The sequence below is a fragment of the Oscillospiraceae bacterium genome (genome assembly GCA_035353335.1).
Lineage (GTDB): Bacteria > Bacillota > Clostridia > Oscillospirales > JAKOTC01 > DAOPZJ01.
In genome coordinates this window covers 1-43,375 of the sequence record DAOPZJ010000018.1, presented here as the reverse complement: position 1 = coordinate 43,375, position 43,375 = coordinate 1, and the positions used below count along the sequence as shown (strand labels likewise).

The 43,375-nt window shown below is 52.2% G+C and carries 39 protein-coding genes and 2 tRNA genes; 10 read left to right on the top strand and 31 right to left on the bottom strand.

All coding sequences use genetic code 11. The features are described from left to right. The 9 genes from PKH29_05500 to PKH29_05460 form a co-directional block, all read right to left on the bottom strand. Nucleotides 1-1,296, bottom strand: a 1,296-nt coding sequence (locus PKH29_05500; protein ID HNX14291.1) for an ABC transporter permease, incomplete at its 3' end; no start/stop codon positions are given. A gap of 206 nt (nucleotides 1,297-1,502) precedes the next feature. Next, a complete protein-coding gene (locus PKH29_05495) occupies nucleotides 1,503-2,501 on the bottom strand; it encodes a hypothetical protein (GenBank protein ID HNX14290.1) in 999 nt (332 codons plus the stop codon). 28 nt (nucleotides 2,502-2,529) lie between these two features. Next, nucleotides 2,530-2,862 carry a PadR family transcriptional regulator gene (locus PKH29_05490; GenBank protein ID HNX14289.1) on the bottom strand — a complete coding sequence of 111 codons (333 nt, stop codon included), beginning with the start codon at nucleotides 2,860-2,862 and terminating at the stop codon, nucleotides 2,530-2,532. A 144-nt stretch (nucleotides 2,863-3,006) separates the two neighbouring features. After that, nucleotides 3,007-3,456: a GNAT family N-acetyltransferase gene (locus tag PKH29_05485; GenBank protein HNX14288.1), complete on the bottom strand. Its 450-nt coding sequence runs from the start codon at nucleotides 3,454-3,456 to the stop codon at nucleotides 3,007-3,009. Nucleotides 3,457-3,481: 25 nt separating this feature from the next. Continuing rightward, on the bottom strand, nucleotides 3,482-4,687 hold the full coding sequence (locus PKH29_05480) for a hypothetical protein (protein HNX14287.1): 1,206 nt from the start codon (nucleotides 4,685-4,687) through the stop codon (nucleotides 3,482-3,484). Nucleotides 4,688-4,787: 100 nt separating this feature from the next. Next, a complete protein-coding gene (locus PKH29_05475; GenBank protein HNX14286.1) occupies nucleotides 4,788-5,270 on the bottom strand; it encodes a flavodoxin family protein in 483 nt (160 codons plus the stop codon). Further along, the gene (locus PKH29_05470) at nucleotides 5,267-5,494 is read right to left on the bottom strand and encodes a helix-turn-helix transcriptional regulator (protein HNX14285.1); all 228 of its coding nucleotides are present in this window, start codon (nucleotides 5,492-5,494) and stop codon (nucleotides 5,267-5,269) included. The genes PKH29_05475 and PKH29_05470 overlap by 4 nt, the downstream gene beginning before the upstream one ends. A 1-nt stretch (nucleotide 5,495) precedes the next feature. Beyond that, a complete protein-coding gene (locus PKH29_05465) occupies nucleotides 5,496-5,981 on the bottom strand; it encodes a hypothetical protein (protein ID HNX14284.1) in 486 nt (161 codons plus the stop codon). Nucleotides 5,982-6,244: 263 nt separating this feature from the next. Continuing rightward, nucleotides 6,245-6,757, bottom strand: a complete 513-nt coding sequence (locus PKH29_05460; protein ID HNX14283.1) for a leucine-rich repeat domain-containing protein — start codon at nucleotides 6,755-6,757, stop codon at nucleotides 6,245-6,247. A 503-nt stretch (nucleotides 6,758-7,260) separates the two neighbouring features. Between PKH29_05460 and PKH29_05455 the strand changes: the two genes are divergently transcribed. Then, a complete protein-coding gene (locus PKH29_05455) occupies nucleotides 7,261-7,635 on the top strand; it encodes an iron chaperone (GenBank protein HNX14282.1) in 375 nt (124 codons plus the stop codon). Between the two features lie 382 nt (nucleotides 7,636-8,017). Here PKH29_05455 and PKH29_05450 read toward each other — a convergent pair. Next, nucleotides 8,018-8,093, bottom strand: a tRNA-Val gene (locus tag PKH29_05450). A gap of 92 nt (nucleotides 8,094-8,185) precedes the next feature. Beyond that, a complete protein-coding gene (gene udk, locus PKH29_05445) occupies nucleotides 8,186-8,803 on the bottom strand; it encodes a uridine kinase (GenBank protein ID HNX14281.1) in 618 nt (205 codons plus the stop codon). A gap of 124 nt (nucleotides 8,804-8,927) precedes the next feature. Between udk and PKH29_05440 the strand changes: the two genes are divergently transcribed. After that, nucleotides 8,928-9,518, top strand: a complete 591-nt coding sequence (locus PKH29_05440; protein ID HNX14280.1) for a thymidine kinase — start codon at nucleotides 8,928-8,930, stop codon at nucleotides 9,516-9,518. Nucleotides 9,519-9,582: 64 nt separating this feature from the next. Here the strand turns inward: PKH29_05440 and PKH29_05435 are convergent, their stop codons facing one another. From PKH29_05435 to PKH29_05420, 4 genes are all read right to left on the bottom strand, one after another. After that, nucleotides 9,583-10,542, bottom strand: a complete 960-nt coding sequence (locus PKH29_05435) for an ABC transporter permease (protein ID HNX14279.1) — start codon at nucleotides 10,540-10,542, stop codon at nucleotides 9,583-9,585. Continuing rightward, on the bottom strand, nucleotides 10,539-11,696 hold the full coding sequence (locus tag PKH29_05430; GenBank protein ID HNX14278.1) for an ABC transporter permease: 1,158 nt from the start codon (nucleotides 11,694-11,696) through the stop codon (nucleotides 10,539-10,541). Before PKH29_05430 ends, PKH29_05435 begins: the two co-directional genes overlap by 4 nt. Next, nucleotides 11,693-13,219, bottom strand: coding sequence for an ABC transporter ATP-binding protein (locus PKH29_05425; GenBank protein ID HNX14277.1), 1,527 nt, complete (start codon nucleotides 13,217-13,219; stop codon nucleotides 11,693-11,695). Before PKH29_05425 ends, PKH29_05430 begins: the two co-directional genes overlap by 4 nt. A gap of 205 nt (nucleotides 13,220-13,424) precedes the next feature. Continuing rightward, nucleotides 13,425-14,708: a BMP family ABC transporter substrate-binding protein gene (locus tag PKH29_05420; GenBank protein HNX14276.1), complete on the bottom strand. Its 1,284-nt coding sequence runs from the start codon at nucleotides 14,706-14,708 to the stop codon at nucleotides 13,425-13,427. A gap of 270 nt (nucleotides 14,709-14,978) precedes the next feature. On the opposite strand from PKH29_05420, the gene PKH29_05415 reads away from it, so the two are divergent. From PKH29_05415 to PKH29_05400, 4 genes are all read left to right on the top strand, one after another. Then, the gene (locus tag PKH29_05415) at nucleotides 14,979-15,875 is read left to right on the top strand and encodes a diacylglycerol kinase family lipid kinase (GenBank protein HNX14275.1); all 897 of its coding nucleotides are present in this window, start codon (nucleotides 14,979-14,981) and stop codon (nucleotides 15,873-15,875) included. Between the two features lie 83 nt (nucleotides 15,876-15,958). Continuing rightward, a complete protein-coding gene (locus PKH29_05410) occupies nucleotides 15,959-16,531 on the top strand; it encodes a DUF4830 domain-containing protein (GenBank protein HNX14274.1) in 573 nt (190 codons plus the stop codon). Nucleotides 16,532-16,757: 226 nt separating this feature from the next. Further along, nucleotides 16,758-17,135, top strand: a complete 378-nt coding sequence (locus PKH29_05405) for a RidA family protein (protein ID HNX14273.1) — start codon at nucleotides 16,758-16,760, stop codon at nucleotides 17,133-17,135. Continuing rightward, a complete protein-coding gene (locus tag PKH29_05400) occupies nucleotides 17,135-17,920 on the top strand; it encodes a CHAP domain-containing protein (protein HNX14272.1) in 786 nt (261 codons plus the stop codon). The genes PKH29_05405 and PKH29_05400 overlap by 1 nt, the downstream gene beginning before the upstream one ends. On the opposite strand, the gene PKH29_05395 is transcribed toward PKH29_05400, so the two are convergent. Beyond that, complete coding sequence (locus tag PKH29_05395) at nucleotides 17,883-18,530, bottom strand: 4'-phosphopantetheinyl transferase superfamily protein (GenBank protein ID HNX14271.1); 648 nt, start codon at nucleotides 18,528-18,530, stop codon at nucleotides 17,883-17,885. The genes PKH29_05400 and PKH29_05395 overlap by 38 nt on opposite strands. 157 nt (nucleotides 18,531-18,687) lie before the next feature. On the opposite strand from PKH29_05395, the gene PKH29_05390 reads away from it, so the two are divergent. Further along, complete coding sequence (locus PKH29_05390) at nucleotides 18,688-19,656, top strand: DUF4349 domain-containing protein (protein ID HNX14270.1); 969 nt, start codon at nucleotides 18,688-18,690, stop codon at nucleotides 19,654-19,656. Between the two features lie 183 nt (nucleotides 19,657-19,839). Next, nucleotides 19,840-20,145, top strand: coding sequence for a hypothetical protein (locus tag PKH29_05385; protein HNX14269.1), 306 nt, complete (start codon nucleotides 19,840-19,842; stop codon nucleotides 20,143-20,145). Nucleotides 20,146-20,211: 66 nt separating this feature from the next. Here PKH29_05385 and PKH29_05380 read toward each other — a convergent pair whose 3' ends face one another. The 5 genes from PKH29_05380 to PKH29_05360 all read right to left on the bottom strand — a co-directional run bounded on the left by PKH29_05380 (nucleotide 20,212) and on the right by PKH29_05360 (nucleotide 30,587). Beyond that, nucleotides 20,212-22,197, bottom strand: a complete 1,986-nt coding sequence (locus tag PKH29_05380; GenBank protein HNX14268.1) for a hypothetical protein — start codon at nucleotides 22,195-22,197, stop codon at nucleotides 20,212-20,214. Nucleotides 22,198-22,580: 383 nt separating this feature from the next. Continuing rightward, a tRNA-Lys gene (locus PKH29_05375) sits at nucleotides 22,581-22,656 on the bottom strand. A 70-nt stretch (nucleotides 22,657-22,726) separates the two neighbouring features. Beyond that, nucleotides 22,727-23,431, bottom strand: coding sequence for a zinc ribbon domain-containing protein (locus PKH29_05370; protein ID HNX14267.1), 705 nt, complete (start codon nucleotides 23,429-23,431; stop codon nucleotides 22,727-22,729). 184 nt (nucleotides 23,432-23,615) lie between these two features. After that, on the bottom strand, nucleotides 23,616-24,314 hold the full coding sequence (gene sleB, locus PKH29_05365) for a spore cortex-lytic enzyme (GenBank protein ID HNX14266.1): 699 nt from the start codon (nucleotides 24,312-24,314) through the stop codon (nucleotides 23,616-23,618). 342 nt (nucleotides 24,315-24,656) lie between these two features. Continuing rightward, complete coding sequence (locus PKH29_05360; protein HNX14265.1) at nucleotides 24,657-30,587, bottom strand: VWA domain-containing protein; 5,931 nt, start codon at nucleotides 30,585-30,587, stop codon at nucleotides 24,657-24,659. 300 nt (nucleotides 30,588-30,887) lie between these two features. Here PKH29_05360 and typA point away from each other — a divergent pair, with 300 nt between their 5' ends. Next, nucleotides 30,888-32,705 carry a translational GTPase TypA gene (typA, locus tag PKH29_05355; protein ID HNX14264.1) on the top strand — a complete coding sequence of 606 codons (1,818 nt, stop codon included), beginning with the start codon at nucleotides 30,888-30,890 and terminating at the stop codon, nucleotides 32,703-32,705. A 476-nt stretch (nucleotides 32,706-33,181) separates the two neighbouring features. Continuing rightward, nucleotides 33,182-34,129: a magnesium transporter CorA family protein gene (locus PKH29_05350; protein ID HNX14263.1), complete on the top strand. Its 948-nt coding sequence runs from the start codon at nucleotides 33,182-33,184 to the stop codon at nucleotides 34,127-34,129. Between the two features lie 244 nt (nucleotides 34,130-34,373). On the opposite strand, the gene PKH29_05345 is transcribed toward PKH29_05350, so the two are convergent. The 10 genes from PKH29_05345 to PKH29_05300 form a co-directional block, all read right to left on the bottom strand. Beyond that, entirely contained in the window at nucleotides 34,374-34,817 is a 444-nt protein-coding gene (locus tag PKH29_05345) for a J domain-containing protein (GenBank protein ID HNX14262.1), read from the bottom strand. A 54-nt stretch (nucleotides 34,818-34,871) separates the two neighbouring features. Then, nucleotides 34,872-36,083 (bottom strand): L-serine ammonia-lyase, encoded by a 1,212-nt coding sequence (locus PKH29_05340; protein ID HNX14261.1) that lies wholly within the window; start codon nucleotides 36,081-36,083, stop codon nucleotides 34,872-34,874. 9 nt (nucleotides 36,084-36,092) lie between these two features. Next, the gene (locus tag PKH29_05335; protein HNX14260.1) at nucleotides 36,093-37,103 is read right to left on the bottom strand and encodes a hypothetical protein; all 1,011 of its coding nucleotides are present in this window, start codon (nucleotides 37,101-37,103) and stop codon (nucleotides 36,093-36,095) included. A gap of 53 nt (nucleotides 37,104-37,156) precedes the next feature. Next, complete coding sequence (gene proS / locus PKH29_05330) at nucleotides 37,157-38,590, bottom strand: proline--tRNA ligase (GenBank protein ID HNX14259.1); 1,434 nt, start codon at nucleotides 38,588-38,590, stop codon at nucleotides 37,157-37,159. Between the two features lie 88 nt (nucleotides 38,591-38,678). Beyond that, complete coding sequence (locus PKH29_05325) at nucleotides 38,679-39,098, bottom strand: acetolactate synthase (protein ID HNX14258.1); 420 nt, start codon at nucleotides 39,096-39,098, stop codon at nucleotides 38,679-38,681. Between the two features lie 48 nt (nucleotides 39,099-39,146). Further along, entirely contained in the window at nucleotides 39,147-39,722 is a 576-nt protein-coding gene (locus tag PKH29_05320) for an indolepyruvate oxidoreductase subunit beta (protein ID HNX14257.1), read from the bottom strand. A gap of 101 nt (nucleotides 39,723-39,823) precedes the next feature. After that, the gene (gene iorA / locus PKH29_05315) at nucleotides 39,824-41,548 is read right to left on the bottom strand and encodes an indolepyruvate ferredoxin oxidoreductase subunit alpha (protein ID HNX14256.1); all 1,725 of its coding nucleotides are present in this window, start codon (nucleotides 41,546-41,548) and stop codon (nucleotides 39,824-39,826) included. Between the two features lie 192 nt (nucleotides 41,549-41,740). After that, complete coding sequence (locus tag PKH29_05310) at nucleotides 41,741-42,151, bottom strand: cytidine deaminase (GenBank protein HNX14255.1); 411 nt, start codon at nucleotides 42,149-42,151, stop codon at nucleotides 41,741-41,743. 127 nt (nucleotides 42,152-42,278) lie between these two features. Continuing rightward, a complete protein-coding gene (gene deoD / locus PKH29_05305; GenBank protein ID HNX14254.1) occupies nucleotides 42,279-42,986 on the bottom strand; it encodes a purine-nucleoside phosphorylase in 708 nt (235 codons plus the stop codon). Between the two features lie 13 nt (nucleotides 42,987-42,999). Beyond that, nucleotides 43,000-43,375: hypothetical protein (locus PKH29_05300; GenBank protein ID HNX14253.1), on the bottom strand; the 376-nt coding region annotated here is incomplete at its 5' end.

Genomic DNA, 43,375 nt, shown 5'->3' with positions numbered 1-43,375 from the left:
GAGGATGATAAAGACAAACGTGACGGCAAAGACCTCGGTCACAAACTGAATGGCGACCTTGCTCTTTTTCATGCCGATGGCGGTCAGAACACCGACCTCGTATTTGCGTTCGCGGATATTGAAGATGTTGAGCACGACTAAAATGATCCCGCCGATCAAAAGCACCACAATCAGGAACACACCGGCGAATTTGCTCAGGTTTTCGAGCGGAACCAAGCTTTGTTCATAATTGGTGAGGTCGCTCGATGTGACGGTGTAGGTATCCGAAAGGCCCATGGAGACTGCTTCTTTGGCAAAGCTCTCGTAAGCCGCAGCATCGGCGAGCACATAAGTGCCGGAGAGTTGTGTGCGCAGCGCGGTGGTGGTCGTGGTTGTGGTCGTCGTAGTTCCGGAAGTGGTGCTCGAGGAGGTCTCGGTCGCGGCGGCCTCCGACTGTGCGGATATAGCGCTCAAAGTTCCGGCGCTTACAATAATCAGATTTGCCGAATCGGTGGAGGTGGAAAACCGCATTCCGGTCTCAAACGACCCTGAATTGCTGTTCGTATAAATGCCGTTGACAGTCAAAGTATAGAGCTCTTCGGTATTGTTGGGGTTTGAGATGGTCAATGAGCTCCCGATGGTCAAGCCGTTATAGGCGGCCAATTCGTCGGTAATCAGGCAGGTCATGTCGGGGGCGGTCAGGTCGATCATGGTTCCGCCGCTGACCTTGCAGGTTCCGTTGATAAAATCGGTCATCGCCGTTTCGGAACTGTAGCCCGTAATGCTGAAATCACCCTGCGTTCCGAACATCCCCGAAAAGCCCCTCCCCTGGGTCATTCCGCCGGGTACGGTCATACCGTCCGGTAAGGTCATCCCGCCGTTATTCACGCTCGGTTGGCTTTCGGAGGCTGTGCTTTCCGTGGAAGTGGTTTCGGTGGTGAAGGGTTCGATGTTTTCGTCGCCGGAATTGACCGAACCCGTGACCGTGTAATAGAAATCCGAAACCGACGGCGCTGCCGCATATTTTTCGAGTTCGTCAAGCGACAAGCCGGATATGGCGCTCAGCTGCTGCCGAAAGGACTCCCGATCACCGCTGCCGGAGGTTGTGAACTGTCCGATCACGGCGTTGCGGTTAATTGTGATTTGAGCGGTGATATTGATCGAATCAAGGCCTTCCTGTTTGACCTTTGCCGCCGACTGCTTGATGGACAATGCGACACAGCTCGAGACCGCGATCACGAGCACGATAATTCCGATCAAGATGTTTCTGCCCTTGGAACGCATGATGTTGCGAAGGGCATTGCGGACGATATACATATGCTTGCTCCACCTTTCGCCCGACTTTAATAGTCAGGTTGAGTTCGTTTGAAGCAAGCAATTCAAACTGAGACAAGCATAACGTAGAATTATGAGGAGTTTGTGAACATTAACGGTGAATCTTTTTATGGAATGCTGAATGTTTTTTCAGATAAAACCGCAAACAAAAGAGCGGGGGGACCCCCGCTCCTCAATCGAATGCGATTTTATGAACGGTGTCTGATTGCCTTGACGGCGGTAACTGCCGTTTCGACAACCAATCCGAAAAAGCCGACGCCGACAATAAAGAGATTGAAATTGTGGAAAGGCCAAAAAACGAATTTGATATCTTCAACCGGGACCAAACGGTCAAACAATGAAATGAATTCCGGATTGATGATGTTCGAATTCAGGAAAACGATCGCCATTGCGGCCATGATCAAAATATTGGCGGCGGCGGTCACGATCGCAAGGCGGGCGGTATATTGGCCTTCAACGAGCTTCATTGCGTTCTTGATAACCGATAAAAGCGTCAAAAAGAGGATGATAAGCCAAAAACCGTGTAAAATCCCGAGATTGAAAACCGGAGTCCATCCGATGCCCACCTGCCATATTCCGAGAACCTGCGGGAAACCGATCAGCAATATCGCGCAGATGATCGACCACATGATGTCGATAATCGGTTCATGGATTTTAATCCGCTCTTTATTTTTCGGAACGGGCGGCAGGTTCGAAAACATATCCTCTTTATTGATCGCAACTTTCTTATACTCTAAAACGGCAAAAATGATTGTGATAATGGCAAAGGCCTGAAAAGCGCCCGAAATCGCGCCCCCGATAATTCTGCCGAAGGTCTCGCCGAAAATCTGAAAGGTATCGGGGTTCGGATTCCATTCAACAAAGACAGCAAGCAAACCGGCGAAGGCGATACCCGCGGCGGCAATCGGGAGCACCAATTTTAAGATCCGTTTGTATAGCAGGAGATGCGAACCGGAGATCAAGGCCTTGTTTTCATCGCCGCTGTATTTGGCGGCGAGCTCTTCGGGCGTTCCGAGTTCGGTGAGTACAGCTTTGATGTCGGCTTCGGCCGGCGTCCTGCCTGCGCAGCGCTCTTCGAGCATATCCGAAATCAGGCCGTCGAGTTCCTTTTCGACGTCTGCCCGCGTTTTTTCCGGCAGATAGCGCGTGACGGCGTAGATATAGCGCGCAATGATATCGTTGTTCATAATCATGATTCCCTTCTGATCGGTAGTATTACTTCTCTAAGATTTGATTCAGGTCTTTGACAGTGTCCTGCCAGTGCAGGATCAATTCGGCCAAAACATCTTTGCCGAAATCGGTGGTGTTGTAATACTTGCGCGGCTTTGAGCCGTCGGTGTTCCAACTGCTGATCAAAAGCCCCTGACTCTCCAATCGACGCAGCAGCGGGTAGAGGGTGTTGGCCTCGATGGCGATACCGGTGTCGGCAAGTTCCGCGATCAGATTGTAGCCGTAGGTCGGTTTTCCGAGCTTGGCAAGCACGCAGAGAATTAGTGTTCCCCGCCTTAGTTCCAATAAAAAACCCGAGATTATTTCATCGCGTTCCAAAAAACATCACCTCACACACTATGTTATAGTTTGAATTATACAGTGTATCACACACTATTTCAATAGGGAAAATAAACAATGTTTCGAAATTATAAAAAAGGGTTGGCTAAGATAAAAAAACCCGGAGTACGTTAGCACTCCGGATTACTTTACTTCCATCAAGTAATGGGTTTCGGTCTCGGCGTATATGACAAACCCTAATCGCTGATATAAAAAACGAGCGGGGTTTTGTTTATAAGTTTTCAAATATGTTCGTATTTCGTTTTTCTTATTCTCTTCCAATTTATCTTTCAAAATTGCTGAGCCGATTCCTTTGTTTTGATATTCGGGCAGAATCGCAAACAGACCGATGCAGCAATCGCTGTTTTCATCCGTATGGCAGGTGAACAACCCGACATCTTTATTTTCGACTTGGATGATGTTCATATACTGAAGGAGTCTATCCATTTCTTTTTGCATTGCGCGCTTTTGAAATACTTCATCCCAACCGTAGATGATTTCAACGTACCATTTGAAACACTTTTCTTTCAATGAAAAAAGAAAATCATAATCCGCTTGAGTACATCTTCTGAAAGTATATTGCACGATGTTCATTCCCTTTTTATCTAGATCATTCGTATCAGCATGTTGCCGACAAATCCGGCAAGCCCTCGGTCGGGGGGATGTATCCGATGTCGAGGAGGTAAAGCTGATTGGTTTGGGTCTGGTCGCAGCCGCCGGTGAAGAGGATATAGTTGCCGTCGGGGGTGACACGCGGATGAAAATGCGACTTTTGGGAGGAGCGGGAACCGTAGGTGACGCGGTCCCCGAGCAGCGGCTGCCATTCCGGGGCAGCCGGGTCATACCGGCTCATCCGAACCATGCGGTGCCCCTTAATGCCGTTGTCATCGTAGTTCAGGGACTCATAAAAGATCATATTCCCGCGCGGGTCGCAGCCGGTGTGGGTATATCCGAAGGATTCGGGGAGTTTGTATTCGAAGAATTTATGGGTGAACGGGTCATAGACGCCGCCGACGTTATCGCCGTGTTTTTTATAGGCCTCGTAGATGACGCCCCGTTTGGTCACCGCGCAGTGATTTGCCATTCTTCCGTCGCGGCCTTTGGTGCGGATTTGGGTGTACCAGCTGCCCTCAAGGCCTGTGAAGAGAATCCCGGATTCTGTCGGCGGATGGTTGAGAAGAAAATATTCGTTTCCATAGGGGATGACATGGTGCAGCATCGCGTTCAGAATCAGGATGTCGCGCATCTCGCCGGTCTCCAGGTTGAAGGCCTGCACGATGCAGTCCTGAATCCGGTAGCGGTACTGCATATATTCCGCCCAGTTGAGGTAGGGCATATTTTTATAATAGTCCTTGTCGATGTGGGAGAATGCAAACCACTTGCCGTCGGGGGTCACGCAGCTCTGGGAGATCGGATAGCGGTCGGCAGGCAGCATGAACAGTTCGCGTTCCGAAAGGGTTTCGATGTCCATCTCTTTGGCGGTGTTGTTGTCAAAATAGATGATCTTGTTGGTTTTCGCGTTCAATACACTGCGGTGGTCGAGCACGCCTTTGCCGCAGGGCGTGCACCAGGGAACCCAGTGGGCGTCTTCGGGTCTGTTTTGCGCATGAGTCAGCTGGCGGCGGGTTCCGGTCGAGAGTTCGAGCGCCCAAAGCTGCACTTCGTTCCCGTCGCAGACATGGTAGACGACAAAGCGCTCGTCATCGGTGACCGACGGGATGAAATAATAGAGCGGATAACAGAAAGCGTTGTGGTCGGTCAGGCGAACTAACGTCCTGCCGGTCTCGGGATCGGTCTCTTTGGGGAAGTTTTGAAAGAAGTTCATAAACCCGCTCCTCTTTATGTTCAACGGTTTGGTCTTAAATAACTGTATCTATAGATTATAACTATTTACGGTTTCAGTCAAGGGTATCATTCATTATCAATTATTTCAATTTGCGGGCAAATGCTTCCGACAGCGACAGGTCGTTTTCATTCGGTCTGCCTTTGTTGATGCCCCCGAACAGTTTTAATAAGCTGTTGGTGTTGAACCCGGCGCAGCCGAATTCACCGGCGACGACATACCCTTTGGCTTGCAGTTTTTCGCGCAGGGTCTTATGGTCTTCACGCATCTTATCCGCAAGCATGGTTTCGCTTTTTACCAAAGCACGGGGCATTCCGTCGGTCGAGAATAAAAACACCCGTTTGCCTTTTGACGGCGGGAGATGATCAGCCAATTCCAGCAGTTTCAGATGGTGTTTGGCGTCGTATATCCCCGAGCCGAAACCGATCAGATCATAATCTTGCAGCTCCAGCGGCTTGATTTGCTGCGGTGAAACCACTTGAGCCCCGAGCACTTCGGCGATGCGCTTTGCGACTTTTTCGGTGTTTTTATGATGATAGGAACTGACGATGATGATTGTTTTCATAAATCTTCCCCTTTCTCATAAGCGAAAACCTCTCCGATCGGGACACCGAATGCGTCGGCAATCAAAAAAGCGAGTTCCAGCGACGGCGAATATTTACCCGCTTCAACAGCCATCACCGTCTGCCGCGAAATTCCGGCTTTTTCGGCGAGCTGCTGCTGGGTCATTTCATCGGAAAAAAAGCGCAAGCGGCGGATGTTGTTGGTGATCTTGATCTTTTTAGCCATCTCAGACACCCTTCCTGTAATAATAGATGCTCATTGCGCCGCCCGCAAGCGAACCGACGCCGAATGACAGGTATAGGATATTAAGCATGACTGCGGGAGGGCAGTTGAAAAGCAGCGTAATCAGTCCGGCGATAAAACCGGCGCCGATCAAGGCAAAACCGATCTTTCCCGACTTAAGTTCTATCAATTTGTCCATCTCGTCTTCGACCATGTTGGCCTCGATGGCTTTTCCGATTTTTTTGTCGTCGCCGCATTTTTCTTTTACGGCGACCGAAACCGAGAGCGCAATGTGAAAGAGGACCTGGATGACGATCATTGCGGCGATTCCTATTCCGATAAAAATCATCATGGTAGCGGAGAAGAATTTGAGATCGTTAAAATCCGCCGCTCCCGAACGAACTTGCCCGAAAGCATAAATGCAGTAAGCGATTAAAATCAATACGCCCATGAACATACTGATCCCGGTCTTTTTTTCCTGATAGGACATATGAATACAACTCCTTTCGATTACGTGTTATATAACACACGCATATAGTACTATTATATATACATAATGTCAAGTATTATATACATTTAATTATTATTAATTCTAGTCTGACCCGGATCCCACAATTAATAAAAGACCGCACTGCTGCGGTCTTTTATCGAAAAATTACATATAAGGTCGGCAATGTGCGCCAGAGGTGCAGGATTAGCAAATTATTAGTCGCGTTTGTAAGTGACAGAATGCCGCATGCGGGCTGCTACCCGCTATTTTATGTAATGCACATTGACAAGCGGGCAGCCCTCGAAGGCCTTCGGGCTGATCTCGATATTCGGATTGCGCGCATAGACGTCGCGCAGGGATGTGCAGTTTTTAAAGGCCCAGGACAGTATTTGTGTCGTTCCCCGCGGGAGATAGACCGATTTTAAATTTTTACACTCGTTAAAAGCGAACATACTGACTGTTTTTACCCCTTCGGGCAATTCGACGGTCTCGATCCCGCATCGGGTAAAAGCATACTGCCAGAGGTTTTTCAATGATTTGGAAAGGTGCAGTTCTTTGAGATTCCAAAGCCCGTCGAAGACGAAACCTCCGATATCCGTGACGGTATCGGGCATTTCGATATGGGTGATCTCAGGATGCCGTTTGAAGATGTCGTCGAAAATCACTGTGAGTCTGCCGCTGCATTCCGGAATCACAACGGAAGTGTCATTGCCGTAATATCCGGTCAGGCAAAAACTCTCATCGTCGATCATCCGGTAATAAAACTTGCCGCCCATAAATGATGTACCCTCCTCTCGGTCCGGTTCTTGCTCGGTTATATCGTTTGAATAACAATTCGACATTAATAGATTATTCCTTTTTTACGCCGCAGTCAAGAGGTACTTGAAAAGTAAACTGCGTTATCATGTTCATTTAAAAAAGTGTCTCCGTAAAATTATGCTCGTCGTATTTATAAAAGACATTTAAATGATCCGCAAATTTTTGAAAAAGAAATCCGCATCTTTAAGAGATTGTTTTTGAAAATCTTCTTGCCGATGCGGGGCGGTCCGGAGATCTATATCCGATCTTAATATGCAGATCCTTTTTCTAAAAACGGCGATACCCGAGCCGAACAAGACGACCTCACCGGCGAACAAAATCAACATCCCGGTGACGGCGGATTGCAGTCGCTATCTGACCTTCTTATTAAATAATTCAACTTTCCGCTGCCATTTTGCAGCTGTTTTATCGGTTTCGGTGTATAATAAAAGAAAAGAAACAGGCATTTCGGAGGTGTAAAATGAAAGAATTCGAAGAATATCTGGCGCAGATTGAAAATCTTCAGCATCGCACCCGTACCGAAGAAGTTTTAAATTGGGTCACGGCGACTTTTCCGAACCTAGTCCCGAAATTTGCATGGAATCAACCGATGTTTACCGACCACGGCACTTTTATCATCGCTTTCAGCGTGGCGAAACCCCATCTTGCGGTCGCTCCGGAGGGAGCGGGGATCATTCATTTTACCGAGGAGATCGAGCAGGCCGGATATGACTGTGGTGTCAAGTTCTTCCGGATTCGTTGGCAAGACGCTGTGGATTATGCCTTATTAGAGCGGATCATTCGATATAATATAACGGATAAAGCCGATTGTGTAACCTTCTGGCGAAAAGAATAGTGAGTAATCTTCCAATACGTTACGAACCGGTTCTCGTCTCCCAACTGTGTTGGGGGACTTTATCGCGCTTCGCTTGGAGGGCTGAACCACAGTCCCCCGGACTGTGGTTTGGTCACAATTTACTCCCTATGGTCGTACATTGTTCCCACGCCCTGGTTCTCGTCTCCCAACTATCGAAAATAAAAGACCGCGCAAGGCGGCCTTTTGTTTTTGGTGGGCGTTGGGGGACTTTATCGCGCTTCGCTTGGAGGGCTGAACCACAGTCCCCCGGACTGTGGTTTGGTCACAATTTACTCCCTATGGTCGTACATTGTTCCCACGCCCTGGTTCTCGTCTCCCAACTATCGAAAATAAAAGACCGCGCAAGGCGGCCTTTTGTTTTTGGTGGGCGTTGGGGGACTCGAACCCTCGACCTCCCGCATGTGACGCGGATGCTCTACCAACTGAGCTAAACACCCGAAGCAGGTCATATTCTACCACATCCCTGCTTGATTTTCAACCCTTTTATTTGTTTATATTTTGACTATTGTTTTTAATAACGATGGATAAATCAGCCGTTCAAATGTTTCGCAATCCGGTTGATTATCATTTCGAGCGCGACTGAGTTGTAGCCGCCCTCGGGGACGATGATGTCGGCATAACGTTTGCTCGGTTCGACAAAAGCCTCGTGCATCGGCTTGACCGTCTTCAGATATTGTTCAACTACGCTTTCAATGCTTCGACCCCGCTCCTTGACGTCGCGCATCACTCTGCGCAGCACCCTTACGTCGGCATCGGTGTCGACATAAATTTTGATGTTCATCAGGTCGCGCAGCGCCTTTTCGCAAAAGACCAATATGCCCTCGACAAGGATCACGCGGGTCGGCGGAATCATAACTGTGCGGTTGGTTCGGTTGTGAATCGAAAAATCATAGACCGGACATTCGATTGCTTTCCCGCTTTTGAGCAATTGCAAATGTTCGATCATCAGATCGGTGTCAAACGCGTCGGGATGGTCATAATTGAGTTTTGCGCGCTGCTCATACGGCAGTTCATCGTGCCGCTTGTAATAATTGTCGTGATAGACCACTCCGATGTCGCCGCCGAACCGTTCACACAGATGGCGCGTAATGGTGGTTTTTCCGCTGCCGGTACCTCCGGCGATGCCGAGAATCAAAACTTGGGACATGCTTGATGTGCCTGCCTTTCAAATTTCATAACAAATTTTCGTGAAAAACGTCAATTGACTTAAAACAGCGCTGCGGGTATAATTTCTTCAGAGAAAGAAGTTCTGTAAAGGATGGACTTAAACGATGGCAAAACTCTACTTCAAGTACGGTGCGATGGGAAGTTCGAAGTCCGCGCAGGCGCTGATCACAAAATTCAATTATGAGGAGCGCGGCATGTCGGTCTGGCTTTTAAAACCGGCGGTGGATACCCGTTTCGGCGACGATCTGGTGTGCTCGCGCGTGGGCCTTTCCGCCAAAGCCGAGGTCGTCCCGGCTTACTTTGACCTCGTCAAGGCCTTTCTCGCGAGAAAACCCGGCGAGACCTCGGTCATCATCATTGACGAGGCGCAGTTTTTGACGTCCGAGCAAGTCGATCAGCTTCGCCTGATTGTCGACGATTACGATGTGCCCGTGCTCTGCTTCGGGCTGCGCACCGACTTTTTAACCCATATGTTCCCCGGCAGCAGGCGGCTGATGGAGATCGCCGAATCGATTACCGAAATTAAAACTGTCTGCGCCTGCGGGGCCAAGGCCATCGTCAACGCGCGTCTGGACGCCGCCGGCAACATCGTCACCAGCGGCGAACAGGTGTTTTTAGGCGGCAACGAGAGCTATGTCGCGATGTGCCACCGCTGCTGGCGCAAAAAGATCAAGCGGCAGAAGGAAACAGAATAATATCCGGACATTTCTGCGGGCGGATACAAATCCGCCCGCGTGTTTTTTGGATAAAAACAAAGATCTATCTTGCGCCTTTGTCATAAGGTATACCCTCGGCTCTCGGGGCCTGTGAGCTGCGGGAACTGAAAATCAGCACGACCAGCGTTGCGATATACGGGATCATTTTATAGATATATCCGGTGATGTTGAGGTTCATTAAAAACGGGATCGAAGAATAGGCCGCCGAAATGGTCTTCATAAAACCGAAGAACAGCGCAGCGCCCGCAATCTTCCACGGATTCCACTGACCGAAGATCAGGACTGCCAATGCGAGGAATCCGTAACCGGAGACCGTTGCGTCGAAATTGGTCGAGGTCGGGACGATGAAAATCAAACCGCCCATCCCGGCCAATGCCCCCGAGATCATCACGCCCGCATACCGGATGCCGTAGACCGAGATGCCGACCGCGTCAGCCGCCTGGGGATGTTCGCCGCAGGAACGCAGCCGAAGTCCGAACCGGGTTTTATACAGCACGATCGCGCCGATAATCAAAATTGCGAAACCGATATATGTCGTGATATAGACGTTTTTGAACAGCAGGCCGCCGATGACCGGGATATCCCCGAGAACCGGCACTTTTTCTATCCAGAAGGTATTGGTGAAGTTGATCTGCTGAACGCCGGAGGGTTGAATCAACCGGGCGGTGTAGATGGTAAAAGCGGGTGCAAGCAGATTGAGCGCCGTTCCGCTGATGGTCTGGTCGGCTTTCATATTGATCGAGGCATAGGCATGCAGCATTGAAAAGATCATGCCTGCGATCGCCGAAATGAGCAGCGCGAGCAGCAAAAGCCACTGCCCCGACATCTTGTCCTGCATGGAATTGATGAACAAAATTCCGGAAAATCCGCCCATGATCATGATGCCTTCCAGCGCGATGTTGATGACGCCGCTGCGCTCCGAATACATACCGCCGAGCGCGACGATCATCAGCGGGATCATGAAAAACATCGTCTGCTGGAACAGGAAATAGACGGTGTTCATACTTTGCCGCCTCCTTTCGAATCGCCCGCGGGCGGTGATTTTGGTTCGTTTTCAATTTTCATGTTGAGCTTATGCGTTCTGCGGTCGGCAATGAAGTTTCGGATCACCAGCGAAAAAGCGGCACAGTAGATGATGACCGCGGTGATGATGTTGATGATTTCCGACACAAAACCGACCAGCTGCATCTGGAGACCGCCGACGGTGATGTACGCGATAAAGATACCGGCGAACAGCGCGCCGATGGGATTCGACATGCCGAGCAAAGCGACCGAGATGCCGTCGAACCCCTGCGAGGCCAACGTATCGACGACCGAGATGTAAATACCCGTGCCCGAAAGATACAGCAGGCCGCCGCCGATTCCGGCGAGCGCGCCCGCGATGATCATAGCCAGAATGATATTCTTTTTTTCGTTGATTCCGGCATATTTCGCGGCGTCCCGGTTGAAGCCGCAGGCCTTGAGTTCATAGCCGAATGTGGTCTTGTTCAAGATGATCGCGATGATGATCGCCGCAATAATTGCCACGATGATGCCGCCGCTGGCATTGGATTCGGGGAAGATCTTATCAAGCCCCATTTTCGGAATGTTGGCGGTATCCGCAACCGGCAGCGACCGGTTGGTGTATTGATGGAAGACCGTCGCCTTGACAAGCATATTGACCGTGTACATGCCGATATAGTTGAGCATGATGCAGGAAATGACCACATTCACGTTGAAAAACGCATTCAAAACACCCGGCAGAATCGCCCATACCGCGCCGAAGATCATCGCGGTGAGCAATGCGACAAACCATTGAACCTGACCGAGCGAAGTCATTTTGACACCGACCAGCACCGCTCCGTAAGCGCCCATGATAAACTGACCCGAAGCGCCGATGTTGAAAAGGCTCGTCCTGAACGCAAAGGCCACCGAGAGACCGGTCATGATAATCGGCGTTGCGTAATATAGTACGTTGCCGAAATCTTTGGGGGTCGACAGACCGCCCGTCAGAATCATTTTAAAACCGGCCCATGCCTGCTGCGGATCGCTGATGAGCATGATGATGAATCCGAAAATCAAGCCGACCGCAATCGCAGCGGCCGAGGAGATCGCGCCGGAGGCCTTTGAGATATCGGGGGCAGCAAGCACCTTGATGAGTCCCTTTTGGTCTCTCATTTTCTCGTTCCTCCCTTCGCGCCGGCCATATAGAGGCCGAGTTCGTTTTCGGTGACCTCCGAGGGTTTTACGTTTGCGACGATCTGCCCGTCGAACATGACCAAAATGCGGTCGGCGAGGTTCATGACTTCCGAGAGTTCAAACGAGACCACCAAAACGGCCTTGTCGTTGTCACGCGCCCGGACGATCTGGCGGTGCATATATTCGATGGCGCCGACGTCGAGGCCGCGCGTGGGCTGTACGGCGAGCAGCAATTCGGGGTTTCGTGCGATCTCTCGCCCGGCGATGGCTTTTTGCTGGTTTCCGCCGGACATGCTGCGCGCTTTTGTCGAAATGCCCGCGCCGGTCCGGATGTCGAATTGTTCGACAAGGGTCTTGGCATAGGCGTTGATCTCACGTTTTCTCAAAAATCCCGCAGTCGAAAAACGGGGTTCAAAATATTGCTGGAGTACGAGGTTTTCTGCCAGCGTATAATCGAGCACCAGCCCGTATTTATGCCGGTCCTCGGGAATATGCGAAATGCCGTGGGTGTTGCGGTAACGGATGCTTCGGCGGGTGATGTCCTCGCCTTTTAATAAAATTTTGCCGCTGTCGGGAACCATCAGACCGGTCAGCGCATAAATCAATTCGCTCTGGCCGTTTCCGTCGACGCCCGCGATGCACACGATCTCGCCCGCCTTGACCTCAAAACTGATGTCTTTCAGTTTTTCTTTCGTGCTGCCGCGGGTTTTCATCATCAGTCCCTCGACCTGAAGTACGCAGTTTTTGGGCGTTTTCGGGTCTTTATGGACGACCAGATCCACTTTGCGGCCAACCATCATCTCAGACAGCTTTTCGACGGTGACGTCTTTGACGTCTACGGTACCGACGCATTTGCCGAGCCGCAGCACCGTGCAGCGATCGGCGACCGCCATGATCTCCTCGAGTTTATGGGTGATAAATAAGATCGATTTCCCCTCTTTGATCAATTCGCGCATGATCTGCATCAGCTCGGTGATCTCCTGCGGAGTCAAAACCGCAGTTGGCTCGTCGAAGATCAATATTTCATTTTCGCGGTAGAGCATTTTTAAAATTTCAACGCGCTGCTGCATTCCGACCGTGATGTCAGAAATCAGCGCGTCGGGTTCGACTTTCAGCCCATACCGTTCCGATAAAGCGACAACTTTTTTACAGGCCTGCTCCATTTTTAAAAAGCCGAATTTCGTGGTCTCGTCGCCGAGGATGATATTTTGTAAAACGGTAAAATTGTGGACGAGTTTAAAATGCTGATGCACCATTCCGATGCCGAGATCGTTGGCCGTTTTCGGCCCGGAGATCCTTGCTTTTTGCCCGCGCAGGAAAATCTCACCCTCTTCGGGTTCGTACATGCCGAAGAGCACGCTCATCAAGGTCGATTTCCCTGCGCCGTTTTCTCCGAGCAACGCATGGATTTCGCCCTTTTTGACCTGCAGCGTCACCTTGTCGTTCGCTCTGATTCCGGGAAATTCCTTGGTGATGCCGCGCATCTCGATAATAGTATCCATCTCAGCCATTTCCTTTCAGTCGGAAATCCTCATCTTTCGAAGTTTTCCGGTAATGCCTTGAAGGCCCGGGCATGATGATCCTGTTTGGCGGGCTTTGCTACGGCAAGGCGGAAAGGCGCAAATTAACGCCTTTCCGCCTGCCGTTCAACGCACCCTGCGTTACAAGCGCATGCGTTTGTTTACGGGTATAACTTAAATTTTCTGTTTAGTCAGCGATCTCAGTGACAACAACATACTTCAGGCCCAGGTCCGCGATTTTGATATCGGACTTGTTATTGACTTTGTAAGTACCGTCAACGACCTTGTTGAAGCAGGCAGTGTAATCAGCCGCCTTGAAGGTAAGGAACTTGTTGTGATCCATCGCGAGGCCGACGCCCTTGCGGGTCACGTCGAGCGTCCAGGTCTTGCCGCCCTCGAAAGAGGTGCCGTAAGCGGACGTAAGCGCCTGATAGACGGATTCGCCGAGCATCTTCATTGCGGAAGTGATGACTGTGGGAGACTCGTTGTACTGGTCAACGTCAACGCCGACGACCCACTTGTCCTTCTGCGCCGCAGCAGCTGCCATGACGGAGTTGCCGACTGCGCCGCCGCAGGCGAAGATGACCTGTGTTCCGGCGGTATACCAACCGGCTGCACGTGTCTGGTTCTCGGGGGTGGCTGCGAAGTCGCCGGAGTAGTTGTACTTGATCTTGATGGAACCGGCAGCAAGGTTCATTTCCTTTGCGGCCTGCTCAGCACCCTGGATGAAGCCGTAACCGTAACGGATGACGGCCGGAACAGCCATACCGCCCTGGAAGCCCAGCTCGGTGAAGCCGTCTTTGACTGCCGCGTAACCGGCAAAGAAACCGGCCTGCTCTTCTGCATAGAGGATGCAGAGGACGTTCGATTCGGTCTTATAGGTCTTATAATCCTCGGTGTGGGGTTGTCCGTCCAAAAGGATGAACTTGACGCTCGGATACTTGGTCTGAGCCTGATAGATCGGAACTTCGAACAGGAAGCCCGGGGTTACGATGATTTTGGCTCCGCCTTTTACGGCGAGATCAATGGCTTCGAGATAAGCAGCGTTGCTCTTTTCTTTGGGCTGATAATATTTATGGGTGATTTTCTTCTCGGTCGCATACTTGACAAGGCCTTCCCAGGCGCCCTGGTTGAAGGATTTGTCGTCGATGGTGCCGATATCGGTGACCAACGCAATTTCAAAAGTCTCTTTCGGCGTGGAAGTCGTGGACGCCGCGGAAGAGGCCTTGGACGAAGTCGCCGTGGATGTCTTGGATGCGGTCGACGCAGTCGAAGCGACGGACGCAACCGACGCGGCGGATTCGACGGACGCAACCGACGCGGTGGATTCAACCGAAGGTGTCGTGGATTCAACCGACGGGGTGGACTCGACGGAAGACGCTGTCGAGGATGTCTTGCTGCCGCAGCCGACGAATGCAGCCAGTGATACCAGCATTACGACGGCAAGCAAAACAGAAAGCGCTTTTTTCATTAAAAACCCTCCTAAATGATTCTGTTCAACTTACGCTTTTTAGCGCGGTTTCATTATACATCACTCCGTCGAAAAATGCAATAGTCAAACATTCGGATTGACATCAACAGGGCTTCGGCATTATAATAAGAAAAAATCAGGAAACGGCGAGGGGCGGTAAAGGAAAAATGAAAAAAAGGGTGTTGGCGATTGTGCTTGCGGTCCTGATGACGCTGACGCTGATCGGCGGCATCTCCGCTTATCTTTTCCGCTGAAGTTAGGGGATCGCCTATGGACTGCTTACAAAAAAAGCTGCTTTTAATCGTCAATCCGACCGCAGGCCGAATGCAGGCTGTCCGCAGCATCGGGAAAATCAAAAAGATTCTTTGCGACGGAGGCTATACCGTCTCGGTACACATCACCTCCGCCCGCGCTGAGGCCACACACCTGCTTGCGGCTTCGGCGGGCGATTATGACGTTGTCGGCTGCTGCGGCGGCGACGGCACGCTCAACGAAGTCATCAGCGGTATCATGCTATCGGGAAAAGACGTCCCGATCGGCTATATTCCGTGCGGCACGACCAACGATCTGGCCAAATCGCTCGGCTTGCCCCTCTCGATTTTCAAAGCGGCCGGCAATCTTGTGACAGGCGATCTGTATTATGAAGATATCGGCGAATTCCAAAACCGCTATTTTACATATGTGGCGTCTTTCGGCGCTTTTACGAGAGTTTCATACGAGACCCCGCAAAAAGACAAAAACCTTTTCGGCCATGCCGCCTATCTGATGGGCGGTCTGCGCTCCGTCGGCGATATCAGGCCGTTTCGGGTCAAAGTCACCTGCGACGGCGAGACCGAGGAGGGCGAGTATATTTTCGGCGCGGTGACCAATTCGACCTCGGTCGGCGGGGTGATGCGGCTCTCCGATGACCAGGTCAATCTGCGCGACGGTAAATTTGAGGTGATGCTGGTCCGAAAGCCCGACACCATGCAGATCGGGCAATTGATTGACGAGGCGGTGAACCGGCACTATGACGGAAAGCTGATCTCCCTTCACCATGCGTCAAAAATCCGTTTTCAATCGGAAGTCCCGCTGGCTTTTACGCTCGACGGCGAAAACGGCGGGGAATATACCGACTGCAGGGCCGTTAACCTGCAGCATGCCGTTCGGCTCATTCTGCCTCGCTGAGGGCCGAAAAAAGCCCTGTTTGTGTCATATCGGACGCGCTCTCTCAATATACTTTGACAGTATCGGAGAGGGAGCGTTTTTATATGATGGTATGGTCATTTAAACTAAACAAGAAAATTCTCGCCTTTGCGCTGATTTTGATCGCGGCCGTCATCGTGGTGATTTTGATTGCGACCGGAGGCGGAGGCAAAACCTCCGAAGAGACCTCCTCGCGCAACAACGCCGTAACCGGTCAGGCGGATCTGGTCAAATTTATCAAACAGTTCGGCTGGGAGATCGAAGAGACGCCCGAAGAGACGATCGCTATCTACATCCCGAAAAATTTCGACACGGTGCTCGAGCGGTATAACACCATCCAGAAGAATCAGGGTTATGACCTGACGAAATACCGCGGTGAAAAGGCGACCCGCTACACCTTTGTCATCACCAACTATCCGGGCGTCACCGACAAAGTGGTCATCAATGTGATCGTACGCAACGAAGAGGTGATCGGCGGAGACGTCTGCTGCAAAGCTCTGGGCGGATTTATGCACGGTTTTTCGCCCGAACGCGCCGAAGCGTCAACGTTGGCCGAGGTCTCTCTGCCCGCTGCCGCCGAGAGTGAAACTGCCGAACCGACCGTTGTTCCCGACGAAGTCGTCGGACCCAGTGATTAAAACCTCTTCGTGTAAAGGTTAAAGTTTAAACGCAAAGTAAAATTTCGCTGATTTCATCGTGCCGCGATTTCAATGCAGAGGCGCACAAAGTGCGCCTCTGCCGCCTTTGCGTGCGCTCCTCTTTTTCTTACAAATTCGTTATTTGCATAATTTACAATGAAGTGATAAAATAATCACAAACAGATTGGCCGCCATCGGCAGCCTTATCAATAAGGAGAAACAAATCATGGAGAAAAAAATTATCGCGTGCGGATCGGCGCCCAAGGCGCTCGGCCCCTATTGTCAGGCGGTCGAGACCGGCGGTTTTGTCTTTTGCTCCGGCATGATCGGCATCAACCCCGAGACCAACACCGCACCCGAAGGCGTTGAAGCCCAGGCCCGTCAGGTCATGGAGAACATCAAAGGCCTGCTCTCCGCTCAGGGATTGACACTCGACAATATTGTCAAGACTACCATCTTTTTAAAAAACATGGACGATTTCGGCAAAGTCAACGAGATCTACGGCTCTTATTTTAAAAAAGACCCTCCGGCACGCTCCTGCGTCGAGGTCTCACGGCTGCCGAAAGATCTTCTCATCGAAATCGAGAGCATCGTCAAGCTCTGATGCGCCGGTTTTCACAAAAAACAATTACGCTGCTCGCCGCTCTGTTGATGACGGCGGGCGCGTTCGGCTGTTCGTCGGCAAAAGGAGAAAGTGCCTCTTCCTCTCCCGACCAGATCACGCTCGGTTCGCTCTCGGGCTATTCAACGCCCGCGGCGTCTGCCGCATCTTCATCATCGATGATTTCCTCTGCCCCTTCTGTCGTCTCCGCGCCTTCAAAAGCGTCTTCCGCCTCATCCGTCACTCCGTCTGGCCAACCCCGTGAGATCTCTCTGGGCCAATTCATTGAGGCCTTCATCAGCATCGCCGAGCAGCAGCCGCAATATCCGGTCAAAGACGGCAAAACCATCTACGGGGAACTATTCGGAAATCCGCATGCCCAGTGGTGTACCGAATTCGTGATGTACTGCCTAAAACAGGCGGAGACTCAACTCGGCACGAGTTTCATCGACACGGTCTATCCATGGAATGATTCGGCCTATGCGACCGGCCTCTGGTTCAAGCGTAAAAACCGCTATTATGACGCCCACGGCAGTTTTATTCCTGCGCGCGGCGACCTGATTGTTTTTGACAGCGAATACGCCGGTTATCCCAACCACATCGGCATCGTGACCGGCACCGCAACCGAGAATGGCATCGCCTATATCACCACCATCGAGGGCAATATCCCCGAGGATGAAGTAAAACAGATCCGCCGCCGCAAACTCGCTGTCACGGACCCGATCATCATGGGTTATTGCAGCACGGCGGTTACGGCCGAATATACCGGCCCTCTGGATCAATATTGATTTCAACGAGGCTGCATTCCTCTCTCACGCCCCGTTTGCAGACCGCCAGCCGGTAACCCTCCGGCTGATTGAACAAACAGAACGCAAAAGCGCCCCGGCCGTCTCCCGCCAGTGAAATATCATCCCCGACAACAATTGAAAATGAAGACAACGGTGTGGTCAGCCCGGTCCCGAGCGCTTTTACATAGCTCTCTTTTAACACCCATAATTCGTAAAAATCCATCGGATGCCTTGAAAGCCAGTCATATTCCGGCTTCGAGAAAAACCGCTTCGCGACGGCGATTCTGGGCGGTTCGAGCTTTTCGATGTCGATGCCCGCCTCCTCGTCGCAAAGTACCAGCGCCGCATAGTCGCCCGAATGCGAGAGATTGAAATAGACCCCGCCCTGCGCAAGATACGGTTTTCCGTTTTGATTCTCGGTCATTACCGGCGGCAGAGGAATCTGCGGATATTGCTCCGCAAGCACTTTGCAAAGCAGCAGCCGCGCGCCCATTGACTGTCGGATCGCTTTTTTATTGTGTATTCCGACGAGTTTTTCTCCGCAAAGCCGGAGGTTGTTTTGGTCTTCTATATCCACGTTGGAAATATTTGTGTAGAATGCCTGTAACATTTTCTCACCCCTCACACTCATATTATCATGAGACAGCGCTCTGTTCAAGCAAAAAACGGCAAACCGCGCCGCTTCACGGGTTATGGTTTTCGGCATCAGCCGGATTTATCATACAAGACCGTTTACATTTCAAACAGGGAAAGGATGGCAAGCAAACATGAAAAAGGCATTGTTATTTCTGATTGTATTGGTGTTGCTGATGGGCGGCTGCTCGGCAACATCGAGGGAAGCTCCTGATGATCAATTACACGCAATGGGACTCAACGGCCAGTTAAACGAAATGGCTCCTGCCACCGATTATGATACGAAGGGCGGCATGGTGGCCTCGGTTGCAAGCGCTCCGGCAATGGTAGCATCGGCGCCGTCAATGACTACCGCAAGCGGCAGCAGCGTTCCTCCCGTTCAGTCGAGCCGGAAGCTGATTTATAACGTCGCAATCACCATGGAGACACTGAAGTATGAAGAAACGCTCCCGGCAATCAAAGCCCGCTGCGCGGCGGCAAACGGCTACATCGAAGGCGCTTCCGAAGTCGGCGTCAATCTCAATTCGACTGGGAAACGAAGTGCTGCGCTGACCATGCGCATCCCCGCTTCGAACCTTGACGCCTTTTTAAATGACGTCACCCTTATGGGCAACGTCATCTCCAACACGAAAAGCACGCAGGATATCACCGGCAGTTATTATGATACCGAGGCGCATCTGAAAACTCTGCGGGTTCAGGAGGAGCGCTATCTGGCGCTGCTCGAAAAAGCCGATAGCATGGAAGACATCCTTACGATTGAAAACGCGCTTTCGAATGTGCGCTATCAAATCGAGTCGCTGACCGGTACACTGCAGCGATATGACTCGCAGGTCGAATATTCCACTGTGACCATCAGCTTGCGGGAAGTCGGGGAGACGACTCAGCCCGAACCCGAGACCTTCTGGCAGCGCATCGGAAACGCGTTTACCGTCTCGGTAAAAGCAATTTGGAAATTTGCCAAATGGTGCGTTGTAGCGCTGGTGGCGATACTGCCGTTCCTCGTAATCATCGCTCTAATCATCGTAATGATCATATTGCTTGTGCATCGCAGAAAGGTGAAACGCGCCAAATCCAAGGCGGCCAATCCGCCCGACGTAAAATAATCCAACCGATGCGGGAACCGTTAAGAGCGGTTCCCGCATCATTTTACAAATCTCATCACTCCCGCACGTTTACTCCCGTACATTCGACTTTTAAATTGCCCGGCAGAGATTAAGATAAAAACATACATTCGGCGATGAGACCATATTTATTGGTATCAGGAATATGAAAGGATGACAATCATTATGGATAATGACGATTATGCGCGCAAACTCCTGTCCGCAGCCCGCCTTTGCGCATTTTGCACGGTGGTGGTATTGATCTTAGCGGTTTCAGCCGGCGTGGTGCTGCTGCCCCGCGTGGTCGGCACTATCAACGACCTCACCCTGGTGGCGGCAAATCTCAAGGCAGTCGACTGGCAGGCGCTGTCCGAGGATGTGGGAAAAGCCGCAGACGTGCTTGAAAAGGTTGACTTTAACAAGCTGAATCAAACTATCGGAGAATTGCAAAAAGCCATCGCCCCGGTCGCCGAATTGTTCGGCACCCAGTGAATTTATGAAATACACGGGGACAGCTTCAAAACAGTTCCCAACGTGATTTGTCAGACCAAAGTCTTTTTACTCGGCGATTGCGTAAATCTTAATATCTTTGACGCTGAACGACAGCCGCCAGCCGCCCCGGATCTTTTCAACCCGGATCTCGCGGTGATGGTCTCCGAGTTCGGGAGATTTTAATTTGCAATCTCGCAGCTCAGGCAGATTTTCTCCGGTCACTTCCATCACGAACTCGTCGTCGCTCGAATCGCTCAGGATATTTTTCAGAACCGGCACGTCGCCCACCGTCGTCACCCGCTCATGCGCAACCGCCGTCAGATTGGTGTTCAGGATGTGTACCGCCAGCCGGCCTTCAATCATCCTTGCCCGGCAAACGCGGCGGGCATCGCCTTTGATGATTTTTACGGCAGGGGTCAAAATCCCCTTTTCGAGCAGTTCCGGTATCTCCTCCGCGCCGCCGGCAAGCACAAGCCCGGGGTAATTCCCCGCTTTCAGCTCATCGAGGAGCGATGTCGGGCGGTCAAAGCCCTTTTCGTCCTTCGTGCCGTACAGGGCGGCTATGATCAGTTTCCCGCCCGTTTTTAAAAATTCCTTTACGGCGGTATGCTGTTTATCCGTTACACAGGCGTTGCAGTCCATCACGATCGGGGTTATCTCCGATTTCAGCGCGTCCGCGTCGGCGAGTTCGCGATAGCGGACAAAACGGTAACTCAGGTTATTACGGACAAATCCGTCGGTCCATGCGGTAATTCGGCTCCAGACGTCTTTCCCGTTTTTCGTAATCCCGTTTTCGCGGTTATACCGGTTCGAGACGATTCGGACATTTAAAATGTCTTTGCAATCGAGCGGAACGATGAGGCTGTGCTTCTTCTCCCAGACGTTGAGCGGCCCGACCAGCGCCTCGGTGGTCTTTTGGTCATCGGGAATTTCCATCAGCCGCCCGGGCAGCGTGCTCGACCAGTTTGCCGCTCCCCAAAAACGGGCCAGGGCCCAGCCGAGATATGCCCCGTCTTCATAGACCGTATAACTCAGCGCAATCGCCGGTGCGTGGCCCATCTTCTCGGCGATGTCTTTTTGCTGCATCGCCTCGGCGTCGTTTCGAATCCAGTTCACGGCGCTGCAGGTGATGCCGCAGTTTTCAAGCATGACGAGATCGAGGATATCTTCCGATTTTTCGAGATCTAGCGCCAAAGAGTTGAGATAGAGCGGACCGGTCGAAGAACAGCAGGTCAAAAGCGGCTTCGGCGCCACGCATTCCTTGATCATCGCAATGTGTTCCCGGATTCCGTCGGTGCGCATCCGAACATAATCGCGGAACGCCGGATTATCGTAATTTCCCCAATAAAACGGATTTTCAGAGGTGTCTCCCCAGAAGTCTTTGTCATCGAGCAGCGGAATTTCCCGTCCGTAATCCCGACGGAACCGTTCCCTGCAATATTCGCACCCGCAGTCGGCAAAGTAGGCATAAATGCACATATCGTCGACTTCAACAGCATCGAAATTGACCTCTTTTACGAGCCGCTTCAGATATTTTTTGTGCATATCGAGGAAAGCCGGGTTGTTGTGGCAGAAGAGTTCCCCTTGATAACCCGGCGTATATCCCCTGCTGCCGTCGCGCAGATCGACTTCGCAGATATCCCAAAACCGGTGTCCCTCGTAACAGGCGTTTTCCGCGGCCTGAAAGTCCTTGTGCAGCAGCACGTGATGGCGGTGGTTTTTATGAAGCGTAAAGAGCTCCTGTTCGTCTTTCGGCCGTTCGACCACATTGCAGGAATAATGGTCGATGAACCTGATGCCGTATTTGTGGAGTTCTTCGCAGACCTGATTCAAATAACCGTGATAACTGTAAAAATAGTCGGAGAAGTCGAATCTCGTATGCAGCCCGAAATTCACACAGGTATCGATGTCTGCCTCATAGATGGCTTTTGCTTTTGCTTTGATGCGCTTTTGCACCTCGATATCCGGCCAAAGCAGGTCGCCGATCTCGCTCCACCAGGAAGCGGCGTGAACCGGTCTGACCTCACCTGAATAAATCCGATTTTGCCCCATAGAAGATCCCTCATTCTTTCAATGAATTCATCCCCTGCATTCTACCGCAACAGATCATTCAAGTCAATACAAGCCGCCAACATATCGAGTCCATAACGAAAAAGGCATCCCGTTTCCGGAATGCCTCTGGGCAACATAAAAATGAAGTATCGACTTCGTCAAAATGAAGTATCTCGCTGCGGCGAGAAATGAAGTGTTTCACAAATTATGATTTGCTCAACGTGAAGTGAAGTGTGCTGCGCTTTTTTAATTTCATGCCCGCAGGTACTTCATACTGCGAAGCAGTACTTCATGCCCGCAGGGCACTTCATGTGTTACGCCAACAGATGTTGGCGCTGCACACTTCATTAAAAAATCGTTTGCTTTCCGCAAACGATTTTTTCTGGTGAGCCATCGGAGGCTCGAACTCCGGACCCCAGGCTTAAAAGGCATGTGCTCTACCGACTGAGCTAATGGCTCACGCGAACAGACCGCATTATAACACAAAGAAATTTCGATGTCAACCGTTTCGGCCTGTTTTTAAAGAGGATTATTTCCCGCCGTGTTTTACGCCGTTTGATTTATTTTCGTCACGTATGACGGTACCGTCCAGTTCGTCGAGCAGCTTTTTGGCGCTTTCATTGCCGGCATGGGCAATTTTGCTCTGTCCCGTTGTTTTCTCGGTCCGGACGGCCTCCCCCGGAACCGCTTTGAGCAGTTTCGGGCTGAGCCACGCGCAAGCGATCTCGCCCGCCGAAAGCAGCAGTGTCAGATACGGGATCACGCTCGCGGTTCTCGTAAAATTCGGAATTTTTTGAAAGGCCTCGCCGAGGCCGAAAATCGCCATGATCAGAAAAGCAAGCGTTCCGATCAATGTCACGCCGCCCGCAAGCAGCGGAATCACGGGTGAAGGTTTTGAATAAGTGATGATCCACATGACAACGGCGAGCAGCTGGAGGCACAGCACGACATAGGTCGCATTGGTAAACCAACCCGCTATTTTAGAATCGTTCGCATACATCTCGGTCATCTTCGCCAGCGAATAGGATTCGCCGATACCGGTTGTCTGCCATTTTAAATAGATAAAGACGGTGATCAGAGTCGCGCTCACAAACAATCCGAAATACAGCAGACGGCCGAGCTGCGGATCGGATAATGCGTTGTTTTGAACCGTTTTTATTCGGAATATCGTTTTGCAGCCGGGGCAGGACTGACTGCCGTCCGGGATTTTTTTGCCGCAGTTAGGACATCTCATCCGCATTCCCTCCGATAAATCGTTCTTTTCTTATTTTATCAAACCGGCTTTCGGATGTCAATATCGGTCAAACTGCCAATCGGAAAATGCCGAAGAGGGTTCTTTCCATTTATTAATCGCTATTAAAAAGGATATTGCCGAAGTGCAATATCCTTTTATCGACCGGCGCGTGAAGTTGATTCGGTCAGCTGCAGAACACATGGCCCCCGATGGTGACAATGACAGGGCGGGAACGCATCCACCGATTGGAGGTCTTGGCGGGATTATAGTAATAGATTGCGCCGCCGCTCGGGTCCCATCCGTTCAACGCGTCCCGGGCGGCTTTGTAGGCGCTGTCGATGACCGGCTGGTTGAAATTGCCGTCGGTAAGCGCGGTAAAAGCGCCGCTCTGATAAATTACGCCGCTGATGGTATTGGGAAACGACGGGTGCTTGACACGGTTCAAGATGACCGCGCCGATCGCGACCATCCCCGTATACGGCTCCCCGCGCCCTTCCGCCGAGATCAGGCGCGCGAGCAGTTTATAATCGCTGTCGGAATATCCCGCCACGCCGCTGCCCGAACCGCTTGAACCGCCGGATGCGATTCCGAGCGCGCGGAAAGTCGCCGCGCTCACAATGCCGTCCTGTGTCAGGCCGTTGTTTCGCTGAAACCATACGACCGCTGTTTTGGTCTTCGAACCGAAGATCCCATCGACGCTTCCTTTATAATATCCCCAATTCTTCAGACGCGTCTGAACCTCTTTCACTTTGGTTCCGGTGCTGCCCTGTTTGAGAATGACGGCGCCGGCATTGAATTCCAATCCCGCCGCGGTCATGGATATACACAAAATCAATGCGGTCACAAAAACCGCAAGCCGTCCGGCTTTCTTTCGAAACGACATAATAATCTCCTTTTCATCGCGTATGATCCGCGGTTTTGTTCTATTTTTTGCCGTTTTTCCGTTTTTATGCCGCTTTTGGGAAAATATACGATCTTACATTTTCAATCTTTGTAAAAGAAAAGAGCGCTTTTGAATACTCCCGGCTGAAAATAGATTCGTTTTATATTTACCCCTCCGGAAGTGGGGATATAAATATTATGTCTTTTTCGTGTTGCGGCAAAAGTGCTGTAAAAAACACTTTTCACAATCTGACCGCCACGCTGCCGGCAATTTGCCTCAACAAACGAAAGAGAGCGCTGATTGGGCGCTCTCGTTCGTTAAGCAAATTCGTTTGTACGATGATTATTTCTTGACTTTACGGGTCTTTTTGCCGATCACAACGACCGCAGCCAGCATGATTGCCGAGAACGCCGCGATCATGATGGTCGCCGTCATATTCTCTTCGCCGCCCATTGCGATGACTTCGAGCGGGGCAGAAGTGTCATTGATGGAAACCGTCGGTCTGGAAGAAACAACGGTGGCCGGAGTGCTGGACGGGACACTGGACGGAACGCTCGAAGGCGTCGAGGACGGAATCGAGGGCTCGGACGGGATCGATGAGGGCACCGAAGAGGTCTCCTGGACCCATCTGCCGGTAAACACCACGTCATGAGCGGGCATCGTGAACTTGCCGTTCACAACTGCGACACCGTTAGAACTCCAGCCGTAGAAGGCATAGCCCATCATGCTGACCGGCGAAGCCATGGTGACTTCTTTACCGACTTCATAGGAGCCACCGGCCGGAAGCGCCGGAGCGCCCTGCGGAACGGTACCGGAATAGACATAACTGACGGTGAAGAGTTTCTTGGTGAAGTAACCGGTGAAGACCACGTCGCTGTCGGGCATCTGATATCCACCGTTGGACGGTGTGACTTGGCCGCTGGTCCAGCCGTGGAACTCATAATTGGTGAACGAGAGCGGACCCGCGACGGTCATCGGAGCGTTATACGAAACTCCGGAAGCACCGAGGGTTGCGAGGACCGAAGTGTTGAAGCCCGCCGGAATCTCTCCGGTCAGCTGGTAAGAGACATTGTGCTTGTTGATGGCCCAACTGCCTGTGAAGACCACGTCGTTGTTGGGCATTGAGAAGCTGCCGCTGGTGATATCCGCAGTGCTGATCCCCGAGGTCGGCACCCAACCCTTGAAGGTGTAACCGGTGATGTTGCCGACTGTGGTGTCTACGAAGACATTCTGCTCAAACGGGACAGTTGCCTGTGTCGGGACTGCCGGAGCGGTTGTCGGAGCCGAGGAGTCGTACTGATAGGTCACCTTATGGGAATTGCGGACCCAGTTGCCGACGATCTTGTATTCGCCCGCGGTTGTAATCGTGAAGTTGGAAGCTGCGGAACCGTTTCTGGTCCAGCCCTCGAAGGTGAAGCCGGTGACGGCTGCCGGAGCCGCTGCGACGGTCACGCCGTTATTGAGGTTATAATACTTGGTCTCGGGAAGTGCAGCCGCTGTTGCGGGCACGTCTCCGGTGTACTCATAGACGACCCAAGCGGGCATCAGCGTGAACGAGCCGGTGAAGACGACATCCTGATCGGGCATCGTGTAATTGCCGGAAGCGCCGACGGTGACATCGCTTGTGGTCCAACCGGTGAAGTTGTAATTCTGAGCCGTCAGGTCTGCCGCTCTGGTCATCGCGGTTTTGAATTCAACGCCGGTCGCACCGAGACCTGCCAGAACCGAGGTGTTGAAGCCCGTCGGAATGGTTCCGGTCAGCTGGTAGGTGACATTGTGCTTGTTAGCCTTATAGATGAAGATCATGGTCTTGCCGTCTGCATCGATGCTGATGTTCTGAGTCAGCGGGGCCTGCGCGGTATAGCCGGTGATGTCGATTGCTGTTTCGCTGTAGGTCTGGCCCCAGGTGCGGTTGTTGACCGTCTTGGAATCCAGCAGCGTACCTGTGGCGCTGTCCTTGCGGTATTCGACATTGTATTTATAGTTGGTATTGCGGGTATAGAAGAGCTTGATGACCAGCGTGCCGTCGCCCTTGATGATGAAGTTTCCGGTGTTTGAAGTGGTGGCGGAGCTGTCGTTGGTGAAGCCGGTGTAGTTCTTTGCCGTATACAAGGCCGTTGTTCCGGTGGTACCGGACAGATTATCCGTATCGTCCGGTGTCGTGCCGTAAGTGCCGGCAAGGGTCTGCTTATAGTGTTCAACCTTAAACCCAGTGTTGGTGTTCGGTGTGAAGCCTCCGCTCAAAGCGACATTCTTTGCGGGCATCGTGAAGGTGCCGCCGCTGACGGTCGCATCGGTGGTGCTCCAGCCGCTGAAGGTGTAACCCGCAGCCGTGCCGTTCGCCGCAACCGTCACCGTCGCGTTATAGGATGCGCCGATGGTTGCCGGAAGTGTGCTCGCGCCCGGAACGGTGTTGGTGTAGCTGTAGCTGACTTCGTAGCTGTTGCGGGTGTAATAGAGCTTGATGGTCAGCGTGCCGTCCGCTTTGATGATGAACTGCGTGCCGACGGTGTTGGTGGAAGTCGTCAGGGACGGGGCGAAGGTGAAGCCCTCATAGGATTTAGGCGTAAAGGAAGCCGCCGAGCCGATGTTACCGGAAGCGCCGATCGTATCGACCTTTGTAAATCCGCCGCCTGTGAGATTCTGCGTATAATGTTCAACCGTATATCCGGCTGCCGCTTCGGAGAACGAACCCGTGAAGGTGACGTTGTTGGCGGGCATCGCGAAGGTGCCGGTCGAAACGCCGATACCGGTGGGTGTCCATCCGCTGAAGAGGTGCGTGTTCGGATAAGTCGCGCTGAGAACCGTCACGTTTGCGCCGAAGGAAGCGCCGACCGTGAAGTTGTTGACCGGTGTGACGCCCGCGGGCACCGTGCCTGTGTAGGTGTAAGTCACCGTATAGCTATTACGCGTGTAATAGACATTGATGACCAGCGAGCCGTTGCCTGCGATGGTGAAATCGGTGTTCGGGGTCAGGTTGGACTCTGCCTTTTGGAAGGTGAAGCCCGTGAAGGTCTTGGTCGTGTCATAAGAACCGGTCGTTCCGGTGGTACCGGCCTTGTTCTCAAAAGCGGCAAGCGTGTAGTTGATGCCGTCGAGATTCTGCGTATAGTAGTTAACTATATATGCAGTGTTCTCGTTCGGGGTGAATCCGCCGGCGAACGCAACGTCACCGTCAGGCATCGTGAAGGTCTGGCCCGCAGTCGAAGTGGTCTGGGTGCTGGCCCAACCGCCGAAGGTGTAACCCGGAGCCGTCGCATTGCCCGCGACTGTCACGGTTGCGCCGTAGGAGACGCCGATTGTGGCCGGGAGGGTCGAAGCGCCCGGAACGGTATTGGTGAAGGAATAGCTGACGTTGTGGATATTCACGTTATAATAAACGCTGATGACCAGTGACCCGTCTGCTTTGATGATAAAGATACCGTTGTCGGTGTTGTTGGAAGTGGCTGCTTTGAACGTATAACCGGTGTAGCTCTTGGCCGCGTAGAAACCCGGAGCGCCTGTGAGTCCGGTTCTAGTCGCCGTATCGGCTGTCTGAAGTTCATAACCGCTGCCGTCGAGTTTCTGCAGATAGTAGTTAACCGTATAGTTGACGGTGGTCGGGGCGAACGAGCCGGTGAACAGAACGCTGTTTGCAGGCATCGCAAAGGTGGTTCCGCTGACAATTGCGTCGGTGGTGGCCCAGCCGCCGAAGGTATAACCGGTGGCTGCCGCATTGGCCGCGACCGTCACGGTTGCTCCGTAGGAAGCACCGATTGTAGTCGGGAGCGCTGTCGCATCTGTCGGAACCGATCCGGTATATTGATAGCTGACCAAATAACTGTTGCGGGTGTAATAGAGCTTGATAACCAGCGTGCCGTCGCCCTTGATGATAAAATCGGAGCCGACGGTGTTGTTGGAGCTCGTCAGGGCGGGTGCATAAGTGAAGCCGGAGTAGGTGGTTTTCGCAGCGAACGCCGCGGCTGTTCCGGTTGTTCCGGTCAAGCTGTCGGTATCATCCGGCGTGAGACTATAAGAACCGCCGAGATTTTGTTTATAATGCTCGACCGTATATGCCGTGTTGGCATTCGGTGTCCAGCTGCCGGAGAAGACCACGTTCTGGTCAGGCATCGGGAAGGTCTGTCCCGCAGTTGCTGTGGTCTGGGTGCTTGCCCAGCCGCTGAAGGTGTAACCCTGAGCCGTCGCATTGCCGGCAACCGTCACGGTTGAACCGTAAGAGACCCCGAGGGTCGTTCCCGGAAGCGCGGTTGCACCGGTCGGTGCGGTGTTTGTGTATTGATAGCTGACCGAGTGGGTGTTGAGCGCATAATAGAGCTTGATGACCAGTGAACCGTCGCCCGCGATGATGAAGTTGTTTGTAGAAGTCGTCAAAGTCGGCTGATAGGTGTAGCCGGTATAGGACTTCTGGGTATATCCTGCGGTTGCGCCGGTCGTGCCGGTTTTATTTTCGGAGACATCAAGCGTGTAAGTGCCGTTGGTATTTTGTTTATAATGTTCGACTTTATATGCTGTATTGCCGTTCGGCGTCCAGCTGCCGTTGAATGCGACGTCCTTATCGGGCATCGTAAACTTGCCGCCGGCAGGAGTCACGTCGGTAGAGTTCCAGCCGTTGAAGGTGTAACCTGTCAGTGACGGTTTGGCTTCGACCGAAATGTTCGGAGTACCCGCCGCATATGAAGCGGATGCCGGAGCGGTCGGAGCGCCGGTCGGAACCGTGCCGGTATAAGCATAGGTCACATTGTGATTATGCAGTGCATAATTGTGAATCAAGGTGTGCGTGCCGACGATTGCCGTCTGGGTATGAGAACCCGGAACCGTATAGGCGTTGTTGTCATAAGTGCTGCCGGTATAATAATAGGTCTGGCCGTTATAAACAATGGTCGTCGGAGGGGTGTTGATTGTAAAAGTCGGTGTGCCCCAGTCGGTGATGACCTTCTGCTGCGCCTCTGCGGTCGCAATTTGGGTCGCGCCCGCTTTGAACTGAACGTCCAGCGTGCCGATGTCGTATTCGCATGTCGGTTGCGGGAAGTTGCCGTTGCAGGTCGTTCCGTTGATGACGACGCCAAAGGAGGCGGCGTTGTTGAGAAGTTGGTTGTTATATTCGCCCGCGGCGATATTGGTGATATCCAAAGTGACAGTGTAGCTGATGAAGTTGCCGTGGTTGTAGGCAAGATCGGCTGCCGTCGGTGTCCAGGAGAGCAACGCGCCGTTGCTTCCGATTGTGACGCCGGTCGGGCCGGTGACGGTGCCGCTGCTTGTCGTGAGATTGCTGCCCATGGTATCGCTCAGTGCCGGAGAATTTACCTGATTGGTAATGATCTCAAACACTGTGGACAGATCAACGGCGGTGGTAGCAGTATAATAGAGTTTAGCAGGAGGAGGAGTGGGGTTGGATGAAGCGACATTCTCAAGCGTACTATCTGAATAGGCAAAACCGATTGAGAAAATCGTAATGTTCTTATCCTTAACAGCGTTCGCTGCCATAACAGCGGCACCCTGTGCGTAGGGATTCCCTTCCGTACCGCTGCCGACCATATTGCTAAAATTGGAACTTCTGTAAAAACGGTTTGCCGCACCGTCAGACAGAACAACCATCAACTTGGTAGAAGTTGCATCGTTAAATGTTGCGCTGCTGTTGATGGATGTGGCGGTAACGGTCCTGTTATCGCCGCTTCCTGTCGTTGTGATTGAATAATCAAAATTATTGTAGAAAGTGGATACACCTCTTAAAATACCACCCTGCAAATTGGTATATCCGTTTCTGTTGATGTTTCTGATTTTATTGATCAACGTCTGTTTATTTCCAGAACCGGTGATCGACAACATCGACTGATCAACGCCGGTGGAATCACTGAACGATGAAACGCTGACCTTAATAGTAAGTCCGAGAGTCGTCGCTTTGGTGTACAGATCGTTGATCATCTGTTCAGCGGCTTCTTTGACAACCGCAAGGCGCGTCTTGTTGGTGCCATCGACATTATACATGGTCATCGAACTGGAAGAGTCAATGACTAATGCAACTTCGATGGGTTTGGTGCTGACTTGCTGCTGAAGCAAGTTCGTCACGCCCAGCGTCACCTTCCAGGTGTTCGCACCGGTGCGCACACCGGTCTTTCCCAGCACAACAGCGTGCGTGCCCGTCGGATAATCGATATAGGTATTTACCGGTGTCAGGTTGCTTGCGCCGGAAAGCATCATTGTACTGAGCATCGCGCCGAATGCAAGTGCGCATACCAGCAATGCGATGAGTACGTATTTGGTTACTTTCTTCATAATTTACCTCACTTATCACTGTCGTTTGTCACTATTCGAAGAATGGGGGAAAATCCCCTCATTACCCGATTATTATAAACTTTGGCGGTTACATTTCGGTTACATTTCGGGTTTTTACTTTACATGTTTTTACATATGAAAAAATATTCTTTTCTCTCTGTTCTATTTTTGTTTTTTAAAAATCAAATTTCAAAAAAGTATATTTGACAGGATATTAGCGCAGGTATATAATAATATTTTGTCCGTCCGGAAATAGCGGAACGGACAATCGTCGAATCGATAAAAAGGAGCAATTTTCGTTTGAAAAGAACCGATTTAAGAAATATCGCCATCGTTGCACACGTCGACCACGGCAAGACCACGCTCGTCGACGGACTGCTGCGCCAGAGCGGAACATTCCGTGAAAATCAAGTGGTCGCCGAACGCGTAATGGACAGCAACGACCTTGAACGCGAACGCGGCATTACGATTTTAGCAAAAAATACATCCATCCATTATAACGGAATTAAGATCAACGTCATCGACACCCCTGGGCACGCCGATTTTTCCGGTGAAGTCGAGCGTGTTTTAAAAATGGTCGACGGTGTGCTTTTGCTTGTCGACGCTGCCGAAGGTCCGATGCCCCAGACCCGTTTTGTGCTTCAAAAGGCGCTCTCGATGGGACACAAGGTCATCGTGGTTGTCAATAAGATCGACCGCCCCGACGCGCGCATCTATGAGGTCGTCGACGAGGTCTTGGACCTATTGATCGCATTGAATGCTAACGACGAACAGCTGGACAGCCCGGTCATTTTCTGTTCGGGCCGCGACGGCACAGCCTCAATGGCACCCGAAGGCCCGTTTGTGGATTTTGGGCCGCTGTTTGAGATCATCCTCTCTCACATCGACCCGCCCGATATCGATCCCGACGGCCCGACTCAAATGCTGGTCTCGTCGCTCGATTATAATGATTATGTCGGCAGAATCTGCATCGGCAAGATCGAACGCGGCGTGCTGAGCAAGGGTCAGGATATCACCATCTGCGACTTCCACGGCGCCCACGCGCCCTATCGCTCAAAGGCGGTCAATCTTTATTCCATCGAGGGCCTTGAACGGGTCCCGATGGACAGCGTCGGCGCGGGCGACATCGTCTGCGTCTCGGGCATCGAGAATATTACCATCGGCGACACGATCTGCGCGCTCGACAAAGCGGAGCCGATCCCGTTCGTCAAAATCTCCGAGCCGACCGTCGAGATGACCTTCTCGGTCAACGACGGCCCGTTCGCCGGCAAAGAGGGCAAATACGTCACCTCCCGCCACCTGCGTGAGCGCCTGATGAAAGAACTGCTCAAAGACGTCTCCCTGCGTGTCAGCGAGACCGAGACCACCGAGAGCTTCAAGGTCTGCGGCAGAGGCGAGATGCATCTTTCGATCCTGATTGAAACGATGCGTCGCGAGGGTTATGAATTCATGGTCGGTGCGCCGAAAGTATTATATAAAGAGATTGACGGTCAAAAATGTGAGCCGGTCGAACGGCTCGTCTGTGACCAGCCCCAGCAGTATGTCGGCGCAGTCATGGAGAAGATCGGCGCGCGCAAGGGCGATCTGGTTGAGATGCTGCCGCAGGGCGACCACATCCGGTTGGAGTTTTTAATCCCGTCACGCGGTCTGTTCGGTTACCGCAGCGATTTTCTGACCGACACCCACGGGGAGGGCATCATGAGCAGCGTCTTTGACAGTTATGCACCGGTTAAGGGCGAGATCACCCGCCGCCAAAACGGCGCTTTGGTCGCGTTCGAGAGCGGCGAAGCGGTCACTTACGGCTTGTATAACGCCCAGGAGCGCGGCGAACTGTTTATCACGCCGAACACCAAGGTCTATGAAGGCATGGTCGTCGGCGAATCGCCCAAACCCGGCGATCTCTGCGTCAACGTCTGCAAGAAAAAACACATCACCAATATGCGCGCGTCCGGAAGCGACGATGCGCTGCGTCTGATCCCGCCGCGCCAGCTGTCGCTCGAGGCCTGCATCGAGTTCATCGCCGAGGACGAGCTGATCGAGGTCACGCCCAAATCCCTTCGCCTGCGCAAGCGTATCCTCAGCAATGAACAGAGGGCGAAGTTACGCTCGAAGTTATAAGTTATGATGTTATTGTTCGCCCCGGTGAAGATGCGCTCCATGATGTAAAAATAATCACTTCTATTCACCCCGGCCAAAAACCGTTCCAAGATATAAACTCGCATTTACTTTTTTCATTAATACAACAAAAGTATCCTGTTAAAGGTCGCTATTTCGTTTCACTGTGCGGATTTCGTACTATTTTGTCGGTTTTATACCGATCGTATAATTCTCTCGCCCGTTTGGGTGGGAGATATTTGTTTTTCGCGAACCGTTTTTTTATTATTGACAAGCCCTTTTTCATATGCTATTCTGACATTGTCCGCACTGCGGGCATATAATTTGAAGCATAGGAGCGTGAGTGTATGGACCCTGCACCGAATCCCCGAAGTTTTACACATATTAATCGCACGGGCAGCAGCTCACGCAAAGCCATATCCGTCTGAAAACGAATGGTTTTTCGTCTGCTCTGCCTTGTCAGAGAAAGGACGAAAGACATGACAAAATACTACCTCTCCGCCGAAACGGGCCTGAAAGAAATCGCGGGTCCCGCGGCCAACGCCTGGATTTCCATGATCAATCCGGACGAATCCGAAATTAAAGACATCTCCGAAAAATGCGGCATCGAAGCGTCTGTTCTCAAATCCGCACTGGATACCGACGAGCGGTCGCGCATCGATTTGGATGATAACTACACGATGGTTCTCGTCAACATCCCCACCGTTGAAGAACAAAAAGACGAGAAAGAGCTCTATTCCACGATCCCGCTCGGAATCATCACGACCGGCAATATGATCATCACGGTGTGCCTAGAAAACACGCCGGTGCTGAGATATTTCGCATCCGGCTCTCCGCGGGATTTTCGTACGAACATGAAATCCCGATTCATTCTCCAGATCCTCTACCAGAACGCGCTTTTATATTTGCAATATCTGCACAATATCGATAAGAAGAGCGACGAAATCGAAAATATCCTCCATAAATCGACCAAGAACAGCGAACTGATTGAGCTGCTGAAACTCGAAAAGAGCTTGGTCTATTTCACGACCGCGCTGCGCTCCAACGAAGCCGTCTTGGAAAAACTGCTGCGCACCGAGATCGTCCGGAAATACCCGGAGGACTCCGATCTGCTCGAGGACGTCATCGTCGAAAACAAACAGGCGATCGAGATGACGAACATCTACAGCGGCATTCTGAGCGGTATGATGGACGCGTTCGCGTCTGTCATCTCCAACAACCTGAACATCGTGATGAAAGTGCTCGCCATCGTGACCATCGTCATCTCGATTCCGACCATCATCTTTTCGGCTTACGGGATGAACCTGGCGCCCGAGGGAATGGTTCTCTCTTCCAGTCCTTATGGTTTTGCCATCATCATCGGCGGCACGCTTTTGCTGTGTTTGGCTGTGGCATTGATTTTCGGAAAAATCAAAATGTTCAAATGAACAACAAACAGGAAAGCGAAGAAAACAAGGCATAAAACGTAAAGTTTAAAATGATATTTCCGTATACTTTTTCAAGGAAATAAGAATATCACTTTAACCTTTACACTTTATAACCTTACACCTACTAAAAACGGGCGGTAATTTACCGCCCGTTTTTATTCATTTTTTGTCATTCTGAGCGAGTGAAACGAAGCCGAAGAATCACGGGTTGATAAAAGCGAGAGGGTTCCTTAATCGTAAAAAATTATGCAACAATCAATCGCCGGTACAAATTCATTAATTCGATGAATTTCGCCGCGTCGCCGCCGACGTCGGGGTGATATTGTTTCGCCAGCTCCCGAAAACGCTTTTTCACCGCGGTCTCGTCCGCGTCGAACGGCAGTCCCAGTTGAATCAGCGCGTCGCGGTCATAAAACAGCCGCCCCTGTATGAGATTGTCCTGAAATAACTCTCCGTATACGAACGCCCAATATCCGTCGATCACGGTTTTCAATTCCTCACGGCTCAATTCGCAGAGTTGATTTAAATCATATCGTGTCTTTTTTCTTGTTTGGCCGCTGTTTTCGGAGAGGTCGAAAAAATTGTCCCAAACTAAAACCGGGACAGTTTTTAATTGCCCCGATGCCCTCAGCGCGCATTCCAACCGCTTAAGTTTGCGCAGTTTTTGTTTGACCTCGACGATTTCCATAATCGACTTCCTTTGCCTTCAAAACAAGGCCGGTAAAACTGATGTGAACGGGCGTTACTTCTTCCGTTTTACCTTTAAATTCTTCGCCAATCCGCCCTCGGCGGTCTCGCGGTAGCGTTTCGAAAGGTCTTTGCCCGTCTCGTACATCGTCTTGACCACCGTGTCAAACGACACCTTGCGTGTCTCGCTCAAAAAATCCGCGATACGGAAAGCATTGATCGCGCGCATCGCCGCGACCGCGTTCCGCTCGATGCACGGAATCTGCACCAACCCGCCCACCGGGTCGCAGGTCAGCCCCAAATGGTGTTCCATCGCCACCTCGGCAGCGTATTCGATCTGATCGAGTCCCATCCCGAACAACTGCGCCAACGCCGAAGCCGCCATCGAACATGCGCTTCCGATCTCGGCCTGGCACCCGCATTCCGCGCCGCTGATTGAAGCGTTCTGTTTGATCAGATTGCCGATCACCCCCGCTGTCTCGAGCGCATGGATGATGTCCTCATCGGTAAAATTGTTCGACTGCTGCATGTATTTGAGCACCGCCGGAAGCACGCCGCTCGCCCCGCAGGTCGGCGCGGTCACGACCTCTCCGCCGCCCGCGTTTTGTTCGCTCACAGCGAAAGCGTATGCGCACACGATCCGATTTTCCCTGGTCTGCGGCGACTCGTTTTCATGTCTGCGATTAAATAAGTAATTTGCCTTCCGGTTGACGCCGAGTCCGCCCGCCAAAATCCCTTTCGCGGCAAGTCCTTCGTCAATGGCTTTCTGCATCACCCGCCAGACCTCATGAAGATATTCGTGAATCCGCTCGCCCTCGGCGTGCTCGACGTACTCCCAGATCTGCCAGTCGTTCTTACGGCAGATCTCGGCGATTTCGGCAAAACTGTTTTCACAATAATACGGGTGAGGTTCTTTCGCTTCTTCTCCGAGGATGCGAAAACTCCCGCCGCCGATGCTGATGACCCGGCGTTTTCCGATTTCATTGCCGTTTTTGAAGGCAAGCAGGTCAAAGGTGTTCGGGTGCGGCAGCTGTGCGGTTTTTTTGTCAAAGACGACTTCACAGGGTTTTGGCGCAAACGCGCTTTGAATGACCAGATCGGTCATATGTCCCTCTCCGGTCATGGCTAAAGAGCCGTAGAGGATGCACTTATAGGCATCCGCGTTCGGAAACTCGGATGCAAAATATCTTGACGCCTTGTCGGGCGCCATCGTATGCGAACTCGACGGTCCGCGCCCGATTTTATAAAGATGCCGCAGAGAGTTCATTTTTTTACCTCATAATACCTGCTCAAAGTCGAGTTTTTCGCCGTCAGTCATTTGATACAGATAAATATCGGAGAACTGTTTTTCTCCGTCCCTGCCCTCGTGACTGATATAAAACAATCCGCCGCCCAGTGCGCAGATGCCGGTCTGGCCATGGGCAAAGTCGCTTGTGCCCACCGGTTCGATCACCGGGTGCCGTTCGCCGCTTTCCTTAATTGCCTTCTCAACCGGCAGTTTCCTGCCGTCGAACCAAAACATCGGCGGATTCGAAAATTCGGGCTTTTGTCCGCGATACACAGCCATCAGCCATTTTTGGCTTGCCGCGTCATACTCTAGATTCTGCACACCGAACACCGTATTGCCGGTGAAGACAAAAATCTTGCCGTCGGGTTGTTCGGGTCCCGATTGATGCGGCGCTTTCTGATTGAGCAGCCGCTCATATTTATTAAGTTCCTTCCGGTCATAACGCAATATGATCTGATAGTCGTTGTCCCCGCGAGCGACATCCCCGTAAATTCCGTAAGCGATATGGAGATATTCCTTCGTCCCGGCGGGTTGTCCGAATGCCGGCCCGAAACCGGTGCCGTCGATGCCGCTGCAGCCGTAGCGATGCCCCGGCGCCTCATAATCGTCCACGACTTCGTGCAGATATACCGCCGTCATAACGCCGTCATTCGTCGCGTCCATATCGGGTCTTGTGATGCGGTCGACGTCAAAAGCGACGGCGTAAAAACCGTTGATAATCTCGGAGCTGTCGCCGAGGTTTTTGCGGATGCCCGTGCCGATGCAGTCGTTTTTATACTCCAGAGAGCCCCATACACGCCCGTCGTCTTCGCAAAAGTCAATACAGCCCAGATGCCCCGTCAGGCCGCTCACGCTGCCCACGAATTTTCCGTCAAGGGTATATTTGAGCAGCGCAGTCGTAAATGAGCAATAGATAAATCCCTTCTTAATATCGACCGCAATGCCCTGTATGTGGCATTTGGGAAAATAGCCCGTAAATATGTGTTTGGGAAACGTCATACCTGCCTCCGCAGCAAAGGAGGGAGCAGATGCTCCCTCGAAGTTTTAATCAATTAATACGCCTTGCCCCAGATGACCTCGCATTTGGCGGGCTTTCCGCAGACGATGCATTTGTCGGACGGCATATTTTGCTCAAACGGGATGCAGCGGCTCGAAAGTCCCGCTTTTTCCTTCATCGCGTCCTCGCAGGCCTCGTCTCCGCACCAGGAGGCATGGACAAACAAATTCTCATCACCGTGTGCCATAATCTCTTCCATCGTTGCGCAGCGCAGTGTCCGGCGCTCAAGGTTGACTTTCGCTTTCTCATAAAGCCCGTTGGCCAACTCTTCAAGCATCTTCGGAATCACGGTCTCCAGTTCGGAGAGTGCAACAAAAGTCTTTTCACCGTTGTCGCGGCGCACCAATACGCACTGGTCTTTTTCGATATCTTTCGGGCCGATTTCCAGCCGCAGCGGAACACCCTTCATCTCGTACTGGGCAAATTTCCAACCGGCGGAGTTGTCGCTGTCATCGAGTTTGACCCGTGCGAACTTCGCAATCCGCGCTTTGAGTTCGGCGGCTTTTTCGAGTACGCCTTCTTTATGCTGCGCGATCGGAACGATGACCACTTGGATCGGAGCAACCGCAGGCGGCAGAACCAGCCCGTTGTTATCGCCGTGAGTCATGATGATCGCGCCGACAAGCCTCGTCGAAACGCCCCAGCTGGTCTGGCACGGATATTGCAGCGTGTTATCCCTGCCTGTAAAAGTCACGCCGAACGCACGCGAAAATCCGTCGCCGAAATAATGGCTCGTTCCGGCCTGCAGGGCTTTGCCGTCGTGCATCATCGCCTCGACCGCGTAAGTCGCTTCCGCACCGGCGAATTTTTCGCTCTCGGTCTTTTTCCCCTTTGTCACGGGAATCATCAGCGATTTTTCGGCGAAGTCGGCATAGATGCCGAGCATCTGTTCGGTCTCGGCAACGGCCTCTGCGGGGGTCTCATGGATCGTATGCCCTTCCTGCCACCAGAACTCGCGGCTTCTTAAAAACGGCCTTGTGGTCTTTTCCCAGCGCACGACGCTGCACCACTGGTTGTATTTCATCGGAAGATCGCGCCACGATTGAAGCACATGGGCAAAGTGTTCGCAAAACAGCGTCTCGGAAGTCGGGCGGATGCACATCGGCTCCTCCAGCGGTTCCAGACCGCCGCGTGTGACCCAGGCCACCTCGGGCGCAAAGCCCTTGACATGGTCTTTTTCTTTTTGCAGCAAACTCTCGGGAATCAGTAACGGCATCGCGACATTCTCATGCCCGGTGGCTTTGAACATTCCGTCGAGAATTTTCGTGATATTCTCCCAGATCGCATAACCGTACGGCCGCAGCACCACGCACCCCTTGACCGCCGTGTAGTCCACCAGTTCCGCCTTCAAACAGATATCGGTATACCACTTGGTAAAGTCCTGTTCCATCGAGGTGATTGCTTCGACCTTGTTCTGATTGCCCGTCATTTTTTGAACCGCCTTTTTTATTGATGTACAGAGTTTTGCAAGCCAAATACAGGAGAAAACTCCGTGTTAAAATATTCTTTGAATCCGATTAACCGATAATACTCTGATCGGCGCAGGTGATGCCTTTTGCTGTCAGCACTTCGGCGACCTTACCGGGATTTTCGACCCGCAGCACCATATATGCGCCCTTGGTCTTGCCGAGGAACGCGTACATGTACTCCACACCGACGCCGGCTTCGTTCAAAATCCGCAGAACCGGAAGCATTCCGCCGGGTTTGTTCTCGATGCCGACGATTAAAACATCGGTCAGCGAGACGGTGTGCCCCTGTTCACGCAGCAGTGTGACTGCGGTATCGGGATCGCTTACAACCATGCGCAAAATGCCGAATTTTGCGGTGTCCGCGATGCACAGAGCCACAATGTCGATGTCTTTTTTGTACAGCAGCTCCGCGACTTCGCAGATACTGCCGGCCTTGTTTTCCAAAAATACCGATAGCTGTTTCAACATTTGCGCTTCCCCCTTAAAATATGATACTGTTTTTTAACCGGACGGTTTTTAATTTCCACTTGAATAACCGCGTTCGAAGGCTTCGAGGTTGAGTTTGATAAACTGCGGCTTGACGGTTTGCTCGATGGCTTTTATAAAGTCTTCTTTCGGAATATCGGAATGTTTTGCAAGCAATCCGATCAACACCACGTTGACCGCCTTGGTGTTCCCGAGTTCCTCCGCAATTTTGAGCGCGTCGCAGGAAAACAGCTTCACACCGTATCCGCGAATCGTGCCGCAGACGTCTTCGGGATATTTTTCAACGCCCGAGATGACCGGCATCGGCGCGATCTTCTGTTCGCTCATCACAGCGACTCCGTCCGGTTTCAATATCGGAAGCCAGCGCAGGCATTCGAGCTGTTCAAACGCGAGCAGAATATCCGCCTGCCCGTTTTCGATGAGCGGAGAAGCGACCTTGTCGCCGTACCGGACGTAGGTGACGACCGAGCCGCCGCGCTGCGACATGCCGTGGACTTCGCTGACCTTGACGTCATATCCCAGATTGAGCGCGCATTGGCCTAAAATCTTGCTTGCGAGCAGCGTTCCCTGTCCGCCGACCCCCGCGATCACAATATTTCTGATCATAGTTTATCCTCCATGTTCGCGATGTTTTGCGCGGTCTGAAAATTGAAGTAATTCCCTTTGGAAGAAATCGTAAAACTCGCTATACTTGAAAGATTCATCTTTCAAGTTATCGCCTCGAACTTACAGACACTCTTGCAGAGTCCGCAGCCGGTGCATAAGGTCTGGTCTATGTACGGACCATCTTCGCCGTTTACAATGGCGGGGCAGCCGATTTTCAGGCATGCTTTGCACTTTTTGCACTTGTCGGGCAAGATTTTCACCGGCGGAAGCGGCTTGACTTCTTTTAGCAGCGCGCAGGCCCGTTTGACGATGATCACGCTGGGCTCCGCCGTAGCAAGTTCTTCGGTCAACGCCGTTTTGCAGCCCTCGAGGTCGAACGGATCCACCGTGCGCACCCGCTTGATGCCGAGCGCTTTGCAGAGCAGTTCGAGATCGGCTTCGACGGTCGGCTCGCCCTTGATGGTTTTTCCGGTCAGCGGATTCGGCTGGTGACCGGTCATGCCCGTGATGCGGTTGTCGAGTATTAAAACGGTGGAAATGCCTTTATTGTATGCGATGTCGCAGAGTCCGGTCATGCCGGAGTGCATAAACGTCGAGTCTCCGATCACGGCCACCGAGCGCTTAGCAGAATCCCCGCCGCGCGCGACGTTAAAGCCGTGCAAAGCCGAAACCGACGCGCCCATGCAGACAACGCTGTCCATTGCGGAGAGCGGTGGCGCGGCGCCGAGCGAATAGCAGCCGATGTCTCCGCTGACATAGAGCTTCATCGACGAAATCACATGGAAAATTCCACGGTGCGGGCAGCCCGGGCAGAGCACCGGCGGGCGGTTCGGCACCTTGTGGGCTTCGAACGTCCTGATCTCTTCGCCCAATATCACTCTTTTGATCTCGCTTGCGCTGTATTCGCCGCACAAAGAGAACAGCTCCTTGCCCTTGCAGGCGACGCCGATCCTGGCGCAATAGGTCTCGATCACATCATCCAGTTCTTCGAGTACATATAACTCGTCAACGCCTGCGGCAAAATCTTTGATCAGTTTTATCGGAAGCGGATTGACGACGCCCAATTTCAAATAACTCGCTTTCTCACCGAGCGCCTCTTTGGCGTATTGGAAGCAGATTCCCGCCGCGATCACGCCGATTTTTCCGCCTTTTTCGATGCGGTTTAGCGGCGTTGTCTCGGCGAATTCGGAAAGCGCCTTCATACGCTGCTCTACCGCGACATGGCGGGCGCGGCTGTTTGCCGGCATCATCACGCGCTTCGCGGCGTTTTTCTCATAAGGTTTCAACGGAACTTCAACCCGTTCGCCCGTTTCAATCGTCGCGCGGGAATGGGCGATGCGCGTAGTCAGACGCAGCAGTACCGGCGTATCAAACTGTTCGGAGAGCTCAAAAGCCGCTTTTGTGTAATTCAGGCACTCGGCGGAATCCGCCGGTTCGAGCATCGGAAGTTTGGCCGATTTCGCATAATGGCGGGAATCCTGCTCGTTTTGGGACGAGTGCATGCCCGGATCGTCAGCGACCGCAAGGACGAATCCGCCGCCGACACCGGTATACGACGCGGTAAAAATCGGGTCTGCGGCCACATTCAGGCCGACGTGCTTCATGCCGCAAAACGCCCGCGCGCCTCCGAACGAGGCCCCGATGGCGACTTCCGCCGCGACCTTTTCGTTCGGCGCCCACTCGCAGTACATCTCTTCATATTCGGCGGCAAATTCGGTGATCTCGGTGCTTGGCGTGCCGGGATAGCTGGATACAACCTTGCATCCCGCCTCATAAAGCCCGCGCGCGACCGCCTCGTTGCCTAAAAACAGCTTTTTTTCGCTCATTCCGTAGTTCCTCCGATTTACCGGAAACCTCCGGCGGAATATGTATCAATCAAAATAAGAAGCCTTTAAAAAACGATACCCGTCAAAAACGGATTTTTTCTGACGGAATACAAAAACCCGATTTTCACGAGTATAGCATAAAAACGCCTTATTTTCAAGGGTTAAAACTCGGTTGACGATGGTTCAGCACTGTTAAAACTTCGGCTTTGAAGCCAAAGGCAATAATTCATCCAGCGTATGTTCCTGATATTCATCCCGCGAGCGCGCGGTGATGATTTTAAAGTCCGGCTCGCAGAATTCGGCAATAACCTGGCGGCAGACGCCGCACGGGGTGCAAAAATCCACTTGCCCCTCGTTGAGGTCTTTTAAGCCGCCCACGACCGCAATGGCCGAGAAGCCCCGCACACCTTCGCTGATGGCCTTAAAAAAAGCCGTTCGCTCGGCGCAGACCGTCGGTGTCAAAGTGACGTTTTCGATGTTGCAGCCCAGAAAAATTTTCCCGTCGGCAGACAGCAGCGCCGCCCCGACCGCAAATCCCGAATATGGCACATAGGCGTTTTGGCGCGCTTCGAACGCCGCTGCGACCAAAACCGAATAGTCCAAAACGATCCCCTCCTTTTGTTAAATCGTAGGGGCGAACTGCGTTCGCCCGCTGATCACCGGGAATTTTTACGCGGGCGAACGCAGCAGGCCGGTGCCTGTATCGCCCCCTACAATAATATCCGGACCCTTATGCAATCTCCAATGCGATTTCCATCATGTCGGTAAAGGCGTTTTGGCGCTGTTCGGCGGTGGCGCTGCCCTCTTTGAACAGACAATCCGAAATCGTTAATATACACAGCGCCTGCTTTTTCGCTTTTGCGGCATTCATGTAAAGCGCGGCGGCCTCCATCTCGACCGCGAGCACTCCCATGTCCCGGAACCCCTCCGAAAACTTTTTATCTTCGCCGTAAAAAGTATCCGAAGACACAATGTTGCCGACCTTATACTTGATCCCGAGTTTTTCGGCGGCGTCTGCGGCGGCTTTCAGCAGATTCCAGTCGGCAATCGGCGCAAACGTTCCGGCAAGATTGAACATGGCCGCGTAATTGGAGTTGGTGCAGGCGCCCATACCGAGCACGATGTCGCCGACGTCGAGCGAGACGTCAAAGGCGCCCGCGGATCCGATACGAATGATGCGGTCAACCCCGTAAAAATTGAACAGCTCATGAGAATAGATGCCGATGGAGGGGATGCCCATGCCGCTGCCCTGCACCGAAACGCGTTTACCCTTATAAAATCCGGTATAGCCGAGCATCCCGCGTACCTGATTATAGCAGACCGCATCGGTCAGATAAGTCTCGGCGAGCTTTTTTGCCCGAAGCGGATCGCCGGGCATCAATACGGTCTTTGCGATATCTCCTGTTTTCGCCTCGATATGGGGGGTTGGAACGTTCATATTCATCTCTCCTTTAATTGATCTCCCCGACGTTTTCATTTTCTTTAACCAGATAGATATCAGGGATTCCGATTGCCCTTCCGAGAATGCGGTGACCGACCGCGTCGGCAACCATTTTAGGGTCGCGCCAGGCGAGGATGGTCTGTCGGTTTTGCAAAACCGAGACATAAGGGTATTGTTGAACCGTATTGTCATATCCGCCCTGCTCAATATAGCTGCCGATGTTTTTCCAGGTCATCACGGCCGTCAGGCCGGCGAAGAATATAAATACGGCAACTCGCCATTTCGGCATCTTCACGATAAAAATTCCGGCAAGGATGATCTCGGTCATTTTCAGCGGAAACATCATGCGGCTTGCAAACAACGGCGACGAAATCAAAAGCAGATAA

Coding starts and splice junctions, on each gene's coding strand:
- PKH29_05495 (HNX14290.1), bottom strand. CDS start 2,501: ATGAACAACGATATCATTGCGCGCTATATCTACGCCGTCACGCGCTAT.
- PKH29_05485 (HNX14288.1), bottom strand. CDS start 3,456: ATGAACATCGTGCAATATACTTTCAGAAGATGTACTCAAGCGGATTAT.
- PKH29_05480 (HNX14287.1), bottom strand. CDS start 4,687: ATGAACTTCTTTCAAAACTTCCCCAAAGAGACCGATCCCGAGACCGGC.
- PKH29_05475 (HNX14286.1), bottom strand. CDS start 5,270: ATGAAAACAATCATCATCGTCAGTTCCTATCATCATAAAAACACCGAA.
- PKH29_05470 (HNX14285.1), bottom strand. CDS start 5,494: ATGGCTAAAAAGATCAAGATCACCAACAACATCCGCCGCTTGCGCTTT.
- PKH29_05465 (HNX14284.1), bottom strand. CDS start 5,981: ATGTCCTATCAGGAAAAAAAGACCGGGATCAGTATGTTCATGGGCGTA.
- PKH29_05460 (HNX14283.1), bottom strand. CDS start 6,757: ATGGGCGGCAAGTTTTATTACCGGATGATCGACGATGAGAGTTTTTGC.
- PKH29_05455 (HNX14282.1), top strand. CDS start 7,261: ATGAAAGAATTCGAAGAATATCTGGCGCAGATTGAAAATCTTCAGCAT.
- udk (HNX14281.1), bottom strand. CDS start 8,803: ATGTCCCAAGTTTTGATTCTCGGCATCGCCGGAGGTACCGGCAGCGGA.
- PKH29_05440 (HNX14280.1), top strand. CDS start 8,928: ATGGCAAAACTCTACTTCAAGTACGGTGCGATGGGAAGTTCGAAGTCC.
- PKH29_05435 (HNX14279.1), bottom strand. CDS start 10,542: ATGAACACCGTCTATTTCCTGTTCCAGCAGACGATGTTTTTCATGATC.
- PKH29_05430 (HNX14278.1), bottom strand. CDS start 11,696: ATGAGAGACCAAAAGGGACTCATCAAGGTGCTTGCTGCCCCCGATATC.
- PKH29_05425 (HNX14277.1), bottom strand. CDS start 13,219: ATGGATACTATTATCGAGATGCGCGGCATCACCAAGGAATTTCCCGGA.
- PKH29_05420 (HNX14276.1), bottom strand. CDS start 14,708: ATGAAAAAAGCGCTTTCTGTTTTGCTTGCCGTCGTAATGCTGGTATCA.
- PKH29_05415 (HNX14275.1), top strand. CDS start 14,979: ATGGACTGCTTACAAAAAAAGCTGCTTTTAATCGTCAATCCGACCGCA.
- PKH29_05410 (HNX14274.1), top strand. CDS start 15,959: ATGATGGTATGGTCATTTAAACTAAACAAGAAAATTCTCGCCTTTGCG.
- PKH29_05405 (HNX14273.1), top strand. CDS start 16,758: ATGGAGAAAAAAATTATCGCGTGCGGATCGGCGCCCAAGGCGCTCGGC.
- PKH29_05400 (HNX14272.1), top strand. CDS start 17,135: ATGCGCCGGTTTTCACAAAAAACAATTACGCTGCTCGCCGCTCTGTTG.
- PKH29_05395 (HNX14271.1), bottom strand. CDS start 18,530: ATGTTACAGGCATTCTACACAAATATTTCCAACGTGGATATAGAAGAC.
- PKH29_05390 (HNX14270.1), top strand. CDS start 18,688: ATGAAAAAGGCATTGTTATTTCTGATTGTATTGGTGTTGCTGATGGGC.
- PKH29_05385 (HNX14269.1), top strand. CDS start 19,840: ATGGATAATGACGATTATGCGCGCAAACTCCTGTCCGCAGCCCGCCTT.
- PKH29_05380 (HNX14268.1), bottom strand. CDS start 22,197: ATGGGGCAAAATCGGATTTATTCAGGTGAGGTCAGACCGGTTCACGCC.
- PKH29_05370 (HNX14267.1), bottom strand. CDS start 23,431: ATGAGATGTCCTAACTGCGGCAAAAAAATCCCGGACGGCAGTCAGTCC.
- sleB (HNX14266.1), bottom strand. CDS start 24,314: ATGTCGTTTCGAAAGAAAGCCGGACGGCTTGCGGTTTTTGTGACCGCA.
- PKH29_05360 (HNX14265.1), bottom strand. CDS start 30,587: ATGAAGAAAGTAACCAAATACGTACTCATCGCATTGCTGGTATGCGCA.
- PKH29_05350 (HNX14263.1), top strand. CDS start 33,182: ATGACAAAATACTACCTCTCCGCCGAAACGGGCCTGAAAGAAATCGCG.
- PKH29_05345 (HNX14262.1), bottom strand. CDS start 34,817: ATGGAAATCGTCGAGGTCAAACAAAAACTGCGCAAACTTAAGCGGTTG.
- PKH29_05340 (HNX14261.1), bottom strand. CDS start 36,083: ATGAACTCTCTGCGGCATCTTTATAAAATCGGGCGCGGACCGTCGAGT.
- PKH29_05335 (HNX14260.1), bottom strand. CDS start 37,103: ATGACGTTTCCCAAACACATATTTACGGGCTATTTTCCCAAATGCCAC.
- proS (HNX14259.1), bottom strand. CDS start 38,590: ATGACGGGCAATCAGAACAAGGTCGAAGCAATCACCTCGATGGAACAG.
- PKH29_05325 (HNX14258.1), bottom strand. CDS start 39,098: ATGTTGAAACAGCTATCGGTATTTTTGGAAAACAAGGCCGGCAGTATC.
- PKH29_05320 (HNX14257.1), bottom strand. CDS start 39,722: ATGATCAGAAATATTGTGATCGCGGGGGTCGGCGGACAGGGAACGCTG.
- iorA (HNX14256.1), bottom strand. CDS start 41,548: ATGAGCGAAAAAAAGCTGTTTTTAGGCAACGAGGCGGTCGCGCGCGGG.
- deoD (HNX14254.1), bottom strand. CDS start 42,986: ATGAACGTTCCAACCCCCCATATCGAGGCGAAAACAGGAGATATCGCA.